The 57,671-nt window shown below is 42.2% G+C and carries 34 protein-coding genes and 1 pseudogene (2 of these 35 cut by a window edge); 11 read left to right on the top strand and 24 right to left on the bottom strand.

Going from position 1 to position 57,671, the window contains the following annotated elements:
* Together VYM24_RS09215 and VYM24_RS09210 are read left to right on the top strand one after the other, a co-directional pair.
* On the top strand, nt 1-1,684 hold the 3' portion of the coding sequence (locus VYM24_RS09215; RefSeq protein WP_330942006.1) for a fimbrial protein. It extends 251 nt beyond the left edge of the window; the window shows 1,684 of its 1,935 coding nt (coding positions 252-1,935); the start codon falls outside the window, past its left edge; the stop codon is at nt 1,682-1,684.
* Between the two features lie 287 nt (nt 1,685-1,971).
* Nucleotides 1,972-3,072 (top strand): hypothetical protein, encoded by a 1,101-nt coding sequence (locus VYM24_RS09210; RefSeq protein WP_330942005.1) that lies wholly within the window; start codon nt 1,972-1,974, stop codon nt 3,070-3,072.
* 32 nt (nt 3,073-3,104) lie between these two features.
* Here VYM24_RS09210 and VYM24_RS09205 read toward each other — a convergent pair whose 3' ends face one another.
* Nucleotides 3,105-4,463 carry an MATE family efflux transporter gene (locus VYM24_RS09205; protein ID WP_330942004.1) on the bottom strand — a complete coding sequence of 453 codons (1,359 nt, stop codon included), beginning with the start codon at nt 4,461-4,463 and terminating at the stop codon, nt 3,105-3,107.
* Between the two features lie 187 nt (nt 4,464-4,650).
* Here VYM24_RS09205 and VYM24_RS09200 point away from each other — a divergent pair, with 187 nt between their 5' ends.
* Entirely contained in the window at nt 4,651-5,427 is a 777-nt protein-coding gene (locus tag VYM24_RS09200; RefSeq protein WP_115501989.1) for a glucose 1-dehydrogenase, read from the top strand.
* A gap of 86 nt (nt 5,428-5,513) precedes the next feature.
* Here VYM24_RS09200 and rsgA read toward each other — a convergent pair whose 3' ends face one another.
* From rsgA to VYM24_RS09165, 7 genes and pseudogenes are all read right to left on the bottom strand, one after another.
* Complete coding sequence (gene rsgA / locus VYM24_RS09195; protein WP_330942003.1) at nt 5,514-6,569, bottom strand: ribosome small subunit-dependent GTPase A; 1,056 nt, start codon at nt 6,567-6,569, stop codon at nt 5,514-5,516.
* Nucleotides 6,566-7,378 (bottom strand): class I SAM-dependent methyltransferase, encoded by an 813-nt coding sequence (locus VYM24_RS09190; RefSeq protein WP_330942002.1) that lies wholly within the window; start codon nt 7,376-7,378, stop codon nt 6,566-6,568. Before VYM24_RS09190 ends, rsgA begins: the two co-directional genes overlap by 4 nt.
* 210 nt (nt 7,379-7,588) lie before the next feature.
* Entirely contained in the window at nt 7,589-8,215 is a 627-nt protein-coding gene (locus tag VYM24_RS09185; RefSeq protein WP_044266018.1) for an HU family DNA-binding protein, read from the bottom strand.
* 400 nt (nt 8,216-8,615) lie between these two features.
* A pseudogene (locus tag VYM24_RS09180) lies at nt 8,616-8,986 on the bottom strand (DJ-1/PfpI family protein); the annotation flags it as partial.
* Nucleotides 8,987-9,037: 51 nt separating this feature from the next.
* Complete coding sequence (locus VYM24_RS09175; protein ID WP_330942001.1) at nt 9,038-10,402, bottom strand: TolC family protein; 1,365 nt, start codon at nt 10,400-10,402, stop codon at nt 9,038-9,040.
* A 15-nt stretch (nt 10,403-10,417) separates the two neighbouring features.
* Entirely contained in the window at nt 10,418-13,567 is a 3,150-nt protein-coding gene (locus VYM24_RS09170) for an efflux RND transporter permease subunit (RefSeq protein ID WP_330942000.1), read from the bottom strand.
* A gap of 9 nt (nt 13,568-13,576) precedes the next feature.
* Complete coding sequence (locus tag VYM24_RS09165) at nt 13,577-14,683, bottom strand: efflux RND transporter periplasmic adaptor subunit (protein WP_330941999.1); 1,107 nt, start codon at nt 14,681-14,683, stop codon at nt 13,577-13,579.
* Nucleotides 14,684-14,899: 216 nt separating this feature from the next.
* On the opposite strand from VYM24_RS09165, the gene VYM24_RS09160 reads away from it, so the two are divergent.
* The 6 genes from VYM24_RS09160 (at nt 14,900) to VYM24_RS09135 (ending at nt 20,979) form a co-directional block, all read left to right on the top strand.
* A complete protein-coding gene (locus VYM24_RS09160) occupies nt 14,900-15,910 on the top strand; it encodes a sensor histidine kinase (RefSeq protein WP_299092508.1) in 1,011 nt (336 codons plus the stop codon).
* The gene (locus VYM24_RS09155) at nt 15,907-16,629 is read left to right on the top strand and encodes a LytR/AlgR family response regulator transcription factor (protein WP_044266008.1); all 723 of its coding nucleotides are present in this window, start codon (nt 15,907-15,909) and stop codon (nt 16,627-16,629) included. Before VYM24_RS09160 ends, VYM24_RS09155 begins: the two co-directional genes overlap by 4 nt.
* 266 nt (nt 16,630-16,895) lie before the next feature.
* Nucleotides 16,896-17,831: a DMT family transporter gene (locus VYM24_RS09150; RefSeq protein WP_330941998.1), complete on the top strand. Its 936-nt coding sequence runs from the start codon at nt 16,896-16,898 to the stop codon at nt 17,829-17,831.
* Between the two features lie 249 nt (nt 17,832-18,080).
* Nucleotides 18,081-19,073, top strand: a complete 993-nt coding sequence (locus VYM24_RS09145; RefSeq protein ID WP_330941997.1) for a hypothetical protein — start codon at nt 18,081-18,083, stop codon at nt 19,071-19,073.
* A 332-nt stretch (nt 19,074-19,405) separates the two neighbouring features.
* Entirely contained in the window at nt 19,406-20,245 is an 840-nt protein-coding gene (locus VYM24_RS09140) for an RteC domain-containing protein (RefSeq protein ID WP_330941996.1), read from the top strand.
* Between the two features lie 110 nt (nt 20,246-20,355).
* Nucleotides 20,356-20,979, top strand: a complete 624-nt coding sequence (locus VYM24_RS09135) for a DUF1062 domain-containing protein (RefSeq protein ID WP_299092500.1) — start codon at nt 20,356-20,358, stop codon at nt 20,977-20,979.
* On the opposite strand, the gene VYM24_RS09130 is transcribed toward VYM24_RS09135, so the two are convergent.
* From VYM24_RS09130 to VYM24_RS09060, 15 genes are all read right to left on the bottom strand, one after another.
* Complete coding sequence (locus VYM24_RS09130; RefSeq protein WP_044532920.1) at nt 20,938-21,558, bottom strand: CatB-related O-acetyltransferase; 621 nt, start codon at nt 21,556-21,558, stop codon at nt 20,938-20,940. The two genes, VYM24_RS09135 and VYM24_RS09130, sit on opposite strands and share 42 nt — an antisense overlap.
* A 176-nt stretch (nt 21,559-21,734) precedes the next feature.
* Nucleotides 21,735-24,095, bottom strand: a complete 2,361-nt coding sequence (locus VYM24_RS09125) for a glycoside hydrolase family 3 N-terminal domain-containing protein (RefSeq protein WP_330941995.1) — start codon at nt 24,093-24,095, stop codon at nt 21,735-21,737.
* A 7-nt stretch (nt 24,096-24,102) separates the two neighbouring features.
* Nucleotides 24,103-26,364: a GH92 family glycosyl hydrolase gene (locus tag VYM24_RS09120; RefSeq protein ID WP_330941994.1), complete on the bottom strand. Its 2,262-nt coding sequence runs from the start codon at nt 26,362-26,364 to the stop codon at nt 24,103-24,105.
* Between the two features lie 107 nt (nt 26,365-26,471).
* Nucleotides 26,472-26,600 (bottom strand): hypothetical protein, encoded by a 129-nt coding sequence (locus VYM24_RS09115; RefSeq protein ID WP_330941993.1) that lies wholly within the window; start codon nt 26,598-26,600, stop codon nt 26,472-26,474.
* Nucleotides 26,600-27,997, bottom strand: a complete 1,398-nt coding sequence (locus tag VYM24_RS09110; RefSeq protein ID WP_330941992.1) for a sialate O-acetylesterase — start codon at nt 27,995-27,997, stop codon at nt 26,600-26,602. Before VYM24_RS09110 ends, VYM24_RS09115 begins: the two co-directional genes overlap by 1 nt.
* A gap of 3 nt (nt 27,998-28,000) precedes the next feature.
* Entirely contained in the window at nt 28,001-29,293 is a 1,293-nt protein-coding gene (locus VYM24_RS09105; RefSeq protein WP_291551369.1) for a glycoside hydrolase family 99 protein, read from the bottom strand.
* Between the two features lie 507 nt (nt 29,294-29,800).
* Complete coding sequence (locus VYM24_RS09100; RefSeq protein ID WP_330941991.1) at nt 29,801-32,626, bottom strand: glycosyl hydrolase family 28-related protein; 2,826 nt, start codon at nt 32,624-32,626, stop codon at nt 29,801-29,803.
* A gap of 67 nt (nt 32,627-32,693) precedes the next feature.
* Complete coding sequence (xyl3A, locus tag VYM24_RS09095; protein WP_299092486.1) at nt 32,694-35,291, bottom strand: xylan 1,4-beta-xylosidase; 2,598 nt, start codon at nt 35,289-35,291, stop codon at nt 32,694-32,696.
* Between the two features lie 54 nt (nt 35,292-35,345).
* Nucleotides 35,346-39,035 (bottom strand): glycoside hydrolase family 2 protein, encoded by a 3,690-nt coding sequence (locus VYM24_RS09090; RefSeq protein ID WP_330941990.1) that lies wholly within the window; start codon nt 39,033-39,035, stop codon nt 35,346-35,348.
* 433 nt (nt 39,036-39,468) lie between these two features.
* Nucleotides 39,469-40,206, bottom strand: a complete 738-nt coding sequence (locus VYM24_RS09085) for a DUF3823 domain-containing protein (RefSeq protein ID WP_330941989.1) — start codon at nt 40,204-40,206, stop codon at nt 39,469-39,471.
* 19 nt (nt 40,207-40,225) lie between these two features.
* Nucleotides 40,226-42,271 carry a RagB/SusD family nutrient uptake outer membrane protein gene (locus VYM24_RS09080; RefSeq protein ID WP_291551364.1) on the bottom strand — a complete coding sequence of 682 codons (2,046 nt, stop codon included), beginning with the start codon at nt 42,269-42,271 and terminating at the stop codon, nt 40,226-40,228.
* 18 nt (nt 42,272-42,289) lie between these two features.
* The gene (locus VYM24_RS09075) at nt 42,290-45,460 is read right to left on the bottom strand and encodes a SusC/RagA family TonB-linked outer membrane protein (RefSeq protein WP_330941988.1); all 3,171 of its coding nucleotides are present in this window, start codon (nt 45,458-45,460) and stop codon (nt 42,290-42,292) included.
* 380 nt (nt 45,461-45,840) lie between these two features.
* Complete coding sequence (locus VYM24_RS09070; RefSeq protein WP_299092480.1) at nt 45,841-46,413, bottom strand: hypothetical protein; 573 nt, start codon at nt 46,411-46,413, stop codon at nt 45,841-45,843.
* Nucleotides 46,414-46,529: 116 nt separating this feature from the next.
* On the bottom strand, nt 46,530-48,047 hold the full coding sequence (locus VYM24_RS09065; RefSeq protein ID WP_299092478.1) for an MGH1-like glycoside hydrolase domain-containing protein: 1,518 nt from the start codon (nt 48,045-48,047) through the stop codon (nt 46,530-46,532).
* A gap of 175 nt (nt 48,048-48,222) precedes the next feature.
* Entirely contained in the window at nt 48,223-50,742 is a 2,520-nt protein-coding gene (locus VYM24_RS09060; protein ID WP_330941987.1) for an AfsR/SARP family transcriptional regulator, read from the bottom strand.
* Nucleotides 50,743-50,944: 202 nt separating this feature from the next.
* Here VYM24_RS09060 and VYM24_RS09055 point away from each other — a divergent pair, with 202 nt between their 5' ends.
* Both VYM24_RS09055 and VYM24_RS09050 read left to right on the top strand, forming a co-directional pair.
* Nucleotides 50,945-52,420, top strand: a complete 1,476-nt coding sequence (locus tag VYM24_RS09055) for a sialate O-acetylesterase (protein WP_330941986.1) — start codon at nt 50,945-50,947, stop codon at nt 52,418-52,420.
* Between the two features lie 31 nt (nt 52,421-52,451).
* A complete protein-coding gene (locus VYM24_RS09050; protein ID WP_330941985.1) occupies nt 52,452-54,515 on the top strand; it encodes an alginate lyase family protein in 2,064 nt (687 codons plus the stop codon).
* Between the two features lie 115 nt (nt 54,516-54,630).
* Here the strand turns inward: VYM24_RS09050 and VYM24_RS09045 are convergent, their stop codons facing one another.
* Nucleotides 54,631-57,671, bottom strand: the 3' portion of a protein-coding gene (locus VYM24_RS09045; protein WP_330941984.1) for a glycoside hydrolase family 2 protein. The gene runs 187 nt beyond the window's last position; only the last 3,041 of its 3,228 coding nucleotides appear in the window; its start codon lies beyond the right edge, outside the window; it ends in the stop codon at nt 54,631-54,633.

Below are 57,671 nucleotides of genomic sequence, written 5' to 3'. Positions count from 1 at the left end.
CACCTCACTGGACATCTATGTGTTCTCCTCGGACAAGGAGGAAGGCCCGTACACCTATCAGGAGCGGTTCTGTTACCGTGCAGATGGTTCCACCATTCCCAACGCGACCAAAATCATCCTGACTGTGGAAGGCAACAACGTGGCACTCGCTACTCTTCGCCCCAAGAAAGGCCTGTTCACCAAGTTCTACTGCATCGCCAACCAGCCGAAATTGCTGAAAGCCGGAGCGGAATACACCGTCTTCACCCCGCTGGAACAGAGTTCCCCGGGTGCGGACTATAACATTGTGACTAAAGCGGGTATTCCCACTGAAACGGATTTTCTCACCTTTACCACTCCGTTGCTGGACCCTGCCACGGATACGGACATATTGTTGACACCCCTGCCGATGGTAGGTTCCTACAGCCCCGCACTCGACCTGCGGGATATCAGTATGGGGTCCCGTACCCGCATCAATATGACGCTGTCACGTATCGTTTCCCGTTTCGATATTATCAATGATGAGAAATTGTCACATCTCACCATCACCGATGTATCGATGGGACACGGTCGCAAAGGCGTTACTTTCTTCCCGGTAGTTCCCGTGGAAGATGCCGATCCTGACAAAACGCTTATCACCTATCCCGACCGTGACTTTGACGGTGTCAATGCCAATAAAGGGACACAGACAGGGGCTTTCTACAGTTATCCCAGTCCGATTGCCGACAAGGGATATCTGATTATCAAGGGCAAGTATGCGCTGAACATGACGGACGTGCCGCAGGAGGTGAGTTACATGGTGGATTTTGAACAATCGGTAGCGGGTACGGGCGGTTACATCGAGGTGAAGCCCAACCACCGGTACACGGTCCGCATCACGGATGCCGACCCGTTCAAGCTGGATGTCAACATCACCGTCTCGGACTGGACGGACGGCGGGGATTTCGAGTATCAGCCGGAAAACGAACTGGTTATCGGGACGCTGGCAGCAGAGCCGGCAGGAGCAACCGCTATTGAGAATAACAATACGGCTACCGTCTCCCCGGATGAGACCGAATATTTCAGCATTCCTTTCACCAGTAATTCGGAAGCGGAATGTAGCATTGTCTATACAAGTTCTCCGGGCGGAAGTACCGAGTGGTTGAAGACGGAAATCACGAAGGATGTGGTGACCCGTGCCGGATCGACCGCTTATACCTGCAAAGTGTCAAAGAACACAGAGTATACAGGCAATCTGTTCCCGAAAGCCATCATTGTATTGCGCAGCAAGGCAGGACGTGAGGAGAGCCAGATTGTGGTGAGGGCCTCAGTAGGAGTACCTACGGTTGCAGCGGCGGCAGGTACACCGTCGGAACCGACTGGGGTTAATTCCTATACTGCAGGGGGTGAATCCCCCGTAATAACCGGCACACTCAACATGCAAAAACAAGAAAATGCCGGAACTACTTCATCTATGAAACTGACCGTAACCGCCAAAGGAGGTAGTAAGATTTCGGGGTTACCCGCCTGGCTGAAAGCAGACGAAGTAATAGGACATGCCACCGAAGCCGTGGACTACACCTTTACTCTGGATCAGAATGCGAAGGGGTTCCCGACAGGACCATTCCCAGCCAATGTAGCAACAACCTTTGAAATCCAGAATCTGTCGGATGCGACAAAGAAGGTGACGGTAACGGTGAATGTGACGGAAGCTGCGGCACCGTAAAGAAAGGACAAGGAACAATGAAAAAGGTCTTTGTTACATAAGAAAAAACTTTTGAAAATAAAGAATCGGGTAGGAAGAGAACGAAAGGATTTTCTTCCTACTCTTATTTTCACATCTCCCTTTTTGATACAAACATGAATGATAAATTCAAGAAAAGTATTGTTCAATGCGAAGAACAGCCTATCTTTGTATTCAATCAATGAAACTCTAAACTCCGAAAGAAGTCTTCACAGAATATGACTTAAAGGTATGCCAAACAAAATATTCACTTATAGAATTTAGAAAACATGAGTAAAACTATATATACAATAGATTCAAGAGATAATACCATGCTCGAAGTTATAAAACAATACTTCAAGTTATCTGACTTACAGATGAGTAAAGAGATTAACAATATGCACGATATCTTAGTAGAACAATTAGAGAAAAAAGGCATATCATATTCAGCACTAAAGTCTGTTTTAGTCCCTCAAAAAAAACGCCATGAGATTCTTCTCGTATTTGACACTTCACAAATAGAAGATGAATGGTATGGGATAACATGTCATAATGTTGTAATCAGGCTCTTAGATAAATCTGAGTCCCATAGTTTCTTGTGCGGAGATTATATTTCTAAAATCAATACATCACAAGAAAACGCGAACTACCTATTATATCAAAATTTATCAGATCATATTGATTTATCCAAAATCGAATACAAATCAAGTGAACAGCTATTCTTTATTTACATTAATAACGTCTCAGACAGATTTATAGACAGGCTCAGAAACGGTCTGTTAAATTTCCAAGGATTTGTAGGAATAGTTGATGTGACATTATCTTCTGTACTGAAAATCTACACATCTTCCATTCTCACAAATGGTTTCATTCAGTATCATGACCTTATATTACAACCTTCATCTGAGCATGATGAATCTTTCAATGTTGAAGACAAGAATGAACTTGGTTATGACTTTGCTGCCAATGGATTTAAAGTTCGTTGCATATATGCAGATTTGTTTGACCTATTTTTAACCTACAAAATAGAACGGTTGTATTTTAATATTGTGGATACTTCTGACCAAGCTATGGCTATCAATTCCATAATCCCTGTTTTTCAACGTCTGAACACGTCCCATATGATTGTTACTCCTGAAAAATTAGAATATCTCAAACAAAACAAAGGTGATACAATGAAGAGAATAGGTCTTAGCGACATCACTCCTGAATATTTAGCCCAAAAGATAAAGGAGAATATAAATTCTAATTACCTTTTCTGTATGGAGTTTAATGATGTATATCAAATTGCCAAGTTCAATATAATCCTTGAAATCAATTCTTACAAAATACAATTGGGACTAAAATATGATTACGCTAATAATACACTATCGCTAATTACTATGTATTAAGTGATTATTAAGTCTTCTCCAATAAGTGACACTTACCTCCCCTTCATCTTCCCCAAAATCTTAGGGAACTGCCAAAAGAACAATAACGTGCAGCAAATCGCAGCCGTAGCATCAGATATTGCCTCAGCCGCATATACTCCGGTCACTCCCATAAAACGGGGCAGTATCAGTGCCAACGGAATCAAAAGAATCGCCTTACGGAGCAAAGCGATAAAAATGGATATCTTGGCTTGTCCCAATGCCACAAACATATTCTGGCAAGCACGTTGCAACCCGAAAATGGTCATACCACCCAGAAAGACAGGCATTGTCCAACGAACCGTCTCTATCAGCCGTTCATCGCTCGTAAAAGCTGATGCAACCGTTGAAGGGAAGAGAATCATAAACAACATCAGAATCAGATTGAAAGAAAACATGGTAAACAAGGCAATACGGAAACAATCCTTCACACGCTGCCTGTCTCCATGCCCATAATTGTAGCTCACAATCGGGACAAAGCCTTGCGCAAACCCCGTCAGCGGCACACTGGCAAACTGCATCGAGGTCTGTAAAATAGTCAGTGCACTGACGTAGATATCTCCAAACTCCTTCAAGCTACTATTTAGTACAAAACCTACCAGGCTCTCCGTACTTGCCATAATGAACGGAGATACACCAAGAGCCAGCATTGCAACTACAATTCCCCGGTTCAATTTCATATAGCGTCGTTCAAGAGGCAGAGAAGCCTTTCGGGAAAAAAGGAAAGACAATACCCACGCAGCACTGCAAGCCTGTGAAATCACCGTAGCCAAAGCCGCACCTTTTACTCCCATATCGAACCAGAAGATAAAGATAGGATCAAGAACGATATTCAATAAAGCTCCGATCAGGACGGAATACATGGCAATGGCAGGACGTCCCTGGGCATTGATAAAAGAATTCAGTCCGGTGGAAATCTCCACAAAGATGGTTCCCAGCAAATAAATGGAGAGATAATCGACGGCATATCCCAAGGTATGCTCTGAGGCACCTGTAAAAAGCAGGATAGGCTCCATAAAGGTATAGGCTATGGAAGAGGTCAGCAAGGTGAACAGGATCAGCATGACAAAACCGTTCCCCAATATCTTTCCGGCACGCTGGCGGTCACCCTGCCCGAGGGCTATGGCAGCCAACGGTGCACCACCACCGCCCACTATTGCTGAAAAAGAAGAAATCAATACCACGAGAGAAATTGTTACCCCTACGCCTGCCAATGCATCCGTCCCGATGCCCGGTATGTGTCCGATATAGATACGGTCGACAATGCTATAAAGCAAATTGACGAATTGTGCCGCTACTGCCGGAAGCGCCATCTTGAAAACCAGTGGCAACATACGCTCGGTTCCCAGACGTTCTTCATATTTATTGATCATCGTGATTCTTCTTTTCTAAAAACGGGTGCAAAGGTACAAGAATTTCCACTCGACCCAAAGGTAATGCGTGCGGCTTTTCCAAGAAACGGAAATAAATCATTTCCGTGTTTATTATTCATAAATCAAATATTCCCAGTCGAACTGTTTTCATGCTCTCATGTTCTTGTATAAATATAAAAGCATAACAATGAATATAGATTCTCTTTTTGATCTAAGCGGAAAAGTAGCCATAGTGACCGGTGGTGGAGATGGCATTGGAAAAGGAAGTTGCGAAACACTCGCGCACTTCGGAGCTTCCATAGTGGTAAGTGATCTGGTACTTGAAAAAGCCCAGGCTGTTGCAAATGAAATCGTTACGAATGGAGGTAAAGCGATTGCTGTAGCCTGCAATGTGCTTAATGACGCAGACTTAGTAAACCTGGTTGATAAAGCTGTCGCAGAGTATGGAACGGTCAACATCCTGGTCAACAATGCCGGTGGAGGAGGTGGCGGACGGGAGAATCCCTTCCAGATAGATATTGCCTACTTCAAGAGGATATTCAACCTCAATTTATTCAGTGCATGGCGTTTATGCCAGCTTGTTGTACCTCACATGGCTGAATCGGGCTATGGAAGCATCATCAACATCACATCGATGGGCAGTATTAATAAAAGTCCGAATATGAGTGCTTATGCCTCTTCCAAAGCAGCCCTGAACCACATGGCAGGTAATCTTGCATTCGACTTCGGTCCGATGGGAGTACGTATCAACAACGTAGGTCCCGGAGCTACCAGAACCCACGCCTTATCTACAGTGCTGACTCCTGAAATAGAAGCAAAGATGCTGGAACATACTCCCATAAAACGTCTGGGTGAGGTGAGTGACATTACCGGAGCAGTACTCTATTTTGCCGCACCCGTCTCGCAATGGGTTAGCGGACAAACGCTGTTTGTAAACGGAGGGGGTATTCAGACACTCGATTGATATTTACAGATAATTCAAATCATAATTGGACATATAAAACAGTGCAGCTATTCTACTAAAAGAATACTGCACTGCCTAAATAGAGATTAGCGATCCGATTTAAGTTTCTTCACCTCCTCCACGAGTTTTGAAAAGGATTTATCCCTTTTACGCTTTTCATGTTCGGAAGTGGAGAAATGCCACGCTTCCCGTCGAAGTTTCTGATAACTCTCATAAACCTTACGGTCCAATATACCACTACTTACCGCCTCTAAAACGGCACATCCAGGTTCGCTGATGTGCTTGCAATCCTTGAAGCGGCACGATGCGGCATAATCGGAAATCTCCAACACCTCTGCAAGAGAATCAGGATCGTCAATGGCCAAGCCAAATTCCCGGACACCCGGAGTATCGATTAATACCCCTGAACCGTCCATCAGTACCATCTCCCGACGAGTGGAAGTATGTCTTCCTTTTCCCGTGGACAGGCTGATATCAGACGTTAACAATACCGATTCCCCACAAAGCGCATTCACCAGAGAACTTTTCCCTACCCCCGAAGAACCGACAAACACAACCGTTTCGCCTGCCGATATAGACTCCCGTAATTGGAGAATCGTCTGAGGTTGATGGATACTTGTAAAAAACACCGGTATCTGACGGGCAATGTGCCTGATCTGTTCTTCGACTTTCTGCCTGTCAAACCCTAAATCAGCCTTGTTAAACACCAATACAGGATTGATATTCTCTTCCTGCATCTGAACCATAAAACGCTCGGCTCTGCGAACATTGAAATTATCATCAAGACTTTGCACGATAAATGCCTTGTCAACATACGAGGCAATGGCCTGTTTATCAGCAACCGTTCCGTTTTTCTTGCGATATAGCGTCCGTTCACGAGGCAGCATATCCACTATAATCCCTTTATGTTCGTCGAAAGGTTGAAAAAGTACCCAGTCACCGGTACAAGGGAGTTCAAAGTCTGATTTTCCATACATCATATTCCCCGTCAGTTCACACTGAAACAGACCGTTTTCTGAAACAACCTCGTAGCATGTACGGTGTACGATGGATATACGTCCATGTGTAAGGGAATTGTATGTAGACTCTTGTTTTAGTTGGTGTAACTTGTCATTCCAACCGTAATTATTCAAATAAATCATTGTTCTATCTTTTTTGCGATGAAAAATGTATAGCCGTAGAAGGCTTTATACTTGCTGTACAGTTCTTCTTCATCAAACTGAAGCGAACTGAATTCTTCAGCAATCTTATTTCCCGCATATTTATGAAGGAAGATTTTCTGAGCTTCAATCTTTGCAGCAAAGTAATGCTCTGTCCAGCAATTCTCCGGCAAAATAAATGTAGCGACGGGAAGATAACCAGCTTTGTGTATCTTGGCCACTTGATTGGGAATCGTATCTATTTCAGGATACGCATTCACCCAGAAGTCATTGATTTCCGCAGGACGTTCGTCAGTAAACCACGAACTTTCAGAAACGGCAATATATCCTCCCGGCTTCAAATACTTACGCCACTCATTTAATCCCCGTTCAAAACCAATATTATAAATGGCGCCTTCCGACCAGATCAGGTCTAATTCCTCATTCTGAAAAGGAAGGTTATCCATAGAACCGACAATGCCTTTCACCCTGTCCTGCAAGCCTGATTGCTTTGCATTACGATTGAGGATATCAATAAAGTCGGGGAAAAGGTCGAGTCCGGTGATCTGCCCGGAAATATGTCCGGCCAATACCATTGTCTGTCCTCCTGTTCCACAGCCGATGTCGGCGATAAGGGACTTGTCGGTAAGGTTATCTATAAAGCTCAGCGCTTTCAGTGTTACGTCAGGACTTCCGGGTCCTTGGCGTTCCATATTGGAGAAGAAGTCACAGATTAATTGAAGTTCGAAATCGTGAATTGTTTTATTTTCGTTACTCATTTTCTTAATGTATTTTGCATACAAGGAAAGCATAACAATGCCTTCATCATTGTACGCAGATTAAACTTGAATTATAATAATAGAAAACTACTCTCGAAAGGAGTTATCCGAGAGTAAACGAAGGGACAATCTGTATCAGAAACACAGATTGTTTATTAAACCAAATCCGATTTGAATGTCTTTGTCATGGCGCAAAGATAAATAATATTTTGATTTACAGCAAATTTCATGCATCCTTTCTTTTCACCCCTTCTTCACATAAACCCTGTGTGCACCACGTCCGGCAGTGTCAATGCCGGAATCCGGGAGGGCCGCCCATTCTTTCAGTTCATTCGTAGCAGTGGTGCGCAACAACCCGGTTAATTGCTGATATTCGCTGACAGTAAGAAAAGAATGTGACTCCAGATACTTCACCGCCAGTGCCAAGCGCTGCTCCGGAGCATACTTTTGCGAAGAACGACGGGCTTTCCAAGGTGCCCGCTCCAACAGACAGCGACCGTTAATGCGATATACCAGATTCATGTCTACACGGAAATTGACTTTGCCCACCACGATGCTCTGTGCATTGCGATGCTTCGCTTTTTCTCCCGCTTCTTCCCGCTCCTTGCCCGTGCGCAACATCAAAGCCGGAGTGAAAGTTCCGATGTCGTCCAGTTTTACGGAGCGTCCCTCTGCCATCTGATGCGACATTTCGATAGCAAGTTGCTTCACGATTCCTATTATATCACCCACATTGAAGCCACTGCTTTCCGACACGTTGCGTGCCAGTTGTTCTGTGGAAACCTGGTCTATCATTGCAAAGCGTGGATAGAGAACACGCTCGCCCGTCTTGTGAATGTCGGGCATTTCTTCCATTACATAGTATGCCATATCCTTTGTTTATCAGACATTAATAAAAAAGTTGTTCGCCATTAAAAGAAAACTTGCTTTACATTGGGAGAAAAGTTGCTTAACTCATACAGCAAACTTTAATCAGAAGTTACGGTTTTATAATCAGAACTTTCGGTTATACAATCAGAAGGTACAGTTTTACAATCAGAAGTTTCGGTTATAGTTTTCTCTACGGCAAAGGTAACTTTTACTTTAATGTAAAGCAAGTTTTTGACAGGGATAAAGTAAGTTTATCATTAACGTCCAATACACGGCACACTATGTTCTGGCTATTTCTCCGGCTTTCCTTTTATGGCAGGAGGAGGCGAGAAAGTCTTTAGCGAACATTATTCTCAGAATTCCATGGCTTCTTTCACTAAAATCATCTCACGGAAGGTGGTTGCCTGCCTGTCAGGACTCCACTTTTCCCAACAGGCAAGGCTCCTACGCAGACTGTTGCAATCCATTCCTTTGAGAGTTGAATTGGCGAATCAAATCCAGAAGTTTTTCGTTATAAGCTTCTTCATAAAAACCAAATTCCTCAAAGCCACCGGGTATGGCAAGGGCATCATAATCATCCGCAGAAACCTCTTCTATGGTTTTATCTACTAAAACCGAAACATTGAAAGAACCCACAACTTTACTGTTCAAACCACAGATAACGGTTTCTATATCACAGTCAAAGTCGGTCTTCGCCCAACCCATAACATCAATAAAAGCACTGAACTCAATGGTTTCAAATCCTTTAGCAAGAAATACCAATAATCTCATAATCTTTATAGTTTCATATTGAACGAATGATTAACGTCGCAAAGATAGGCATTATTCAACCCCTCCCCCTAATGCATGATAAAGATTTATAACGCCTTGTATCTCATCAAACCGGTTGGCGGCAGCAGATAGTTCCGCCTGCAAAAGAGTCTGGCGGGCAGTAAGAACTTCCAGATAGTTTTGCGAACTATATCGCATCAGCAACTCGGAACTTTGGACAGCAGATTGTAAAGAAGAAATCTGTTGTTCAGAGATTCTCAGGCGTTTCCGAGCTGTTTGCCATTGCCCCAGTGCATCATTTACTTCCGCACCGGCATCGAGTAAGCTTTGTCGGAAAGTGAGCAGCGCCTCTTCCTGTTGGGCTTTGGCCACCCGCAAATTAGCAATGTTCCGTCCGCGATTGAAGAATGGCTGCACTAATGACCCTACAGCCGAGAGTAGCCATTGTCCCGGATTAGTGATAACACCTCCTGCCAAATTAGTCCAGCCGGCCGAGCCACTTAACATAACAGAAGGATAAAAAGCCGCATGTGCCTGATTTGTGGCATAGAAAGCCTCTGCAAGTCCGGCCTCTTTCTGACGAACATCAGGACGGCGTTGCAGTAACTGCAAAGGTACTCCGGCTGCAAGTTTTTCCGGAAAGCTCTGTCCGTCCAACGCCGAACGGTCAATGGAGCTGGGTATCATTCCCAATAAGGTAGAGAGAGAATTTTCCATCTCGCTTATCTGTTGTTCCAGTGAAAGAATAGAGCCGTCTACAGAAAATTTACTTGCTTCAGTCTGGGCAACAGCCATTTCCGTAGCCTGCCCAGCTTTCTTCAAAGCTTTCATGACACGCAGGTTCTCATCCCATATTTCCGCCGTACGACGAGTGATATCAAGCTGTTTATCAAGCATCAGCAATGTATAGTAGCTATTAGCAACAGTAGCTATCAACTGTGTCTGTACTGCTTGCCTATAGGCTTCACTCTGCTCACAAAAAGCCTTTGCTCCCCGTTTGGCATTCGTCAGTTTTCCAAAGATATCCAGTTCCCAATCCGCCGATGTGGCCAGATTGTAACTTTTGGAAGGTTTTGCCCCTGCCACACTGCTTAACGTACCCTGCGGCGTAAGCGAAATAGAAGGCAAATAAGCCAGTTTGGAAGACATCAGCAGTGCTTCTGCCTCCTTTACCTTCAAACGGGCGACATTCAGGTCAGTATTATTACGGATTCCGGTTTCAATGAGTTGCTGCAAGCAAGAATCCGTAAAAAGTTCCTTCCACGAAAGGGAGGCTAGCGAAATAGTATCTCCTGTTGCAACAGATTGCCTGTAAAGACTATCAACCAGCAGAGAGTCAGGACGCTTATAAGTCTGATATACGTGACAACTGCTCAATCCGACTGACAGGAATAAACATATCATTATTTTCTTCATATATTTCTTCATTAATTAATGGTCTTCCTTTTCCAATTCAGCTAAATCACGAGCCGGCATCAATTTCTCCTGCAGATACTGGAACGTTACAAATAAGACTGGTACGATAAACAACAAGGCAACAGTACCGATCAACATACCGCCGACCGTACCTACGCCGATAGATATATTTCCATTAGCCCCTACCCCGGAAGAGAACATCATCGGCAGCATACCAAATATCATGGTAAGTGATGTCATCAGAATGGGACGCAAACGCACCTGGGCAGCCGACACCGCAGCCTGTACAATAGTCATGCCCTGACGACGGCGTTCGGAGGCGTATTCCGTAAGCAGGATAGCCGTCTTAGACAGCAAACCAATCAGCATAATCAAGCCTGTTTGCAAATAAATATTGTTTTCCAGTCCAAACATCTTGGCAAAAAGGAAACTGCCTGCCAAGCCGAATGGTATGGAGAGAATAACTGCAACCGGAATAAAGAGGCTTTCATAAAGTGCACACAGAATCAGGTAAATGAAGACCACACAAATAATAAAGACCAGTGTTGTCGTGTTTCCGGTGGAAGCTTCTTCACGAGACATTCCTCCGAATTCAAAACCATATCCGGCAGGTAGAGTCTGTTCAGCCACCTCACGCACCACCTCGATAGCTTGTCCGGAACTATAGCCTAAGGCTGGAGAGCCATTGACCGATATGGCAGAAAAAAGATTAAAACGCGACAAGCTTTCAGCTCCATACACACGTGTCAACGTCAGGTACTGCCCGATGGGAGACATCTTTCCATCCGAATTGCGGACAAACATGTTATCCAATGCTTCAGTATCCAACCGATATTCCGGCGAAGCCTGCACCATCACACGATATAACTTCGAGAAACGGTTCATATTCGAAGCATAGTTTCCGCCGATATAGCCTGACAGTGCACTTAGTACTTCAGAAGGCGACACACCGTTACGTTTACAGAGAGCGGCATCCACTTCCACCAGAAACTGCGGATATTTGGTGTCGAACGATGTACTTGCATACCCTATCTCCGGACGTGCATTCAGTGCCTCAATCATCTGCCGGGTATATTTCAACAGATCGTCTACAGAACCTCCCTTCTGGTCCTGCACATATACCTCGAAACCACTACTCACACCATACCCCGGAATCATCGGTTGAGCAAAAGCCATTATCTGGGCAGAAGAAATATCCTTCGTACGCCGATATATCTCATTAATCACGGAATTTATGTCATCTCCTTTTCCGCTACGTTCTTTCCAGTTTTTCAGACGAATGATAAACATGCCGTTCGAAGCTCCCTGCCCACTAATCATACCATTACCTGTTATTTTAGCAAACATTCTGATCTGTGAAATATCACTGATCCGCTTGTCTATTTCATTCATCACAATTCCGGTTTCCTGAAGGCTGCTGCCGGGTGAAGTACGTATATCCACAAAAATAGTTCCCATATCTTCCTGCGGGACAAGACCAGTTTTAGTAGTCTTCATAAGGAGGAATAGTCCGGCACAAGCCACCAGCAATAAGATTCCAGCCAGCCATTTACGCTTCAACATAAAAAACACTCCAGACTTATATTTTAGTACCAAACGGTGAAAAGCACTGTCGAAAGCAATATGAAAACGTGATGAGAAGCTCATTTTCTCACCTTTCGCAGCTATCGTGTGAGGGGTCATGATTAATGCACAAAGAGCGGGACTCAGAGTCAGTGCATTAACAAGAGAAATAGCCACCGCTACTGCCATGGTCAGACCAAACTGAGTATAGAATGTTCCCGTAGTTCCTCCCATGAAACATACGGGAATAAATACCGCCATGAAAACGAAAGTTGTCGTCACCAATGCCGAAGTAATTCCTCCCATTGCATCAATAGTTGCATGATAAGCAGATTTATACCCTTCGTCGAACTTAGCCTGCACGGCTTCCACCACAACAATAGCATCATCCACCACCGTACCTATCACCAGTACCAATGCAAAAAGTGTCAACATATTCAGACTAAAACCTGCTGCATAAAGAAAAGCGAAGGTTCCGACCAAGGACACTATGATGGAGATAGCCGGAATAAACGTAGACCGTAGACTTTGCAAAAATACATATACCACAAGTACCACCAGCAAGATAGCTTCAATCAATGTCTTTATTACATTATGAATAGATGCATCCAGAAAGTCCTTTGAACTCATCAGGTCTACCAGTTCCATCCCCTTAGGCAGGGTTTTGGAAATCTCCGCTGTCACCTTGTCTATTTCTTCGATAATCTCATTGGCATTCGAACCCGATGTCTGGGCAATCATACAATTGGAGCCGGGATGTCCATTCACTTCACCTATATAAGCATAGCTACTGGAACCTAATTCTATGCATGCCACATCCTTCAGCCGGAGCACCTCACCACCAGACAGCGAACGAATGATCAGATTCTCATAATCAGTCTCCTCTTCATAGCGACCACGATACTTCAGCACATACTGAAAGGCATTTTGAGAGTCTGTTCCAAGTGTCCCCGTCGGCGACTCCAAATTCTGCTCATCAAGTACTTTCGTTATATCAGATGGAACCAAGCCATACTTCGCCATCTTTCCGGGATCAAGCCAGATACGCAATGAATAGTCCGCTCCCATCACGTTTACCTCACCCACTCCCGAAATACGCGAAAGACGAGGCTCGATATTAATTTTCAGATAATTGTTCAGGAAGCTCTCATCAAACGAATCATCAGGACTGTAAAGTGCCAGTGCCTTAATATTGCTCGTCTGCCGTTTACGTACGGTGATTCCACTTCTGGTCACCTCTGCAGGCAATAATCCCTGGGCTGTAGCAATACGGTTTTGCACGTTGACCGTAGCCATATCGGGATCGGTACCCTGACGAAAATAAATCGTAATTTTTGCTGCACCGGTATTGGTGGAAGAGGAAGTCATGTACATCATGTTTTCCACACCGTTAAGCGCCTCTTCCAGAGGTACAACCACACTCTTCTGAACTGTTTCTGCACTTGCTCCGGTATAATTGGCCGAAACACTGACTGTAGGCGGTGCTATTTCAGGAAACTGTTCTACAGGCAATTGAGATAGTCCTATCAATCCCATTATAAGGACGACAACGGAAAGAACTCCCGCCAAAATAGGACGGTCAATAAATGTTCTGATTTTCATAACGGTATTCTATTCTTTGGTAGACTCACTCTGAATAACTGTTCCCTCACGCATCAATCCTGCTCCTTCGGCAACGATAACATCACCTGGTTTTAATCCTGACTCTACAATATACTCATTACCATTATTTAGTCTAAACACTTCAACCGGAGTGGATTGTGCTTTACCATCAACCACTTTATAAACAAACACACGGTTTTGAATTTCGTACGTAGCAACCTGAGGTATGACAATGCATCCCTTTCTTATCGATGGAATAACTACCGTACCGCTTCCTCCGTTGCGCAACAACTGTTCCGGATTTGAAAAAACGGCACGCAGACTCACGGCACCGGTGCCCTCGTCCACAGTTCCACTCATAGCATCTATTTTCCCGTTATGCAAATAACTTTTTCCGTTACTCATTGTCAGTTCCACTTCAGCCATATTTTCCATAGCCTGTCTGGCAGAGCCATATTGCTGTATAAGATCGAGCACCTTGTTCTCTGCCATAGAAAAATAAGCATATATCTCACTATCATCCGAAACAGTAACCAACGGTTCGACTATATTACTGCTCACCAATGCTCCTACACGGTAAGGAATCATACTCGCTACTCCGTCTACCGGACTTTTTACCTCGGTATAAGAAAGATTATTACGGGCATTAATTTCCTGCGCCTTCGCCTGAGCCAATGCAGCTTCTGCCTCAGCTAATCCGTTACGGGCAGTCTGAAAATCAAACTCAGATACTACCTGCTCTTTGTAAAGTTCAGCTTTACTATCAGCAGTCAACTTTGCCGTACCGAGCTTGGCTTCAGCACTCCTTACATTGGCCACAGCCGTTTCCAAAGCAGCCTTATATGGCACTTGATCGATAACAAAAAGGGGTTGTCCTTTGCGTACAGCATCTCCTTCGTTAATGCGGATATCAGTAATAACACCGCTCACTTGTGGACGAATCTCAACATACTGCCGTCCACGGAGAGTAGCCGTATAGCCGGATTTCAGCGTCCGGTCGCTTTGCGCTACGGTGAGCGTCTTGTACGTAGTAGTGTTTGCATTTTCCTGCTGAGAACTCCCGCAAGAGCACAGCAATGTCAAACAAACCAAGGCTAAGATGGTCATTTGTTTCATTGTAATCGTTTACGAATAATAGTTAATAATACATACTATGTTCCTTTTCACAGAACAATTAATGGTCAAATCTATAAATTAGCAAAGGAAAAAAAGAAATGTAATGACGAAGGGCAAAAATGTGGTGACAAACGACAAAGAAGGGGTGGTAAGGATTTCAGGACAAAGTTTTACCTTTGCAAAGAAGATACAAAATACTCTGAAAGGAGTTAAAATATGAGACATGCCAATATACCAATTTATATAGACCTGCTTTTCTGCCTACTTATCATACCTCCTATTATCATGGTGGTACCGGTGGAAAAATGGATAGTACATCATACAGCTTTCATGCTGACACTGATTGCCTATCTTTACGGCCTCTACTTCGTTTACCGCAAAGCAAGAATCCCTCAATTATTCATGCAACACAAGTTCGGATCCATCATCTTGCTGGTAGCAATCCTCGTCTGCATTACCATACTGCTGACTCATTTCCCATTTCCACCACCACACGACACAATGCCTCCACTGATACAGAAAGCGAAGGTGGACATGCGTACACAGGTTGTTTGGTTTTTCTTTCTGGTAGTTACAGGATTCAGTCTGTCTATCGAACTTATATTCGAGCTTTTCCGGCAAATTCTCTCCAAACAGGAAATTGAAGCAGAAAAGAATAAAGCTGAACTGGCTCTTTACAAAGCACAAATCAACCCACACTTTCTTTTTAATACCCTGAATACCCTCTATGGACTGGTCCTCACCAAATCAGACAAAACGGAATCAGCTTTTATCAAGTTTTCCAATATTCTGAAATATATGTATTCTCAGACTACCTCCGACACCATCTCCGTGAATAACGAGATAGAGTACATCCACCAGTACGTTGACCTGCAATCGCTGCGCCTAAATAAACATACACAGATCATATTTGAAACCCAAACCGATGACGAACAAGTACAAATTCCACCGATGGTACTGATTACTTTCGTTGAAAACGCTTTTAAATACGGTACATCTTCAGATATCGACTGCACAATCTTCATCCGTATTCTCGTAAAAGACAATAAACTCCTATTCGAAACCGAAAACACCATCATGGGAGAGAAACAAGAAGGCAAAACCCAGACCATCGGAATAGAAAACTGCCGTAAGCGACTGAACTTATATTATCCCGGACGCTTCGAACTGACCACCCAAAGAGAAAACCAACAATTCAAAGTTCACCTTATGATTCAACTGCAATGAAAAAGATATGCTGTATCGCCATTGATGATGAACCTATCGCTCTGCTCGTTATCAAACAGTTCTGCGAGCGCAGAGGTGATTTGGAACTGATAACTTTCAGCGAACCTTCCATTGGTTTGGAAGAGATCAGACGCCTCAAACCGGACCTCGTTTTTCTGGACATTGAGATGAACAGTATCAGCGGACTTGACATAGCCCACATCCTACCATACGAGTGTTGTTTCATCTTCACCACTGCCCATGCACAATATGCCCTCAACGGATTTGAACTTGACGCCGTGGATTTCCTGCATAAACCCTTCGCATACGAAAGATTTGAAAAAGCTGTGAATAAAGCTATCCGCCGAATGAAAGCTCATAATAGCAGGATACCGGAAAATATTGTAGTCAAACAAGAATATAGCAATATATCCATACCTTTATCGGACATCCTCTATATTGAAGCAATGGAGAACTACACTAAGATATTCCGCTTAAGCGGTGGTTATACGTTGTCTCACACAAGCCTGAAAAACATTCAAGAGCTATTACCCCAAAATACTTTCCTGCGCATACATCGTTCATATATCATAGCCCTTGATAAAGTAGAGCAGTTTTCAAAACGGGAAATCAAACTAAAAGGATATCCCAAAAGTATCCCTATAGGAAGGCTTTATACAGCAAAAATATATAAAATACTGATTTCCGGTGCCAATACCAAACAGGAAACCGGTGAATAAACTCTATTTCAAATAGCATGTTAGCCTCTAATTTACTCTATTTCGTCATCAGAAACAGGGATGTTTGGGTCTACAAACTCCCGACGACAAACTAATTCAGCTTACCTTTGCTTTCAGAATTAAAAGAGTGAAAATAAAAAAGATTAATAACAAAGAAAAACGAAAAGCAAAAATTAAGAGGTTTGTAATAATAATATATAAAGAAAAGATTTACCTTTGCTCCCCCCTAAAAAAGAAAGCCAGAACTAAGAAATTATTTAGTGTTTATGAATACGAAAGTCAAAGGATATATATTGGGAGCCGTTGCTGCCGCCACTTACGGTATGAATCCCCTCTTTACTCTTCCGCTATATAAAGAAGGTATGAATCCGGATTCAGTTCTTTTCTTCAGATATCTGTTTGCCATTCCCATCTTGGGGATTATGCTCAAAGCAAGAGGCAGAAGTTTTAGTCTGAAACGGAAAGAAATATTGCCGTTAGTCATACTGGGATGGTTGGTCGCCATATCTTCCCTTACCCTGTTTCAAAGCTACAACTATATGGAAGCCGGTATTGCCTCGACGATACTGTTTGTCTATCCAATTTTGGTGGCACTGATTATGGCTGTCGCTTTCAAGGAGAAAATCACCTTACAAACAGTTTTATGTATATTTCTGGCTTTAAGTGGCATTGGGTTACTATATAAAGGAGGAGACGGTACAACGCTTAGTCTGGTTGGCGTTGGGTTAGTCATGGCATCGGCCCTCTCCTACGCTATCTATATCGTAGGAGTAAACCGACCGATATTAAAAGATGTGGCAACGCTTAAAGTTACTTTTTATGTATTGCTTTTCGGCTTGTCGCTCTTTTTAGTCCGCGTAGATTTCGGGCAAAGCCTGCATGTTGTCGACAAATGGTATTTATGGGGAAACCTGATTGCATTGGCAATCTTCCCTACAGCCATATCCTTCCTCTGTACGACACAGGCCGTGCAATATATAGGCTCCACCCCTACAGCCATTCTCGGAGCTTTGGAACCTGTAACGGCTGTATTCTTCGGAGTAATGATCTTCGGGGAAAGTCTGACACCCAGATTGTGTTGCGGAATTGTACTGATTATCCTGGCTGTGACGTTTATTATAGCCGGAAGCAATATTACGACACATTTGGTACGGTTCAGGAAGTTGTTTCCACGATTGCCTTTGAAACACAACTCCAAATAGATGAAACAAGCTATCCGTTAGAATGTCTTTTTTTTACAAGCATATGTGAAATCCGGGCAATATTTTTGCAAACTTAATGAAGCGGTATGAATATAATAGGAAAAGAAGTTGATCGCTCATATTCATCATTTCGTCATAAGAAACAGTATGGTTCGTCTACAAACTCTCTAAGGAAGAATTATTAAACTTACCTTTGTTACCGAAATCAAGATGATAGAAAAATAAAGATTAGTAACAAAGAAAATCAAAATGATGAAGAAGATTTTAGTTTTAATACTCTGCGTATTAGTTTATAGCGCATTGTTTGCCCAATCCAATGAAGACAAAAGAACCGTATTTCAATTGAGCTTTGTCCCGCCCCTGAGTACCAATGGAGCCTATTCGCATCAGTATACGAATACTGTTTCACTCAACTTACTTGTAGGAATTTCCAGAAACGAAGAGGCATTCACCTGGGGAGGTATCTCAAACATTATTCTGAATGATGCCAAAGGTTTCCAAATGGCAGGACTTTCAAACTATGTAGGAAACAACGGACAGGGAGTGCAATCTGCAGGATTGGCTAATATAAATAAGAATAAGTTCAGTGGTTTCCAGATAGCAGGGTTGGCAAATACATCTTCTGAAATGACCGGGTTCCAATTCGCCGGATTAGTCAATATCGCCAAAGAGGTAAACGGGTTGCAGGTTGCCGGATTAGTCAACATTGCCAAAGAAGTCAATGGCGTACAATTTGCCGGACTGGTCAATATAGCGGATAAGAGTGACTGCCCCATCGGATTAATCAACATCATTAAAAATGGTGAAATGGCGGTTGCCATCACTTATGATGCATTGGGAAGTACGGTAGCCACATTCCGTTCGGGCGGCAGATACACTTATGGAATTATAGGGATTGGGTATAACCATAAAACCGAGAACAACTCATTGGTGGCTGAAGGTGGATTCGGCGCTCATATTCCTATTACCTCCTGGTTCAGGATTAACAATGAGCTTAAAGCCTCAACCATCGGAAATGATTCGGACGAACCTGTTTTTAATGGAGGATACTCGCTCATTCCATCCTTCAGAATCGGAAAGCATATTGAGTTATTCGGAGGGGTAGGCATAAACTACATGATGACCAAAGATGTGAGCAACAGCAAAATATTCCCGAACCATTCCTTATGGAAAAGGACTGAGTCTACAAAACTGCAACAACTGTATATCGGATACCAGTTCGGTATACAATATATATTCTGACAGTTCCATTCGATACTCTTTATACTCAATATCCTCTGAATCTACATTTTGACTGTAGATTTAGGGGATTTACAAAAAAAGAACTATATTTGCCCCGAATTCTAAAAGCAGATATTTTGGGCACAATTCTTAAATTTGTTATCGCTTAATATTAGCCTCATAAACCACAGGCTAATTTCTTTCGTTTGAATAATTCATATTCAGACAGGTTTTTCATTTTATCATTTTTAGTATTAACTACATTGCCTCTACAAGGCAATTGTAATTTGCTATTCAGACTTTTAGCAGGTTTTGCAACAACCGTCTGAAAGTTATGGATGCGCTGAATGCGAATGGAGAATTTCGTAAAGAACATTAAGCAAGACATAGAAGTAGAAATCCAAAGAATTGAGCAACAAGATATTGATATCCTTGATAAGATAAAGCAAATAGTCGGCTTCATACAGACTTCACTCGCCCGGCTAAAAGCAGCCGTTGAAGACTATCAGTTCATTAATCCCGAGGAGGAGATTCTTTTCTTTAAAGTCCGGAAACCGCAAATATCCGGTCTACTGATATTTTATATCCGTCTGTATCAGATTGAAAGGAATCGGATCGGGAAATCACCGTCAGCTCAATATAAATACCTGAAGGAGGAATATGAAAGTCTGAAGAATATCTCTTCGGACAAGAATTTCTATAACTATTATCAAGCTGGTAAAACAGACTCAGATCATCTGTATTTCATGAGAAAGCATTATGATATCCTTTCAGATGTTCACTGCCACTCGTTGGACAGAGATACTTCTTTTTCCACTTTGCATGATTCCAGCGTAGCAGAGATCTTAGCAAATAAGCAACTCACTCATTATCTCTCCACGGAGATTGATGCGTTATCGGAAAAACTGCATCTTAAGTTTACCTCCATCATAGAAAGCAAACTATTGCAATGGACTGAGAGTAAGGTTTCATTGGTAGAATTCATTTATGCATTATATGCCGGAAAGTGCTTTAACAATGGTAACACGAGCCTGAAAGACATCGCTTTCTGTTGCGAAACTCTCTTTGATATTGAGATTGGTGATTTCTACCGGATATTTCTTGAAATCAGGAACAGGAAGAAAAGCAGGACACAATTTCTGGATAAACTGAAAGAGAAAATAACCCGAATGATGGACGAACTTGACAGGTAAACAAAAAATATTTCATAGCGTCTTGTGACATCTTGTGAATTATGCAAATAGCTAATATCCAACTTTGCCGAAAAATTACTTAATCCGCAAAGAAAGATAATAGCTTATTTATGGAGACAACAATTACATGGGAAGTAAAAGTGAAGAATACCCCTTTATTAATTAAGAAGTGCAGTCACTGCGATAGTGACCGATTTTATTGTAGCGATAAGTTCAGGATGAATGCTCAGAAGAAAAACATAGATGTATGGTTGATTTACAGATGCGTGAAGTGCGACAACACCTGTAACCTCACTTTGTTATCACGCAGTAAACCGGATTTGATTGACAAGACATTATTCCATAGCTTTTCAATGAATGATAAAGATACGGCTTGGAAGTATGCTTTTTCTACTGAAATGGAGAGAAAGAATAATCTGAGACTGGATTATGGTAGCGTAGAATATGAAGTCATTCCTGACACCTCATTGGAAGATTTGCTGAGTCTATCCAATGAGGTTATCAAAATCCACATCAAGTGCAAGTTTGAGTTTGATCTCAAATTATCATCATTAATCAGAAGATGCTTCTCACTCTCTGCCAATCAGGCGAAACGTATGTTCGAAGATGGTATAATTACGATTTCAGGCAACAAACCGCCTCAGAAGCATAAGGTGAAAGATGGAGATATGATTCTGATACAAAGAGAGGAATTAGATAAGTCTGTCAACCGTTCCCTCCATGATATAGGGTAAAGACTGACGTATCTTCTCAACAGGCCAGTTCCACCATTGTATCTGTTGTAGCCTGGCGATTGTCTCTTCCTCAAATCGCATCCGTATTTTCCTGGCAGGTGTTCCTCCTACTATGGTGTAGGGAGGAACATCTTTAGTTACCACTGCCCGGGCTGCGATGACAGCTCCATCTCCTATATGCACGCCTGCCATAATTACGGCTTCATAACCTATCCAGACGTCATTGCCTATAATGATATCCCCTTTATTATCCCATGCTGAGGCTACATTTTTCTTATCCAATCCCCATTCTTCAAAGAACAAGGGAAATGTGTAGCTGGACAGGAATTTCAATGTATGGTTGGCACTGTTAAAAAGAAACTTTGCCCCACAGGCAATGGAACAGAATTTTCCGATAATCAAGCGGTCTTGATTGATAGGATAATGATAGAGGACATTATTCTTCTCAAATTGAGTCGGGTCATTTACAAAATCATTGTATATGGTATAATCACCAACTATAATATTCGGATTGTTGATAATGGTATTCAGATAGATAGTCTGATAATCATTGGTACGTGGAAATGTTTTCGTATTCATTGTAATTACTTCTTTTTGTGTGTTTAGTATCTTAATATCTTGTGACGGAAACGGTCACAATTAAATTGGGCAACAGACTTAACTATTGCCCTATCATACTAAACGAAGCTATTTACAAAGTTGCCATTTCATGATGATTAAAGACTATGGTTTATATCGCACAACAAAGATACGAATTATTTCACTTCAAACTTTCCTTGTAATCTGATATCTTGTGAAGAACTTCCCACCATTACAGCAAACGTACCCGGCTCTACTACGAAGTGATTATCCTTATTCCATAATCCCAACTCTTGCGGGGTGAGTACGAAATCAATCACTTTTTCTTCGCCCGGTTCCAGATGGATACGTTCGAAGCCACGCAGTACTTTTACATATGTAGTTACAGAACTCATCTCATCATGCAGATAAAGCTGAACTACTTCATCCCCGGCAATTTTTCCCGTATTCTTCACTTTACAACTTAACTTCACACTACCTTGTACACCTATGACCGGATTCTCTATCTTTAAATCACGATAAGCAAAAGTAGTATAACTCAAACCATATCCGAAGGGATAAAGCGTACCGGTAACACGTACAAACCCCTTCGAATCAGAACCCGGTTTAAAAGGAAAAGCAAAAGGTATCTGCCCTACCGAACGGGGAAAGGTTACCGCCAGTTTTCCCCCCGGATTGTAATCACCGAAAAGTACTTGTGCCACAGCATCTCCCATAAATTCTCCCGGAAACCAGGCATGTACAATACCCGGAATATAACGTTCAGCCCAGTTGATGGTGGCGGCACGTCCGTCTACCAGTAACAGGATTACAGGTTTGCCTGTTGCGTATACAGCTTGCAACAGTTTTTCCTGTCGTCCACACAAATCCAAATTGGTACGGGAATATTCCTCACGCACCGTCTTCTCATTTCCTCCCAATACCATGATGGCTATGTCCGATTCCCTTGCCAAGGCTACAGCCTCATCCATCATAGCCTGTTCTTCCTGATCCAATGGTACTTCGTAAAGCTCACTCTCCGGAAAATATTTATCAATAATATCTGTTCCTTTTGCATAGCGAACTTCTGCATCAGGCAAATATTCTTTTATCCCCTGATATACCGTCTTTATCGGAGCATTAGCCGGACCATAGCGGCAAATCAGATTTTGCACTTCATTCGCATTGGGACCAATCACGGCTACTTTCTTCAAATCTTTGGAGAGTGGCAGGATATTATTCTCATTCTTCAATAAAACGATGGATTCTAAAGCCGCCCTCATGGATATCGCCTGATGTTCCTTGCTATGTACCACCTTTTCAGGATGTTTTGCATCTCCTTTATAGGGATTATCAAACAGCCCCATCCCAAACTTCACCCGCAACACATCAGCTACACGGCCATCAATTGTCTGCATGGAAACCTTTCCCTCGCTGATAGCCTGCCGAAGCGGACGAATGAAGTTCTCGGGCAGAGTAAAATTAGTACGCACATTCAATCCTGCATTTACTACCTGGGCAGCTCCATCTACAGCATCGGCAGCTACGTTATGCTTGGAATAAAGAAACTCCACCGCTTCACTATCAGACACTACATAACCTTTGAAGCCCCATTCATGGCGAAGTATTTCAGTAAGGAAATGATAACTGCCCGTAATCGGTTCGCCGTCATAATCATTATAAGAACTCATCACTCCCAATGCCCCGGCTTCGCAAAAAGCCTTGCGGAAGGGTTCTATATAAAGAGTCCTCATCTCACGCGGAGCTACGTGCGGGTCGGTACGGGTACCGGCATCACGTCCTCCAACAGGAATACTATATACGGCAAAATGCTTGGGAGTAGCAACCAGCCCTTCTTGTTGAAGTCCTTTAATCATCCGCTTTCCAAGTTCTCCCACCAGGAAAGGGTCTTCGCCGTAACACTCCACTACACGTCCCCAACGGGGATCTTGTGCAATATCCAGAATAGGGGAATAGATATTGGTATAGCCCAGCGCTTTTGCCTCTTCGGCTGTCACCTTGGCTATTTCACTGATCAGTTCTTTATTCCAGGTAGCTCCCTGTCCGCACTGTGCCGGAAACATGGTAGCCCGGTCATGGCAAAGCCCACGAATACCTTCATTGGTAAAGTCAACAGGTATCCCAAGGCGGGTTTGTTCTACGAACCAGCGTTGGATGGCCTGTCGGTTCTCTACACTATTCACATAAGGATAGGACAAAGAAGAACCGAATTTCCCCAAGCCATTGGCCTGTTCGTCTATATTCGCGATACCGTCTTTCCAGATTTCATTTTTCCATTGTTCTGTGGGCAGGGAGTCTTTCAGTACACGGCCTGAGCCATACAACGTAGCCATCTGGCAAGTCTTTTCCTCCATTGTCATCTGCGACAACAAATCCTTGACTCTTGCCTCCAAGGGTGCCGAAGGGTCTTCATAGACATCCATCACCCCGTTCTTATTAAAATCAATCCAGCCTTTCTTATATATACCGGGATTATTGCCCGCATACACACCCGCACAAAGCGATACAGCAATACATAAAGCGATTCTTCTTTTCATAGCATTTCTATTTTTCCATTTCTAATACAAGTTCACCACCTTCCATCAGGTCGAAATGAGAAAATCTCGGTTCCCTCAATTCTTCACCGTTCAGTTTCATGGAGCGAATATACTTATTTTCTACGCTATTATTCTTAGTACGGATCACAAAATCTTTTCCGCTACTCAAATGAATGCTTACCTTATCAAACAAAGGACGGCCAATTTCATAGACCGGACGTCCCGGACAGAACGAATAGAAGCCCATAGAACTGAGTGCATACCAAGCCGACATTTGCCCTACATCTTCATTTCCGGAGAGTCCGTTAGGATCGTTATGATAAAGCGTACGAAGAATATGATCTACCAAAGCCTGTGTCTTGCGAGGTGCACCGGCATAATTATAAAGATAAGGAATATGATGGCTCGGTTCGTTGCCATGTGCATATTGCCCGATCATCCCGGTCACATCGGCAGCCGCATTCGGATCACCGGTCAGTTCGGAACTTGTGGTAAACAGCGTATCCAGATGTGCTTCAAATGCCTCTTTGCCGCCTACCAGTTCCATCAGTCCTTCTACGTCCTGTGGCACAAACCATGCCCATTGCCAGGCATTTCCCTCTACATAATTACTGGGACGCTGCACAGAAGAAGGATCAAAAGGAGTAATCCAGCTCCCATCACTCAACTTGCCACGCATCAGCTTCGTTTCTGGATCAAAATAAGCACGGTAGGCTTTAGATAAATTCATGTATTTATCATACATGTCTTTACGGTTATATTCCTTCATCATTTGTGCAATCAGCCAGTCATTATAGGCAAACTCCAGACCTTGTGAAACGGAACCGCCCACTTCATCACAAGGAATATATCCCAATTCGTTTTTATACTTAATTGAAATCGGCATAACCTTTCCGTTCAGTATCTGACGATCCATCATAGGCGTAATGCCGGTAGTGTCATATACCGAAGACCGTATGCAGGCTTCCAATGCTTTCTTCACATCAAAATCGCATTGTTTCTTCATCATGGCGTCTGCAATAACAGAAACTGCATGATAGCCAATCATCGTTCCGGTCTCATTGGAAGCCAACTCCCACTTAGGCAGAATACCTGACTCATCATATTTGCGAAGCAACGAACGGATAAATGCCTGGTTCTGTTCCGGCGTTACAATCGTGTAAAGCGGATGAGCCGCACGGAAAGTATCCCATAGTGAGAACACCGTATAATTGGTATAAGAAGTATCTTGCTTTATCTCATGCCCCATGGTACGATAACGACCGTCTACATCCGATGCCAGACTCGGCTGTATGAATGCATGATACAAGGACGTATAGAAAACAGTACGGTCGTCATTGTCCGAAGTTTCAATATCAATCTTGCCTAAGGCTTCATTCCAGGCAGTATTCGCCTGATGCGCTATTCTTTCAAAATTCCAATCCGGAACTTCCGCTTCCATATTCCGCTTCGCACCTTCTTCATCCACACTCGAAATGCCGACTTTAGCCAACACACGTCCATCCGCAGCAAGATTCCTGAAAGTCATCACAGCTTTTGCTGTATTGACGGTGACAGAAGTACTATCCGGCTGGTATTCGGTTCCTGAATACAACTTATAGTCAAAGGGCTTTGAAAATACAGCATAGAAATACACATAATGGTGTTTAGCCCAGCCTTTCGTATATTTCATTCCGGCTATAGTAGAGTCGTTCACCACACGAATCTGAGTAACAGGATGCTGATGACCATGAATGGTAGGTTCCATATCCACAATCAGACGAGCATCACTTGCCTTAGGGTAAGTATACCGATGCAGGCCTGCACGCAAAGTAGCGGTCAGTTCCACATTGATAGAATCATCCTGCAACAGTACTTGATAATATCCCGGCCGGGCACTCTCTTGTTCATGCGAGAAACGGGAACGATAACCTTCGTCCGGATTCTCTGCCGTTCCGGCAATCAATGGTTTCTCTCCTACTACCGGCATAAAAAGTATATCGCCATAATCGCCGATACCGGTTCCGCTAAGGTGGGTATGACTGAACCCCATGATAGAAGTGTCGTCATAATAATAGCCCGAACAGGCATCCCAGCCAAAGAGACGGGTATCCGGACTTAACTGTACCATTCCATGAGGTAAAGTAGCACCGGGAAAAGTATGTCCATGTCCTCCGGTTCCTATAAATACATTTACGCTATCGGTATATTCTTCCGGAAGTTCCTTTTCTGCACAAGAAAACAATCCGATTCCTGTAGCCAGTAACAGCATGCAGAGTTTGTTCTTCATAAAATTATAAGTTTATATTTTATACGATTCTATTAGTGTATAAGATTCCAATCAGCCTCTACCTTCATCGTCTTACCTTTTGTACGGATAATCAACGAAGGGTAAAATTATTCCAGTTGATATATACGTTCTTTCGGGTATTCAATGACAATCCGCATGTCCGGTTTCCCGTCTCCATTCAGGTCCAGATACTCCGGTTTATAGCCGGAGGGCGGAGGTGGCAAGCGTAAGGGCATTACCAGTTATCTGTTCTGAATGAAGATGCCGGAAGACCGGACATATTATAAAGGCAACCCTTTACATAATCCTTAAAGGCATAGCGCACCGCGACAGGTTGTTCCACTTCCGGGCTTGAGACAATAACCGTTTGCGCATCTTTACCAAAACGTGCATGGGCGGGATGAAATACTCTATCCTCGCCGGCTACTTCAAAGCCATTCAAGGGTTGCCGATAAGTAGTCAGCCCCTTGCCCATTTCATCAAACGACAAGATAATCTTGTTGCCCTCCGTCTGCATAGATTTATACAACGGTCCCGTTACCGGAAAGCCCTTCTTACCATAAGTACGCCCCAAGGCCAGATAAGCAAACCGATTGCCCACCGTTTCTTTCTCCATAGGGTGGATAGTGCGGTCATCGCCAACATCCGTCAGCACAACCATACCCGAAGAAGGAATAAGATGAAGGCATTTCATTTGCGCTTCACGCAGGTAAGCCGAATTCTTGCCTTTTCCCTCTCCTTTATTATAATTAAACGGAGCAATCTGGGCATAGTAGAAAGGGAATTCCCCTATTCCCCATTGTTTACGCCAGTCGCTCACCAATGAGGGAAACAACTGCGTATATAAATCAGGTACATCCACATTCGCTTCCCCCTGATACCATAAACATCCCCGAATGCCATATCCGACCACAGGACTCAACATCCCATTATAGAGAATAGAAGCATTATGCACATCCGGCAAGTCTTTGTAAGGCGCCACGCCTTCTTTACTCATCCAGGCTTCCACCCGTGAACCTCCATAACTGGCATGAATAATGCCTACGGGAATACCCAACACCTGATTCAGTTTACGTGCAAAAAAGTATCCTGCAGCCGAAAACTCGGGAACTGTCTCCGATGAGGCTTCCTGCCACTCACCTTTACAATCAGTCAACGGTTCGGAGGTCATTTTGCTTGCTACTGTAAACATACGTATTCCGGGATTTCCTGAAGTCACAATCGCATCCAACGCCCCCATCACCGGATCGCTGTAACGACCGCCTACACGCATATCCATATTAGACTGACCGGAACAGAGCCAGACCTCACCAATCAATACATCATTAATTCGTAACGTCTCGCCGTCATTCACCTCAATATGGTAGGGACCACCATATACCGGTGTTTCTACTTTTACCTTCCAGCTACCCGATTCATCCGTCGTTACTGTGTATTTTTTGTTATTCCACGAAGTCTTTACAGTAACCTTTTGCTGTTTCCGGTCACTGTTTCCCCAAATAGCAACTGAACTTTGTTGTTGCAACACCATCCCATCCGAGAAAAAGGAGGGTAATGTTATTCGTGCCTGTACCCCGCCCGCCCAAAGCAAGAAAGATACAAACAGGACTATTATAAAGCAAGATCGTTTCATTAGTTATTCTCTTACGGGCATCTTAAACGTCAGTGGAATCTCTTTCCTGAGCATGCGGGCAGCCTCGCCTGTCAGCCACAGATAATGGTCGGAAGGCTGTCCGTCCATATCAATAAACTTGGCCACATCACTAACCGGATGGTCTCCCGTACATTTAAAGATGGCGGTTCCCTCATCCACTTCATCAAACATGGCCACATAAATCATCTCGGCACCCGCCAACATTGCAGTAGAAAGCTGTTGCCAATAGAAACGTCCTCCCTGACGGGGAATACTGCCAACAGGCTTCACGTCATCCGGGAATTCCAGTTTGCTAAGATTGTGCCAACTGAATCCGGGAGTTACGGCAGGAACATAGTCTACGCCATTCTCCTTACACCAACGGATATCTTCAATCACCAAGTCACGGAAGCGGTCCATGTCGTTATGCAACAAAGGAGAAAAACGCTGAACAGTCCATGGCAAAACTATATCCGCTTTCTTTATCACTGTATGCAGATAGGGGTCATTGATACAATCAGCCTCCAGATTACGCCAGAAAGTAGGAACACCCAACATCACCGTGCAACCACCATAAACAGGGTCATTCTGCAAGAAGTCAATCAAACGGTCTAAACCGATGTTCCTGATATTATAAGGGCGGTCGGGAAAACCAACTCCCCATATAGCTACCACGGGCTTTCCATTATGATGCAGATAAGTCTTTTTCCCTGCCTGATTCGTTACCTTCTGATTGTCTACCAGCCTTTTCCAGTCTTCCATAATCAGGGAACAATCCTCACCAGACTTTTTCAACCCGGACAAATCATACATGACAGCTATGGCGCGGTCATACTTTGAAGCCGCTTCCAAGGCATTCGCTAAAATACGGTTCGGTACCGAGTTTTGCTGGTCTCCACGGGTGTAGCTAAAAAAGCGTTGCACAAATACTCCATCTACGCCATACTCCTTCATCCACTTGAAGTGCAGGTCGACAGTAGACTTGTCCGCTGAACTGAATACACGTGCCTTTCTTCCATCGGCATGCCGGAAAGGCGTCTCATAGGTCTTTTCATATTCACTCACATCGGGCCATGCGTCGATAGTGCAATGTTTCTCGTCAAATTGCTTTCCGGTGCCATAATGGCCATAGCCTTGATTGGTTCCATCCTGCGGGCCGCGAAACCAACCTTGGTATCCTGCCATAATCAATCCTTTGTAACTTGGATAAGAAGTCTCCTGAGAGTGTTTGGGACCGGCATAAGCCAACATGCTCATGCCGAGGATGCCCAAAGTAACGAATAACTTATTCTTCATAATGCATTATCTTTATATCTGTTATTAAAAACTTGCTACCTATTCCACTTGATAATCTTTGCTGCAAAAATAAAATCCACAGATTAAGCAATCAGCTATATTACGCTTATCTGAGAATTAATTTTCAATTAAAATGAAACATTAATCGCCTTTTTATCAATCTGTAGAACCATCCATCTGCAAATCATGCTAAGGAAGCGTAATCGAAGAATCTACTCTCCTATTATTAGTGCACCTTTGTGCCAAGGGAGTAGATCCTTCGACTACGCTCAGGATGACATTCGATAGTTTACTGATTATCAACAGATAGCATTTACATTCCATTTATCTCACAATGTAAAAGCATTTACCGCAGGATGTAACGACCTTTACCTCCTATTGTAACGCTCTTTACTTCGGTATGTAACAGCCTTTACCTCGGCATGTAAATGAAGTTACCATTTGGAGTAAACAGAATTTCCACGAAAGGAAACGACCATGTATTCATAAGGCCAAACGCTACAATACCTACTTCTTGTCAGAACCATAAATCAGCCCTTCTCCCGATTTATTGAACCGCAATCCAGAGAGATAATAGTTATTAGTGAGTTCTATTGATTTACCTTGTCCCCCCAGCCTTGCATATCCGCCGTCTCCGGCGGTCGGACCTGCCACTTTCTGAGCGAAATAAGAAGTGTACACATGCGCTTTGCCACCTCTGACATCTACCCCCTGTGTACCGGAACGCGAGAAATTGGCCTGTTGGAATGACACAACGCCATTATTTATAATCGCCCCGAAAACCGGACTTCCCCAGAATGCACTGTTATACAGGATAAGTTTGGCGTCAGGATGAACCTTACCGGTGTTAACTTCATCTCCCATAAGGACATACGACCTCACCGGCTCATTGGGAATCTTAGTATTAACCAACTCTGAATTAACCGCGACAATCTTCGTATTCTTATCCGCATCTTCCACAAATAAAGAATAGGTGCATCCGTCAGAGCCATGTCCTATAACGGTCATCTTGCCCGGATACTTACCGGTTATCGCATCTTTCAGGAAATGTATTCCATATACCGAACCGTAAACGAAATTGTTGAAAATAGTCTGGTTCTTGACATCCGCAAACTTAAGCGCACTGCAATTAGATTGTACAAACCGCATCATAAATACCTCCGGATAGCCCTGTCCTCCCTTCGGAAGTCTCGACCCATAGTGAGGATTAAACTGCATATTGCGGATGAATCCACCTTCGGCTCCACCGCCAACCCAGATGCCCGCCCTTAAAGGCACACCACCCAGATAATCGACATAGTGGCCACTGGTGTCATATGAAGCCAGATCTATACCTTTGTCGCCTACCGCTATGGTTACATTGATTATATACACCTTGGGGCCTTGTCCCTGTATCAAGAACGGAGTCTTTCGCGGGTTTGATACGCTGTAGCCATCAGAAGCGATATTGAGCTGTGCCAGTGTAATGCCCCTGATGCCGGCACCCGCTTCAAGTTGCAGGAGTGAAGCACCTTTTTCTCCGGCAGCTCCGCCATCATAGTTGGTAAATATGGCAGTACCACCACTTTGCGTGTGATGTTGCACATCCCACGAGCCCCTCAATTCAACTCCCGAAGGAACTTTAACAGGATTGTCCACCAGATACCTTCCGGCAGGCAAGTAGAGCGTACCGCCACCGGCAGCTTTCACCGCATCAAGGGCAGATTGCAGTTCAGCCGACACATCTTTCACAGGACGGTTATTATTAAAGCCCGTTGCCCTTGCCAGGTCCGCTTTCAATACTTTGTCCGATGCCGGCCTCGGGTGCACAGCTATATTTGTTTTTACGTTCTTAGGTATGGGGTCGAAAAAGTACTTCTTCCCCGTAACCACTTCTACTTTGGCCGAAGTGCTGTGATTATCAACTTTCAGATTGCATTTATAACCCGAATTAACCGACTTCAGCGTATGCATATCCGCTCCGAGATATACATGTCCGGCCTTCTTCTTGAAATCGCATTGGGATAGCAATGCATTGCCACTGTTCATCCTGAGGGCATAATCCCCGTATTCACTAAACGTACAGCTTTCAAACGACACGACTCCATCGCTGCCGTCACTTACAACAGGCCCGTTGAAATCCACCCCATTGAATTGTACCGAAGTGCTGAAATCCTTGTAAAAGTATACGGCATTGCCATCTTCGGACGCTCCGAATGAAGAATTGGATATAAGTATGCCATACGGATTGACATCTTCCACATACAATCCATTCCCGCAATCGTCTACATGCACCTCATACAACTGAGCGTTCGGGGCATCGGCAAAGCCGGGCTCACGCCCAATCCATACGCCTGTCTTGTAACCTGACACACGCAGGTAAGAAACATATTCCCAGTCCGAACGGTGCATCTGGTATCCCGTACCGTTCGCTTTTGTATAGGCTGTTACGTCAGCCAGAGAAGGTGCTCCCGGAAGACCGGATTCAGCCCAATACTCAGGACTAATCCTGACATTCTCAATACGCCCGATATCGGTACATACGTGCACTTCGATACCCTTGTTTAGTGCTGTGATATAACTATCCAGCACATAGTGCAACTCACTCGGTGCAGAATTAAAGCCATTGTAAGAGTTGACGAGAGTGACATGCTCTATCGTGGCGCAATCTCCCTGGGTTTGGAACAATGTCCACGGATAGGGTTTCACATCATTGATGTCTTGCTCAGGATACCAGATGGAGAGATTAGTAACTCCGGTGCCTGCATTCATTTCGATGAATCTGTCAGCTATGCTCGTATAGGTCGTGCGAAGCGCATTGCCCGCCTGTCCGTCGTTCCACCAGCTTTCAACACTTCCGTCATAGTTCGGTGCATCTTTGCCGACACGTACTTCAAGAATGGTTCCGAGGACTTTTCCGTTATTGACCTCCGGATTAGCCCAATCGCCACGAAGTTGTACTCCGGGATGGAGGCGCAAAACGTATTCAAAGTGGAAATCTTTCTTGCTTTCCGAACGGCCCTGGCGAACTCTGACATTCTTTGTGCCAAGCTGCGTACTACGGAATTCATAATTTCCGGCAGGTATATACACTACCCCGCCGCCGCTTTCATACGCAGCGTCAATAGCCGCTTGGAAAGCCGCCCTGTTGTCAAATCCCGGTTCGGCTTTAGCACCGAAAGCTGGGTCGGTCACAACAAAGTCGGATATCGCCCAGTCTCTTGTCGGATAAGTGGTTTTGATACTCTGCCGGAGTACTTGCTGTTTTTGTGCTTGTACACAGGCAATGTTCATAGGAAGCAACGCCAGCAATATCAATATAGCCGCCGCCCCTAACTTAGAAGATGTTTTCATGAAAAGAGTATTTGATATAGTTACACAATATTTTCTTGGCCATTTCCGCTTACCCGGGCTACTCATTTTACTTCTTTAATGTTACCACCAATCTTTGCAGCGCTTTCTCATCCGAAGTTCCGCCATAGAGTAGTTCATACTTGCCGGGAAGAAGATCCATGCGGTTTGTAGCCGGGTTAAACCATTCAAATGTTGAGGCGGGCAATTCAAACAGAACATCTTCCGCCTGACCGGCTTCCAGAGAAATCCTGCGGAAAGCTCTCAGCGTTTTAATCGGTCCCTCCTTATCGCCGGGATTACGCAGATAGACTTGCACGACTTCATCTCCTGACAGTTTACCGATGTTCTTCAATGGTATGGTTAAAGTCAGCCCCTCACCTGCCCGAAGTATTTTCTTATCCGCTTTAGCCTTGCCATAATCAAAAGTGGTATAGCTCAATCCATGTCCAAAAGGAAACAGAGGTTTTCCCTTGAAATAGCGGTATGTACGGTTACTCATATCGTAGTCTTCAAAATCGGGCAGATCACCGCTCGATGCATAGAAAGTAAGCGGCAAGCGTCCGGCAGGATTATAATCACCAAACAGGACATCTGCAACAGCTGTTCCTCCCTGTTGGCCGGGATACCATGCTTCAATAATCGCATCCAGGTTTTCCGCTTCCCAAGGCAATGCCAGCGTACTGCCGGAACATAAGACAAAAACAACCGGTTTACCTGTTTTTTTCAAAGCTTTCAGCATCTCTTCCTGCACCTGAGGCAGATCGATATTGGTGCGGTCACCTTTTCTAAACCCGGGAAGGTCCACCGGCATTTCCTCACCTTCCAGCGCAGAAGAAAGTCCGCCAACAAAGATAATCACGTCAGCTTCAGCCGCTTTATCGGCCACTTCCTTATAATTTATTTCTTTCTTAATACCTATATCAAATTTCAATGAAGCTTCTCCGCCAGCCTGGAAATACTCTAATACAACCTTATAGGCTTTGCCCTTCACTGCATTCAGATTATACATTTTCTCTCTTGTAGCTCCATTATGCCACTCAGAGTAAACCTCTTCCCCATCAATGAACAGCCGGGAACCATCATCCGCAGAAATAATGAAAGAGACTTCGCCAGATTCCTTCGGGGTATATACCGACTCAAAGCGCGCCGAGAAATCGTGCAGATTTACTCCCGGCATGAATACGGTGTTACCCCCATTGCCAAAGTTCAGCGGCTCACTAAAATGACCGACTGCCACCGCTTCACCCTCCAATTCCTTATTATTCCAGAAGGTTGCCTTAAAGCCTTTCTTCCCATCATACGAGCAACAATCGAAGTAGCTAAAAACAGTCTGTGTATTTACAAAATCACAACCTTTTTCATAATATACAGCTCCTTCGGGAAGTTTACTTTTAATGCCCTCAAGGATGGTGACAGATTTAGTAGGGAAACCGTTATAGTTTGCCCAAAGCATCACGGAGTCATTGGCATTAGGCCCCAGCACGGCAACTTTACGAACAGATTTACTCAACGGCAAGATATTATTCTTGTTAGTCAGCAATACCATACTCTTACGTGCCATCTCCAAAGCCTTGGCTACATGTTCTTTTGACTCTACAATCGAATATGGTATTTCAGACCACGAAACAAGTGTATTATCATCAAACATGCCCAACTGGAAACGAGCGCGCAATAAACGGAAAACCGATTCATTGATTTTTTCTTCTGATATCAGTCCTTTCCGTACCGCTTCATTTAAAGAAGAATAACTGCCGCCACATTCCAGGTCTGTCCCTGAGACAACAGCGTCAGCCGAGGCAGCCGCAGCCGTAGGGTGGGTTTCATGATGATTAGGATAGTAGAAATCGCCGATAGCCCCACAATCTGAAACCACAATATCATCATATCCCCAGTCCTCGCGCAAGATACGAATCAACAATTGCTTGTTAGAGCAACACGGTTCTCCTTCATAGCGGTTATAGGCACACATCACCTCTTTTACTTTCCCTTCTGTCACCAAGGTTTTAAAAGCGGGCAGGTAGGTTTCCCATAAATCGCGCTGGGAAATATTCTTGGCATCAAAGCTATGCCTGTTCCATTCCGGACCACTGTGCACGGCATAGTGCTTGGCGCAAGCATGTGTCTTGTCATATTTTCCGGTGCCATCACCCTGCAAGCCTTTCACTACGGCCAATCCCATCAGAGAGGTCAGATACGGGTCTTCTCCATAAGTTTCCATACCTCGTCCCCAACGCGGATCACGGTATATATTGATATTCGGAGTCCAAAACGTTAATCCTTTGTAACCATCCCGTTCACCCTTACGTTGAAAATCATGGTATTTGGCACGGGCTTCATCCGATACGATGCTGAAGGTTTCATGAACCGCCTGATTATCAAAAGTGGCGGCAAGTCCTATCGCCTGAGGAAAAACAGTTGCTTTTCCGGCGCGCGCCACTCCGTGCAGTGCTTCATTCCACCAGTCATATGCCGGTATTCCAAGGCGCTCAATGGCTGGCGAGCCATTTTTCATCTGGCTGATTTTCTCTTCCAGAGTCATACGTTTCAACAAGTCCCATGCCCGTTCGGAAGGTGTCAAATCCGGGTTTTTGTAGGGTTCATTTTGTGCTGTAGCCACCAGGGCTACAGCACTCAAACAAAAGGATATCAGAATTTTCTTGACCATAGTATTTTGATTGTATCAGTAAAATCAGAATCGTATCAAACTATTCGTTGCTTGCTATTTCAATAATTCATTTATCATGTTCACTAACAGCTTTCCAGCTATCGGGTCGGTATCAGCCTTCTCCGTACACATGGTAGAAACTGTAGCCAATCCCTTTCCATCCTTTATCTGCAATAAGGTTAAACCTCGCATCGAATCGATTTTACGAATACGGTCTTCCGGCTTTCCACCGTCGATATAAGCATGAATCTTCATCTGCCCTGCCAATTCTATCAGATTTTCATTCCGGTTTACTTTCAGGGTAGCATTGCAAGCCAAAGGAATTTCTCTCTTATTATTATTGAAATAACGCAGTTCCAATACGTCGATACCATCAAACACCGGTGCATCATTGCGTTCCATATTCACGATATCACCCTCTGTCGGGATAATCCAACTCGTGATATGTTCAGGATAAATGGTCTTCGCAACTTCTTTACTATTCAGTAAAAGTAACTTTCCTCCCTTTGACTGATAGTAACGAAGCATTTCTTTTTCTTCGTCCGTACACTCGGTCAATCCGGAAATAATGCAAAGATCAGCTTTCAGTTTCGGATTCATCATTTCTTTTATGGTAGAAACCGCCTGATAGTTTATATGAAGGAAATCAAATTTATCTTTCATACCCTCTTTATCCAGAAGAAGCACTTTTTTGCCTTCTGCTACTTGGTTTATGTTCCAGTCTTTACGGGCTAACAGCAGGTTATATTCATTTTCCGATACCGGTAAACCATTCTCAGTCAACTTCAATACCAATTTAGCTTTCACCTTGTCGGCTGGCAAGTTAACCGGTAATTGGATATTCGGTTCAATATAGTAGCGTCCATAATGCTTCACAGCCGGGAGTTCCTCACTACCCCAAACCAGTTTCTTTCCGGTTTCATCCTGTACTTCCCAACGCAATAAAGTAGGTTTCAGGGCTGTACCATCCTCGCGGTCATTCACTACATAAATACGTGTCGGCAGTTTATCTCCACCATAAAGATTACGTCCCCACAACTCAGCACTTACCAACACTGGTTGCAAAGCACGCTTCAAGGCGTAATACGTAGGATATGGCTCAATATTCTGATAATCATAAACCTGACGGAACCAGGTGAGTAGGGCAAAATGCATGATACCCGATGCCTGATCGTTGGAACGGCGGAGCGCTTCAGCCAATTCTCCGGTAATGAACGCCTGCACGTTAAGGAATGACTTAGGATCTGAGAAGTCATAACATTCATAGCCTATCAGAGATTGAGGGTTCTGATGAATCAACTGATAAGAACGGGTCGGATGTCCGGTTTCATTATTCGGGTATCCGGTTGACATCTCCTGGCTGATAAGCGGACGTTCGGGCATCTTAAACCTCTGCTGGAATTCTCCGTTGAAGAACCGGAAGAGTGAGAAATCATACCAGTTATAATAAGCATGCATATCATCGATGTCGCCATCATCTATGCTATTCATAAAGTCAGCACCATACTTTTCCTTTTTGCCCTTTGCCTGATAGTTGGAGTCGAAGCAAATGGGGCGTGTAGGATCAATGCGACGCATTTCTTTTACCACATCCGAAATCACACGGTATTTCTTCTTAGCACGTTCCAGGTCATTATCATTATCGTAGAACTTCATTTCATTATTCACCGTCCAGAAAAGCAGTGAAGGATGGTTACGATACTTTTTCAGCAAGGTGAGGAATTCTTCCTTCCACATCTCAATCAGTTTTGCATCAGGAAGCGGAGTGGAATGAATCATCAGCCAGGGCCAAGTACCTTCAAAGCTAACGCCAATACCATTTTTATCAGCAGCTCCCATCCAAAGTTTATTCCACGGAGTGGTGTGGGTACGGGTGACATCTATGTTGCCGGCCTTCATCAGTTGCATGAAAGTATTAGCCAGATTCAAGTCGTTCGGAGCAAGGGCAAACGGAATGTGATTGCCACCACGCAGCCAATATCGATTACCGTTCAGGAAGAACAAGCCTTCCTTCACTTCAAAAGTACGGAATCCGGAAGTCTCTGACAGACAGTCTAATTCAACACCTTTGGCAGTAACCAGTCTAAAGCGGAAATCGTATAGATTAGGATGATGAGGTGTCCAGAGACGAGGTTTTAGTCCATTCACACTGTAAGTAAACATCTTTTCTTCATCAGCATTCAGCACCAGTTTTTGCAAAGAAAGACTGCTGTAAAGCACAGAACCGGTCTCTTTGTCCACAATGTCAGTATAGAGATCAAACTGATTCTTCTTACCACTATGATTCTTTACCGTCAGGTCAAAGGTTGCTCCTTCCAGAGTAGGTTTAATAAAGACATCTTCCACCTTCACCGGGTTGGTGATAGTAAGTTTTACCGGCTGCCAGATACCTGCAGGCTCATCACCATAAAATCCATGTGCTATATCTTTCAGGATGTTGTTCTTTACAGCAACCTTTCCGCCTTCTTTTTCACTTTCGCGAACAGAAGAATAGAAGAAATCAATAGCAGCGCTACCGTTTTCAGAAGCACTTCCATCCGCCTTACGGGTCACTTTCACTACTACCAAATTTTTGCCGGGCTTCAGTAACTTACTTCCATCAACCTGTATTTCACCATACATGCCGATATGTGAACCTGCCAGCTCTCCATTAATATAAATCTCCGCTACTTTTGAAACAGCATCAAAAGTCAGAGCCATATTTTTGCCTTCAACATCAGCCGGTAGCTCTATCCACTGACGATACCAGGCAGCATTCGTTTTTCTATAATCAAATGTATAACCCTCGCAACGATCGGTTTCCTGCTGGTAATAGGTATCTGAAACACCTTTGGGCTGAGGTCCCGTAGGTGAAGGCATGGTTTCCCCATGTAGCCAAATACGAATCGGGTTCCAGAAATTAGGCACAGACATTACATGCCAATTCTTATCGTCCGTAGCCGTGGATACCGCTTTCTCCTTATCGTCCAACTGATATCCGGGCATAAAGAGCCAATTACCATCCAGTGAAATATCCGTGCGTCCTTCCTCCAGTCTATTCACTTTCACAGGCGCATAATTTGCTCTTTCAAGCTGGCGCTTGCTTTCTTTCTCTTGCGGTGTTGCCACCTTGCAATATTCTGCAACTTTCACATTTTTCAATGCATCTTCTTCCAACGGAGTAACAACGAGGTCGTCAAACTCTGTTTCAATCCAACCGCCTCCCAAAGTCACAGGACCGGAAGGTGCCAAGTTGCTGTTTTTATCTGTGATATCCATCCGTGGTTCCTTCTCATCATTCAAGAAAACGCGAATACGGCTACCACAGACTTCTACCTTTAACTGATACCATTGACCCGGTACCGGATGAAATCCTAACGGACGAACGCCCATAAATTCATCCGTACCCATATATCCCATGCGCATCAGGTATAAATCATCTTGCAATCCGCCTTTTATACCAACTACATAACGATCAAAACGATTATTGGCACGAAATCCTGCCCAGATTTGAACTTGTTCCGCTTCTTGGGGAGCACGAGCTTTAAAGGACATAGTATAGTTCTTCCACTCAGGATTACCGAAACAAGCATAAGAACCTTTTGAACGGAACACCCCGTCTGCAATGCTACATTCACCCCGTCCCATTGTTTTCAGTATTTCTCCCTGATCGGAAAAATTATTTTTCCATTCAGATTGCGCATATCCGGATAATGAAATCAAAAGGCATGCGACAATCCAAAAGGCTGTATAGAAATTCTTCATGATATTACAATATAGTATTATTTTCTGCAAATGTAGCTTCGACTCATTAACAGAAAGTGAAATAAATAATTAATTAGACATTAAAAAGCAATTAATCGTAGTTGGTACCATTACAAACCATCCAATAAACTTTTAAATTATGTTATGTTGCCATGATAATCAGCTTCGATATAAGACGCATATCCCTTTATCAGATTTGTAACCGACAAATAGAACAAAATGAGCCGCTTCGTATCATGTATATACCCTCCTCGTACTTGCTTCGTACCTGCTTCGCTATTTTTAGTTGCGTATAGAAGCGAAGAAAGTACGAACTGGGTATATCACAAAAGAGCTTCTGACCAAAAGCAGTATTAAAATTTTGTTCAAAAAAGAAGGAGAGCACTTATTACGGAAACAAATACCCTCCTTACTTACCTACCTACTTATTTAATCAATTCAATTTCAGATCGATTTTCTTGATATCAGTAAAGTTATACTTCTTGTAAGTGTCGTTACAGCACGCACCTACTCTTACCCAATAGGTATTGGAATATTTAATAGCAGCTTTAGAAGTTAACTCGATAGTTGTGCCCTCCTGATCATTAATTATTTTCACAGAACCGGGAGTATAATTTCCGTCAGATTCTGTTCCACAATACTGCGTATGCGAAATATACAATTGTATGTTGTTTACATCAGGCATAGCAATTCCTTCTTTTGCTATTCTCTTAAATTTCACTGCACATTTCAAAAAATTATCAGAAGTCAAGTAAGGTTCTGTAACCCATTCTACTTCCAGATAAGGAGTAACAGTAAAGTTACGTTCTGCCATTTTCCCGTTCTTCAGTTCCACCGTTTCTCCTTCTGCATCATAAGGATAAAATGCGCCTTCCAACGGAATCATACGGTAGGTACCTGCAAACAGTTTAGAATTGGAATATGAACCGTCCTGCCTCATATTGAGGTTCTGATTCGTCACAACAATCGATTCATCACCACCCGCATAACTCAATTCCGTAATCTGTATCTTCATACTTCCCTGTCCCATAGCTGTTTGCAGAGGTTTACCATTATGGTCTAAGACCTGCCCGAAAACACCAGCTTCCGGTGCATCATAATTATCCTTTTCACACGATGAAAAACCTAAAACTAATGCAGTAACTAACAGCAAATTAAATATCTTTTTCATACTATTTTCCTTTTTCTAATTAATACTGATTATTTTGCTCAAGTAACGGATTTACCTTACGTTCACCATCAGGAATCTTATCATAGTAATTTTTAGTAGCAAATGTCAATGAGTTATTAGCTCTTTCACAAACACGGGTGTCAAAAATATACTTACCCACCGGATTGCCAGCTTCATTTACTGTTGCTCCTTTGGCAAACAAGAATGGAGACAGCATTCTGCGGCGATATTGATAAATCTGTGAATCGAAAGTAAACCAACGACGCAGATCCCAATAAATTTTATGCTCGAAAGCCAATTCTTTATAACGTTCTACACGAATGATATGCATACCTTCATTCGGAGCAAATACAAACGAACGGATACCTTGTCCACGTTCAATACCATCACGTGATACATTGGATAATTCTGCAGGGCTGGTCAGCAACTCAGCACCAGCTCTTGAGCGTATCTTATTGATACATTCGTAAGCATCCTGTTGCAGATTTTTTTCATCAATACTAGTAACACCATTCTGGTAAAGTTCCAATGCAGCTTCGGCACGATTCAATAATATTTCGGCATAACGAATATCAATCCAAGATTGTGTGGAACTATGCAACTGTGTTTCGGCAATAGTCCAGTTCAAATTCAACCATTTAGCTCCATGAAAGCCTGTCAATGTATTACTCGTTCCACCATTAGCCGGACCATCCATTCCACTTTTATTAAGTTTCGCACCTGTAGAAGTCTCATAAGGCTTTTGTTCTTTTATATTCTCGGTTGTTGTCAAAACGTTATTCTTGAACCAAGCATTACTTGTATAATTGGCGGTAGTCTGTCCATCATCCTTTATAAATTTGGCAATAGGTGTAGACGGATCAATCTCCTCCTTTATTATACCAAAACGAATATCCAATTCAACTCCTTTATAAGTATGTCCAGGTAATAAGATAGAGCCTCTTAAACGAGGTTCTGCATTGTCTAATAAGTCTTTAACATCATTGTAAACAATATAATTACCATCGTCATCCGTTGTTTTCAAGTACCCTGTTGCAGGATCAATAGGCAGACCATCAAACAGTTCTACCCAATCCAATGTTACATTATAACGGTCACCATACGTTGCGGTCATACGAGGCGGACAATATACAGCATCAAAACTATGAACAAAGTCATTTTTACTATACTGCCGGATAAGAATAGATTCATCACTTTTATCAGCATTCGCAAATACCTCACGGAAGTTGGCTTCTTTATCAGAGTTTCCTTCATATAACTTATAACCACCTTCTTCTACAATTTTGGATGCTTTATAAGCTTGCATAAAGTAATCGTTTGCTCTTCCTTCAGGAATACCAGTAAGCATTTTGCCACTTTCACTTCCGGAATAATTAAATGCCTGTCCATAACGGGCAACAGAGCCAGCATACAAAGCAACACGCGACTTGAAAGCTGCTGCTACATAAGTATTATTTGCACGGCCTGCCACTTTGGTTTTACCTAAATTCTCAATGGCATAATCTAAATCCGAAAGAATAAAGTCTATACACTCTTCATGACTGCTACGCGCTACCCACAATGCCTTTTCATCATCAGTCATTTCCTGTGGTGTTTCCAAAATAGGTACACCGCCATAGCGTTTTACCATCGCAAAATAAACATAAGCCCGAATAAACTTTGCTTCAGCAATCCATGATTCAGCACCTTTCAACTTTCCCACATATGCAGGCAAATTAGCAATCAGATCATTAGCCTGGCGAATCGTTTTGTAGCCCATACTCCAATATCCCTTTTGGGGAATATAAATACCTGTATTGTTACGATTTACAGTTTCACCCGTGCTGAGCATATCCCAAATGATGCAATTCCAGTTATAAAAACCATTGTAATCACCATCATTTGACGTATTAAAATCTTCCATCGGCAACTGACTATACAAACCTGCCATATAGGCTGTAATACCACCTTCATTATATATATCTTCTCCCGACAGAATATTCTTAGGAGGAATATCCAAATCCTGGCATCCTACAAACATACCTCCTATAGCAACACACATCAATATATTTCTTAGCTTTTTCATACGATAATCTCCTTTTACTTAAAATGTAACACTTGCACCAAAGTTATATGTTCTATTCAACGGATACATATATCCATAGAGTTCAGCCGGTCTTTCCGGATCGACACCTTTCACACCTGTAATAGTGAACAAATTATATCCATTCATATAAATTCTCAAATTCTTTATACCTATGAATGACAAACAATTCTTCGGTAAAGTGTAACCGATTTCGGCTGTCTTCAGGCGCAAATAAGTACCTTTCTGAATAGAGAATTCAGAATTAACATCCGGAGTTGTACCACCATATGAATAATATCCTGAAATCCATTGGCAAGAAGGATCGTAGGGATCTTGCTTTGTATCAACTGGACGCCATCTGTCCAAGAACATCCCCAAAGCATTACCATTAAATTGCAAGGGGGCTGACAACTGTTCACCATAAGATACATAGGACATTGCAGCACCTTGGAAAGTCATATTAACATCAAAACCTTTCCATTGGGCAGAAAGAGTTAAGCCAAAGTTCATCAACGGATAATTTTTCTTATCCTGGAAATTAGCTGCAGTAGAATTAGTAGTTGTAGCAATAGGATATCTATCCATATCATCAATTGTACCATCACCATTCCAGTCTTCATAAATATAATCACCAGGAAGAGTTGCATTACCAGCAAATACATGAGAGTTAGCTATTTGTTCCCATGAGGTATAACGACCGTCTGCACCATAACCAAACCAAATGTCATTATAACGGTTAGTTAAGTTATTTCTCCAGTTATCATATGAGTTACCTGATGGGGTGCGTTCTTTGTAACGCCACATGGAACGAGTAATAGCAATGTTTCCAGAAACACTATAATTAACCTGCCCCACACGATTGCGATGTCTTAGTTCAACTTCAAAACCTTTGGTACGGTCACTCTCCAAATTCTCTTTAGGCATTGCAGCACCGAATGTTCCTGGAATAGTAGCAATACGATTAGCCATCAGGTTATCACGGTCACGCTGAAATAAATCAAAAGAAACCCCTAATAGGCCATTCCACAAATCAGCATCAACACCCACATTCAGAGTCTTAACAGTGTACCATGTAATATTAGGATTGGCTACCGCACGGAAACCTAATGAATTCATGAATGAACCATTGAAAAAATATCCTTTCGGAGTTTTATTAAATTTATCACCACTGGTATTCGGATAGTCATATCCGGAAATAAATTGATAATCAGCAACAGAGTCATCACCCATCTTACCATATGAACCGCGAAGTTTCAGGTTGTTAACAAACGGCAATTTATCTTTTATGAAAGTTTCTTCACTCATACGCCACCCCACAGAAGCACTGGGGAAAAAGCCCCAACGGCTATGTGACGGGAATTTGGAGGAACCGTCATAACGAAAGGCAAATTCTAACAGATAACGCCCTTTATAGTCATAATTAAATCTACCAACCAACGCCTGAGAAGCGCTTTCAGTCAATCCATTGGCATTAGCTGTACCAACTTGATTAGCTGAATTACCTGCAAATAAATAAGGCAAAGGAATAGAGAAATCACGAGCTGCACGAATGTTATCACCTACACTGTGTGCTTCTTCAAACAACAACAATCCAGATACATTATGATTTGATGCAAAAGTATTCTCATAGCTTACAGAAGCTTGCCACAAAGTAGTCCATGAATTGCCATAATAGCGTTCCAGATTAGTCGGTGACTGCATAGCATAAGCAGTATATGTATTAGTTGCTTCACTATAAGTATACTCATTATACTCTTTCTTATATATGGTATTATCAGCTATAGAAGTATCATAGCTGAACATGCCTTTCACCTTCAGACCTTTTACAAATGGCACAGCATATTCAAGTTCCATCGTAGACTGGAAGATTTTATTTGTTGCCTTATTATAACCGGAAACATCAGGATCTGTTGCTGCCAGAAGATTCAACTGGTCGGATGACATCTTTTGGAAATATTCCGGATTATCATTGGCATACAATTTCTCATTAGGACTTGCACGCCACAAAGCTTTATAAACCTCCCAAGTTGATAAGTACTGACGTTGTTTACTATCAATTATACCATTTATTTTAATTGAAGCCTTTAAATTCTTAGCTACTTCTGCATTCAAATTTGCACGAAGATTATAACGGTTATAATCCATTGCTTTTGACCTGAAGAAACCTTCCTGATCTGTATAACCGAAGTTTACATAATAATCAGTTTTTTCACTTCCACCACTCAATGAAACATTGTGTTGCTGCTGGGGAGCTGAATTACGAATTACCGCATCATACCAATCAGTAGATTTCAATGTTCCATTCAGATACTCTTCAATCTGCTCATCTGAATAAGTAAGCTGCGGATTTGTCAGATTACGCATTGACTTTTCATTAAATAGTCTCATACGGTCTACAGCACCTACAGGCTCCAACATTTCTGCCGGAGTTTGAATACCATAATACATATTGTATTCAATCTTTGGCTTATTCTTTTCACCTTTCTTTGTAGTAATCAAGACAACGCCATTAGCCGCACGTACACCATATATAGCAGCCGAAGCATCTTTCAAAACAGAAATTGATTCAATTTCATTCGGGTCCATACGTTGTAAATTGCCACAAGGAACACCATCAACTACGATTAGTGGAGAACCAAAACCACGGATATCAAACTGATTAGTAAATTCACCCGGTTCAGATGTTTTTTGAATTACACGAACGCCAGGAACCTTACCAGTCAACATATTCTGAGCATTTTGACTTTTGGTAGCAACTAACTCTTCATTAGTAATAGCAGACACAGCACCCGTCAAATTCACTTTCTTCTGAGTACCATATCCTACTACCACTACTTCATCCAATTGTTCAGAGTCTTCCTTTAAAGTAATTTTATAGCTGGTTTTGTTATCCACTGCCACTTTTTTATTCACATAACCAATATAAGAAACTTCCAATGTTGTTCCTTGAGGAACCGTTAGAGTAAAATTTCCATCAATATCAGTTATAGTACCTAATGACTTATTTCCAACTACAGTCACATTAGCACCAATAATTGCTTCACCCAATTCGTCAACAACCTGCCCGGATATACTTCGGGAAGTTTGTGCACGCATCGGAGTAAGCACCATCAAGAACATCATTAGCACACACCAATAAGTGTATTTGCTAACTTTCACAAAATTAGATTTGTTTTTCATGTGTTTCATAATCTCACTTTTAAAATTGTTTTTCATAAAAAATAACGTATCCTTTAGATCAAATAAGTAGGAAGGATGTGTCTTTGGTTAACTTGTATCTTTCATATGCATTTCTTTTAAAGTTATGTATTCTTTCAATTTACTTATCTTTTTTAAATTGTTATCCTAAATACAATCTTGTATTTTATTCTTAAAAAAAGAACTTATTATCGAACCTATTATTATCGTTTTGATATGGCAAAATTACATGCCTAAGATTAAAAATTGAGTGATATCACGCTTATCTGGTGCTTAATTTTGAATTAAATTAAAAGATTAATCGCTTCTTTGTTAATACATAGAACGATTGGGGAACAAACTTATGATCCAACTTTATCCATTGGAGGAATTTATTCATTTTGGAGCGATTTCGAATTCAACATCTTCAGAACTCTACACCTGCATCTTAAAGCAATCTTTACATCATTCAACCAGTCATATTGACCGACAGGATATGTATTCACCAATAAATTCATATCCTCCGAAACTTGTTCTATTTTTTTTAGTGATAAAAAAATACGTTCCTTCAAACCTTTAGGATGAAACTGCTTAGCTCTGACATAGATTCTGGAACCATAATATGCCGTGCATACAGCTTCATGCAAACATGCAGTCAAATAAGTACGATAAAATAGTTGGTATAAATCATTATATGCCGCAGATTCTAATAAAGGCTTTACCTTTTCTATTTCAGATACTGCTGCGGAAGCAAGTTTAACTCCATACTGTTTTTCCGTTAGAATATAATTATAATATACACTATCCATTTTTTCATCAGGTTCTATCCATTGATTATCAAAAACGGTCTTCACTTCAACAGCTAGCGGAGATGATAATGACTTAAAGTGTATAGGAGCAATATGGTTTATAATATCTTTCCAATAATAAAATGTTTTATTTATATCATGCTCAACATGGACCATAGGCGGATTAATCCACCTTCCAGACACATGCCTGCTATACCCCCATTTATTATTTTCATAATTCAGAGAAGAATGATCCGTTAAGTTTGTTCCTAAAGTATAAAAAACAGATGTAACTATATTATATGCATTTTGAAAAAGCAAGTGGGTGAAGTGCGATAATTAAATTTCAGATCTCTGGTAGAACGATTATAGTAAAATCCAGTCTTGCCATCCCACAACCCTGCTAAATTATTACGATAATATTCCGCGCGTTTTCTAAATTCGATTACATCTTTTTTATAGCCAAGTTCTTCCGCTATTAAAGCCAGATAATCACAATCCATGATGTATAAAGAAGACATACCTACATCATGCTGTTCCAGCAAGTGTTTTTGCTTATTAAAAGGAACCCCATCATACATTGGAGAATTATCCAATCCTGATTCCAAAACAGCACCATAGTGACAATCCGTATCAAACTCAGACCTGAAATAAGTAACCTTTTCATAAGGATTACTACCTAAGCATAATAACCCTCCATCCTCTCTATTCCGGCTCCACCAGCGATTCCAAGTTAGTAATTCTTTATATAATAACTCCAAGAACCATTTTTCTTGATATTGCTTATATATTGTCCAGACAGCCAAAGAACCAACAGGTGGCTGAGAACGATCTCTTGATTTAAAATTATTACTATAAAAACAGTTGGGTACAAATCCACGTTCAGTTATTGCTTTAGTTATCTCTACAGCATTTGCATAAGCCAATTCTTTATTACCAACAGCAAGCATCATCGATGCAAAGTAAGTATCCCAACAGAACAGTGTAAAACCACCAAAATCTTCACTGGCAAACCATTCGGAACTCCAAATCCGATTTACAGGAGTAATCACCCTTCTAATGCCAGGATCATATATATTATCCCAAGCCAAAACACTTTGCATGGCATTATAGCAATCATAATTTGCACCAAACTGTTTCTGATTAGAATTAATAAAATCCCGGGCACGATTATTAATAAAAGCAATTGCATCATCCAATCCCACATTTTCTCCGCAACAGATAGCAACCGGAGTATCTAAAGACAGAATAAACTCCCTTCCTTTTTTTTCCAGAAGTTTACCTTCTATAGAAGTTTTTATTTCAACAACTTTATCACGTGATGCCAATGTAAATCCTAAACTATCCACGCTAAGTGTATTGCCCCGTTTCCAAAGACTTTCAGGAATAACCACCAATCGTCCTCCTTTCTTCGTCTCAGTCAGTGGTCTGATTAGAATTACGTTTTTAAGTCCCATAGCAGCACTTTCTACCTGCAACTTATATCCTCTCCAATCTATGGTCATTTGAGTATAAGCTCCATCAAATGAATGAGGTCCCGGCTGCAATAATGGCGCCCCTTTAACTCTATCTCCGATTCTGAATTTCCTTACACGACTTCCATCTGTATCCATCATATTCAGGTCGACAGCAAAACCATAAGGAAGAAATACATGAGTCAGCACACTACGGGTATCCCAGGTGTTCCAACCGGAAGCCAATCGTTTTTGCAAATTCTCATATAATTCTTCAGGAGTGTTACCTGAAATGGCCTTAATAGGATAGATAAACAGACCTAATAAAAACAATCCTATCAACAAGTGCTTTTTCATAGTTTAAAGACTAAATTAGACATCAGTTTGACTTCTCTCATATGGAAGAGGAATACTTCCACGAATGCAAAATAAAAGCCTTAGTCTTAAAAAACAGAGCCATCCTTTATTAATTGGACATTAAAAAAGCGCTTAATTGTTATGATTAAGCGCTTTTTCTTATGTTTATAAATTATCATTTATATAAATTACATAAGAGGACCTTATATTCCTCTCCTAATGAATCTTTATACTCCTTACAGAAACGGTCATATACACTCTTTGCAATACCCTTTTTACCTTGTATAAAAAGAATAGAGCATTTAGCAGCCAAAGCTTCTTCATTCAGAGGATCATGCAAGAATAGGATATCAGCAATACGCAGTACTGTATCGTAATTATTACGTTGTACATCCAACAAATTCCTCAGCAAATCAATAGAAAGACTGGAATAAGAATCTTTAAATTCATCCAACCAATCAACAATGGTATTTGACAGCAACGGACCATACAATAAAATTTCCAATATCTGATTCAGAAGCTTATCATTCCCATGTTCACCATTTTCCTTAAATTGACGAATACAATCCAGCGCCATCCGATAATCACAAAATACTCCCTCATGCCATCTGATACACAGAAATCCCGCATCACTGACAACTTCCACATCACCTACTTTTTCTAACAATACACGCAACTTACGCAAAGTCACATTACGGTTATTACGAGCAGACTCCTCTTCTTTGTCCGACCACAGAATATCGGTAGCTTTTTTAGTCAAGATACCTTGCTTGTTCTTCTCTGTATAAAGCACCAGCAATATAAGCAAGCTTTTCAACCGTGGTGTAAAAGCTCCTGTTATGTCATTACCATCTTTATCACGAACATTAAATGTGCCCAACAAAGAGATTGCCGAACGACTGCGATCAAAATACTTTTCTGCCGCTGCAACCTCCTCTACCGTTTCATTAACAGGAAGAACCTCCACCTGAGTATTATCTTCTTTTGTATCTTCAAGTTCGACTTTCTTCCTGCTGTACTTTATCCGGTAAAAAAGGAATACTGATCCTCCCAATAACAGGATACCACATGAGCCCCATAACCACACCGTAGAAAAGTCCTTATTCGCCGTCTGCGCAATTTCATTATCATTCAACAAAGGAGTATTGATAGAATAAATAGCCACATCATGTGTACGGTCACTCAAAATTTTATCCATCACCAGATACAGTTTATGATGGGCAGGAGAGGAATAAAAGCTAAAATCACAATCCTGATGAACCAAATCATTACGAATAGGCTTCGATATCTCTACCCAAGCAGAATCATTCATGAAAACCTTCCAAAGGCTGCCTCCGTCTTTCAAACTAACAGCATAAAAAGAACTGTCCGAAGGTTCAAAGTACATGGAAGATGCCATCAACAACATATCTGTAGATTGTTTTTTCTTCCATACACTACGAGACTTTCCCGTTTTCAGATTAATGGCACACAACTCATAATAAAAATGAGCATTGAATTCTTGCTTTCCCTGTTTATTTCCACGACCACCAAAAATATACAGTTCATCGCCTACTATAGCTGCTGCAGATGAGTAACGAGGAGAAATAACAGGGGTATATGCAACTTCTTCAACCTGTTTCATACCCACTTTCAACCGATATAGGTTATTCCTATATTGGTAGAATCCATATCCTCCCCAAAAATAAAATGAAGAATCAGACGGACTAAACGTACGTGCATGGTTGTAGTAACGAGGCTCATCCAAATGTCTTTCATTCAGACTCCATTTCCCTTCATCGACAGACAAAGCTGAAACCAACTTTTCGTGTAAAGAATAAGACAATAACTGATTAGTCAGTGTATCATAAACCATGTGATCTGTATATTCCATAGCCGGATATCCCTCCACAATAGAGACCTCGTTCCGGTCACCGGAAATACCATTTAATATTTCTATTTTATTTTGTCGCACAAGATAGAATAAGGCATCACGGGCATTAAAAGCGACATCCAAACGACCTGATGTTTTCTCTGTATATATTTTCCGCCATTCAATATGATTATCAATGAGCCATGAAGGATAAGAAGCTAATGCCACAGCCCCTTCAACTTCATCAAGACAAACATCGCCATTATGCTTCCACAACTTCCAATATCTTATCAGTTCCCCATCCCGGATAATCTTTATATCCCTAATATTCATAGGAACTACATCTGCCGAGAAATATGGAGATTTTCCAAACGAAACTGTAATATCTTTGGTACCACGCAATGGCACTACCATCGTAGTGTCCCTACTATCATATTTCAAATCAATTTGATTCTCCTTTATATTAAGGTGTAAAGACACAGGAACCCATTTACCTTTTTCAATATTGGTATTAATAGCAAACATTCCCTCATTGAAAACGAGAGCTGGAAAATTCCTGTTATTATCACCTGCAGCAAAAACAAAATGAAGAAATTGATTTTCATTCGTACATAAATGAAGAATAGCCCCGAAATCAGGCTCATTACGAACCCACATTTGAAAATCAATAATAAACTCCTTCTCCACATAAAAAGGAGAGTTCCCATCAAGAGACAAAGAGGTGCGTTCATTGCCTGGCACAGAATGAGATTTGAAATGAAGGCCATAATCTGTAGAAGCCAACACCTTCATATTTCCCAATGAGAAGAAACATAATATCCAAATTAGCAATTTACTTTTCATAGTATCTCGTTAAAGAACACTCTGCAAAGGTATAAAAAAATCCCCCATAACAAATAAAGGACACGAGAATTTGGAATCTGAATTCAATTAAACCGATATTATGCGCAAATTAATAACAAATTAATCAGAGAAGTAATATCTCTGGTTTACTTTTGTTGCAAAGGACAAAAAGCTTGTTCTATCATCAAATTAAAACAGTATTATGGAAAAACTTTTTTTTAGTCACATGAAAGTAAAATCGTTGATTACTTTTTTACTATTAACACACTTTTTATCTGTCTCCACATTCGTAGGAGCCAAAGTACAATTACCCTCCGTACTTAGTAGCAACATGGTATTGCAACAACAAGCAAATATAAAGCTATGGGGAAAAGCCAAAGAAAACTCGTCTGTTACCATAAAAACATCATGGGATAACAGAACCTATAAAACAACTGCAGACAAGCAAGGAAAATGGTTATTAAATGTCTCCACACCAACAGCCGGAGGCCCCTATGAAATTACATTCAGCGATGGAGAGGCTTTAACATTGAAAAATATATTAATAGGTGAAGTCTGGTTCTGCTCCGGACAATCGAACATGGAAATGCCCATGAGTGGTTTCGACCGCCAACCCACTCAGGGCACAAACGATATCATAGCCAAAGCGAAAGCCTCTACCCCAATCCGCATCTACAACACCGATTCCAAAGATGGAAGATGGGTACGGCAATATAGCAAAACCCCACAGGAAGATTGTAAAGGTGAGTGGTTAGAGAATACTCCAGTCAACGTATCCCACACAAGTGCAACAGCCTACTTTTTCGCCCGATATATTCAGGAAGTACTGGAAGTACCAGTCGGTATTATTGTATCTTCTCTTGGAGGATCAAAAGTAGAAGCATGGATGAGCCGGGAAGCCATAAGCCCATTTAAAAGTATTGATTTAGCCATACTCGACAATGATGAACCTGTAAAAAACATCACAGATACTCCATGTGTACTCTATAATGGGAAAATAGCTCCTTTCACGAATTTCACCATTAAAGGCTTCCTTTGGTATCAAGGCGAAAGTAATCGTGACAATGCTAATTTATACCAAAGTCTGATGCCTGCTTTTGTCAAAGACTTACGCAGTAAATGGAATATAGGAGAACTCCCTTTTTACTTCGTAGAGATTGCCCCCTTTAATTATGAAGGGGCCGATGGCACCTCAGCCGCCCGCATGCGTGAAGTCCAACAACAAAATATGAAGGATATTCCTAATAGTGGAATGGTTACCACTCTGGATATAGGTCATCCGGTCTTTATCCATCCTACAGATAAAGAAACGGTAGGTAATCGCCTTGCTCTTTGGGCACTTGCCCAAACTTATGGACGAAAAGGATTCGGTTACGCCACTCCTGTTTATAAATCCATGGAAATATCAGGTAACAAAATATACATCAATGTGGACAACGCACAGCGTTGTCTTTGTCCTATGTGGACCCCACTCGAAGGATTTGAAATTGCCGGTGAAGACAAAGTTTTCTACCCGGCCCATGCTGAAATAGAAACCAAAACTACCCGTCTTGCCGTATCATGCGATAAAGTACAGCATCCGGTAGCCGTCCGATATGCTTATAAGAATTATACCCAAGCAAGCGTATTCAACATCTATGGTATCCCCGTAGCTCCCTTCAGAACAGACAATTGGTAGAACACTGATTAACAAAACAAAAGGAATGAACATGAGAAAAAGAATACTCTTATTAATATGCATACTGTGTACCTTAGTACACAGTATAGCAGCCCAACCGGAAAAGAGTTCTAACCCAGAGTTTCTAACCAAGGCTTTCGTGCATCCGGGCATGGCTCAAAGCAAACAGGACCTCGACTATATGCGCGAAATGGTAGTAAAAGGCATACAACCCTGGAAAACCGCTTTTGAGAATTTAAAGAAAAACACTTATTTAGATTTTATCCCCAAACCATTTGCTGAAATATCAGTAGGTCCCTATGGAACAAACAGCATAGGCGGACGTGAGTTTTCCGAAAGTGCAGAAACAGCCTATAACCATGCATTAATGTGGTATATAACCCAAGACAAAGCCTATGCGCATAAAGCCATTGAAATCCTGAATGCGTGGAGTTATGTTCTCCGGGGATTCGATGCAAACAATGCCAAGCTGAATGTAGGTTTATTCGGATATTACTACCTCAATGCTGCTGAAATTCTGAAACATACCGATTCCGGCTGGGCGCCCAAAGACCTGCAACAATTCACGCAAATGGTCCTTACAGTCCTTTATCCCACTATTAAAGGCTTCTTTACCGAAGCTAACGGTAACTGGGATGCATCCATGATTAGTACCATCATGTGTATCGGCATTTTTACTGATAATCACGAAATTTTCAACCGGGCAGTAGAAAGATTCTACCGGGGAGAAGGTAACTCCGGCATCACCCGTTATCTCTATCCGGGTGGACAATGCCAAGAGACAACTCGCGACTGGGGACATGTACAATTAGGTATAGGTGAATTTGCCAAAGCAGCACAAACCGCCGACACGCAGGGATTAGATTTTTATAGTGTAGCTGATGACAGGCTGGCACAAGGTTTCGAATATACAGCACGTTTCATGTTAGGAGAACATATTGATTTATTCGGAGTCTTTACAGACAGAGATAACGACAAATTCAGAGATATCTATGAATCCATATACCAGCATTACAAAAATACCAAAGGCCTATTACTGCCATATACCGAGAAAGCAATAAAACAACATACACGCCCGAAGTCATCAGTAGGTTTTCTGACGGCTGCCAAAGCTCCGCTTCCCAATGCTCCGGCAAAAACATCTCTTTATACAGGTTTCGATAAATTCCTGAAACCAACAGTAATCGGAGCTTTAAAAGGCAAATCAAAAAAACTTCCTGCCAACAGTATTTTTGTAAAACCGGGAGAGTCCATACAAGAAGCCATAGACTCCAATCAAAAGAGTGGCAAATGGATTATTTTGGAAGCAGGAGTACATACATTGAAAGCTCCTCTAAAGATATATAGTGGCACCCTCCTTGCTGGTCAGGGACGCGAAACTATAATCTTTCCGGCTCCACAAACAGAAACTGCAATCATTAATGGAGAAAATATTCTCTCTGACGTCACTATTCGCAATCTTCTGATAGAAGGTGCCACTAAAGTAACCGAAAATGCCGATCCTAATCACGACCGTCGTAGCCGCTCATATATGAACGCTCCCAGCCGGGAAGGCGTCATTTTCAAATCAAAAGAGAAAGATGGCATACAGAACATTACATTTGAAAATATTACCATACAGAATTTCACAAAAAACGGTGTAGCCATAGTTGGTGGAAAGAATATTCGTATTAACCAATGTGATTTCAGTGATAATGGTGCCAGCGTAGTGCCAGGTGCCGGTTTCCATCATAATCTTCATTTGTCATACATCACAAATTGTGATATAACAAGTAGTCGTTTCGATACCTCCCCCTACGGAAACGGTATAAATGCTACTTTCTGCCAGAATGTGAAAGTTATCAACTCAGAGATGGCCCGTAACGGACTCTCAGGCATACGATGTGCAGAAAGTAACCGGATAAGCATCAACAATAGTCTTGCTGAAGGTAACAATGAGCACGGAATATTCATTGAGAAGCAAATGAACCCTTGTAAAGACATTACAATCCATCAGAACACCGTACAAAATAACAGATATCGCGGTATTGATGCCCAAACAGCCATCCAACTAAATATCAAAGATAACAGAAGCCTTCATAACGGTAGAGAATAGTGAATAAAAAACAATCCAGTGCATGCCAATAATACGCATGCCACTGGATTGTAACACTGAACTTATCGAAAAAGACCCTATTAAAAACTATACCTTTCTAATCATTACCTATACATCATTTAGCTTCAGGATTAATATACATCACTTTCAAAGAAGAAAGGAATTCATTTCTGTTATCACATCTGAAGTTACCTGTGAATTCATTCTTATCTCTTTGTCCTATTTTTATGCTTATCTTATTCCAACCTTGCAACAAGGGCAGTTCTTTATAAGTAGCCTCATGCCTGTTTTGTGAAGCAGCAGCATACGCTTTGTCATTAATAGCGAGCTGGCATTCTCTTGCTTTCACAACCAAAGTCAGTTTCGGCATATTCGGTTCAATCAACAAGTCATCCAAAGGACGTGGACTAAATACATAGATATCCAAAGTCCATCCATCCGACATTTTCACTAACTTATCTTTTACAGCAGTCGGGAACATTAACTGGTTATCACGCAAAAAGAAAACTTCATTTGATTTCACCTCAATCTCATTACGGTCAATTCCGGCATTCTTCAAAATAACTCCCAATGTATTGTATCCCTTTTCTGAATTAGTAAACTCTTTCAGCGTGCTGATGTAAAAACAAGAAGCTCCATTCTGATATTTCACAAATACAGGAGTAGCTGCTGTACATTCGTACTCACTCCGTACCGTACTGGCCGTTTTAAGTTCCTCCGGACGTTTATTCCAAGCTCTCCAATCAGTCTTACAAGCATTCAGTAATACATCTCCTTCTTCCACTAAAGCGCCTGTCAGCGAGTATTCCGAGGCATCAGCTCTTTGAAGTTCGCAGAAATAGAAATCTGAATTATTCAAGCCACGTATCCATGATTTCTGAACCGGCAGGAAAGAAGAACGCTTAAGGTTATCCAAAGCCACCGGAAGAGGCAGAATCTCATTATACACATTCACAGTCTGAGGTGTCAATCCCCAAATCCAGACATCAGCACCTTTAGCTATATTAGCCAACATACTCTTCTTTTCAGCAGCATCCAAAGTATAAGTACCGTCCACAATATAAAGCATCCGTGCAGGAGCGGTAACTTTAGTCGCAAATTTCACACCTTGCGCATCCAGGATATTCTTCAGTTTACTGTTGTCTTCTCCAATGAAAACGACTTCTTTATATTTCTCTGCCGGAGTAGCGGCTGGCGCTTCATATTGTTTCTTGTCGATATTGGCATAAGCAGACCAACCAGGATGTCCCGGTGCATTGGCTGCACGCATAGCATCATACATAGGCCACGGATCATACAAAGGCAGACTTAGATCATATCCCGGATTAAACGTAGTGCAATAGGGACCTACACGTTCCGGTTGTACGCCCGGAACACCTTCTTTATATTCTGCGAAGAAGATACCATCCTTATTTATATCCGGTTGCGTAGTCATATCCCTTTTACCCAACGGCAGTGGTTTCAAGGAATACCATGCCATATTGAAAACCGTGCTATAAGAAGCACCCATATTACGTTGGTTAGCAAGCAGATGATAACATTCATTTGCCAGTCCTTCCATACGGCCCAGTTGAGATTCATAGGCTCTTTCACCATTATACTTGGCAACCTGCTCCGGCGTACCGTAGTAAGCCATACTATGTTCACCGATACCCCAAGGCTTACCGATTTCTACCCAATGTTTCATTGAGCCCATATCACCATAGTGCCCTACTGTAACCGGCAATATACCATCTCCGTCATCCTCACCATCAGCAGAAATCCACGGGCGAGTCGGGTCATTAGCACGCACAATATCCCTCCAGTCTTCCCAGGCTTTCTTCTGCTGAGGCATAAGCTCAGGCCGGTTGTAAACATGCAGAATCACCGGTTTATTCTCATTACTGATACTCCAGCCAAAGACAGAAGCATGGTTACGGTCTCTGAGTACAAAACGTCTCAAATGTTCTTTAGATGCCTCCCAAAAGAGCTCGGAATCCAGTTTCGGGCCACCATCACTCGCCCAGTTAGCTGTTTCGTTCAACACACAAATACCCATTTCGTCAGCTACATCCATATAGAAACGGGGATATATCTGTGCATGAGGACGAACTGCATTTCCATTCATACCCTTAATGGCAGTGAACCATGCCCACGCATATCTGCGCGTCATTTGCGGAATACCCATAAAGTGCCAGGAGTCACCTCTTAACTGATAAGGCTTACCGTTCAGACATTGTGTAGTACCTTGCAATGTCCATTCACGCCACCCGAAGCGCTCATACTTCACATCCAACGTTTGTTTCTTAGCTTGTAATGAGAGCAATACAGCATAAAGATTCGGTTGCTCGGGAGTCCAGAAATTTAACTCACCCGATACAGGAACCTGCAATACGACTTTAGTCGAAGCATTAGCAGGAATGGCAACTTTTACAGGAGCTACTTTCAAAGCTTCCTGACCAAGTTCCCATGCTGGTACAGGAGCAGAGTTTATATCTGTTCCTGCCAAATTCACCCACTCATTGATTTTACCTTGAATCTGTAAGTCAGCTTTCTTTTCCGTATTATTCTGTACAGTTACTTCCAGTTCAAGCATATTTTGCGAAACCAAGGGTTTCACATATACATCTTCCACATGTACTTTGGGCAATGCCAGCAAATATACATCCTGCCAGATACCGGCAATATGATATCCCCACATAGAACCGGCAGGAACAATGCGGCGACCAATCGTAGAGTTGTTTTCAAACAAAGACTGGCTGCGAACTCCCACCCATACTTCAGCTGTTTCACCAGCATTCACTTTATCCGTAATATCTACACTGAACGGAAGGAAAATATCAAAATTCTCTCCCACCTTCTCCTTATTAATATAGACTTCAGTATATCCGGATACAGCCTCAAAATAAAGTTTTATCTGTTGACCATCCCAATCAGTAGGAATCGCTATAGTTTTCTTCATCCATGCCATTTTCACTTGCTCCCATTCTTTCGGATAAGACGGATAATTGCGATGGTCGGGACCTTCCACATTTCGGTTGGCAAAGGAATTAATATTCCAGGGAGAAGGTATTTTTATACGAGTTTTGCTCCAAGCCCCTTCTTTAGGCAACGGCAGTTCCGGTGCTACTCCTTTACCTTGCACATAGCTACCCGGCAAAACCACAGGTTGGAAGT

The organism is Bacteroides sp. MSB163 (genome assembly GCF_036416795.1).
Taxonomy (GTDB): Bacteria; Bacteroidota; Bacteroidia; order Bacteroidales; family Bacteroidaceae; genus Bacteroides; species Bacteroides maternus.
The sequence above is the reverse complement of the archived record's forward strand: the minus strand, read 5'-3'. Positions and strand labels throughout refer to the sequence as shown.

Coding starts and splice junctions, on each gene's coding strand:
- VYM24_RS09060 (WP_330941987.1), bottom strand. CDS start 50,742: ATGAAAAGTAAATTGCTAATTTGGATATTATGTTTCTTCTCATTGGGA.
- VYM24_RS09165 (WP_330941999.1), bottom strand. CDS start 14,683: ATGAAACAAATGACCATCTTAGCCTTGGTTTGTTTGACATTGCTGTGC.
- xyl3A (WP_299092486.1), bottom strand. CDS start 35,291: ATGGTCAAGAAAATTCTGATATCCTTTTGTTTGAGTGCTGTAGCCCTG.
- VYM24_RS09145 (WP_330941997.1), top strand. CDS start 18,081: ATGATGAAGAAGATTTTAGTTTTAATACTCTGCGTATTAGTTTATAGC.
- VYM24_RS09115 (WP_330941993.1), bottom strand. CDS start 26,600: ATGCCCTTACGCTTGCCACCTCCGCCCTCCGGCTATAAACCGGAGTAT.
- VYM24_RS09050 (WP_330941985.1), top strand. CDS start 52,452: ATGAGAAAAAGAATACTCTTATTAATATGCATACTGTGTACCTTAGTA.
- VYM24_RS09130 (WP_044532920.1), bottom strand. CDS start 21,558: ATGAATACGAAAACATTTCCACGTACCAATGATTATCAGACTATCTAT.
- VYM24_RS09065 (WP_299092478.1), bottom strand. CDS start 48,047: ATGAAAAAGCACTTGTTGATAGGATTGTTTTTATTAGGTCTGTTTATC.
- VYM24_RS09080 (WP_291551364.1), bottom strand. CDS start 42,271: ATGAAAAAGCTAAGAAATATATTGATGTGTGTTGCTATAGGAGGTATG.
- rsgA (WP_330942003.1), bottom strand. CDS start 6,569: ATGATTTATTTGAATAATTACGGTTGGAATGACAAGTTACACCAACTA.
- VYM24_RS09075 (WP_330941988.1), bottom strand. CDS start 45,460: ATGAAACACATGAAAAACAAATCTAATTTTGTGAAAGTTAGCAAATAC.
- VYM24_RS09090 (WP_330941990.1), bottom strand. CDS start 39,035: ATGAAGAATTTCTATACAGCCTTTTGGATTGTCGCATGCCTTTTGATT.
- VYM24_RS09170 (WP_330942000.1), bottom strand. CDS start 13,567: ATGAAAATCAGAACATTTATTGACCGTCCTATTTTGGCGGGAGTTCTT.
- VYM24_RS09085 (WP_330941989.1), bottom strand. CDS start 40,206: ATGAAAAAGATATTTAATTTGCTGTTAGTTACTGCATTAGTTTTAGGT.
- VYM24_RS09070 (WP_299092480.1), bottom strand. CDS start 46,413: ATGGTCCATGTTGAGCATGATATAAATAAAACATTTTATTATTGGAAA.
- VYM24_RS09200 (WP_115501989.1), top strand. CDS start 4,651: ATGAATATAGATTCTCTTTTTGATCTAAGCGGAAAAGTAGCCATAGTG.
- VYM24_RS09125 (WP_330941995.1), bottom strand. CDS start 24,095: ATGAAAAGAAGAATCGCTTTATGTATTGCTGTATCGCTTTGTGCGGGT.
- VYM24_RS09175 (WP_330942001.1), bottom strand. CDS start 10,402: ATGAAGAAAATAATGATATGTTTATTCCTGTCAGTCGGATTGAGCAGT.
- VYM24_RS09100 (WP_330941991.1), bottom strand. CDS start 32,626: ATGAAAACATCTTCTAAGTTAGGGGCGGCGGCTATATTGATATTGCTG.
- VYM24_RS09210 (WP_330942005.1), top strand. CDS start 1,972: ATGAGTAAAACTATATATACAATAGATTCAAGAGATAATACCATGCTC.
- VYM24_RS09150 (WP_330941998.1), top strand. CDS start 16,896: ATGAATACGAAAGTCAAAGGATATATATTGGGAGCCGTTGCTGCCGCC.
- VYM24_RS09120 (WP_330941994.1), bottom strand. CDS start 26,364: ATGAAGAACAAACTCTGCATGCTGTTACTGGCTACAGGAATCGGATTG.
- VYM24_RS09110 (WP_330941992.1), bottom strand. CDS start 27,997: ATGAAACGATCTTGCTTTATAATAGTCCTGTTTGTATCTTTCTTGCTT.
- VYM24_RS09105 (WP_291551369.1), bottom strand. CDS start 29,293: ATGAAGAATAAGTTATTCGTTACTTTGGGCATCCTCGGCATGAGCATG.
- VYM24_RS09160 (WP_299092508.1), top strand. CDS start 14,900: ATGAGACATGCCAATATACCAATTTATATAGACCTGCTTTTCTGCCTA.
- VYM24_RS09140 (WP_330941996.1), top strand. CDS start 19,406: ATGGAGAATTTCGTAAAGAACATTAAGCAAGACATAGAAGTAGAAATC.
- VYM24_RS09055 (WP_330941986.1), top strand. CDS start 50,945: ATGGAAAAACTTTTTTTTAGTCACATGAAAGTAAAATCGTTGATTACT.
- VYM24_RS09135 (WP_299092500.1), top strand. CDS start 20,356: ATGGAGACAACAATTACATGGGAAGTAAAAGTGAAGAATACCCCTTTA.
- VYM24_RS09190 (WP_330942002.1), bottom strand. CDS start 7,378: ATGCTTTCCTTGTATGCAAAATACATTAAGAAAATGAGTAACGAAAAT.
- VYM24_RS09185 (WP_044266018.1), bottom strand. CDS start 8,215: ATGGCATACTATGTAATGGAAGAAATGCCCGACATTCACAAGACGGGC.
- VYM24_RS09155 (WP_044266008.1), top strand. CDS start 15,907: ATGAAAAAGATATGCTGTATCGCCATTGATGATGAACCTATCGCTCTG.
- VYM24_RS09205 (WP_330942004.1), bottom strand. CDS start 4,463: ATGATCAATAAATATGAAGAACGTCTGGGAACCGAGCGTATGTTGCCA.